50 protein-coding genes (1 of these 50 running past the window's edge) are annotated in these 57,671 nt (G+C 63.1%); 23 read left to right on the top strand and 27 right to left on the bottom strand.

Features of this window, described 5'->3' with window-relative positions; translation table 11 throughout:
* On the top strand, positions 1 to 2,485 hold a 2,485-nt coding region (locus tag HV675_RS17875), incomplete at its 5' end, for a mechanosensitive ion channel family protein (protein ID WP_175112269.1).
* A 164-nt stretch (positions 2,486 to 2,649) separates the two neighbouring features.
* Here the strand turns inward: HV675_RS17875 and HV675_RS17880 are convergent.
* Positions 2,650 to 4,080: an ATP-binding protein gene (locus HV675_RS17880; protein WP_246270361.1), complete on the bottom strand. Its 1,431-nt coding sequence runs from the start codon at positions 4,078 to 4,080 to the stop codon at positions 2,650 to 2,652.
* 208 nt (positions 4,081 to 4,288) lie between these two features.
* A complete protein-coding gene (locus HV675_RS17885) occupies positions 4,289 to 5,005 on the bottom strand; it encodes a response regulator (protein ID WP_175112271.1) in 717 nt (238 codons plus the stop codon).
* Between the two features lie 493 nt (positions 5,006 to 5,498).
* Here HV675_RS17885 and HV675_RS17890 point away from each other — a divergent pair, with 493 nt between their 5' ends.
* The 3 genes from HV675_RS17890 (at position 5,499) to HV675_RS17900 (ending at position 7,272) form a co-directional block, all read left to right on the top strand.
* A complete protein-coding gene (locus tag HV675_RS17890) occupies positions 5,499 to 6,632 on the top strand; it encodes a porin (RefSeq protein WP_175112272.1) in 1,134 nt (377 codons plus the stop codon).
* 293 nt (positions 6,633 to 6,925) lie between these two features.
* Positions 6,926 to 7,078, top strand: a complete 153-nt coding sequence (locus tag HV675_RS17895) for a DUF3563 family protein (RefSeq protein ID WP_175112273.1) — start codon at positions 6,926 to 6,928, stop codon at positions 7,076 to 7,078.
* Positions 7,079 to 7,119: 41 nt separating this feature from the next.
* On the top strand, positions 7,120 to 7,272 hold the full coding sequence (locus HV675_RS17900; protein WP_175112274.1) for a hypothetical protein: 153 nt from the start codon (positions 7,120 to 7,122) through the stop codon (positions 7,270 to 7,272).
* A 111-nt stretch (positions 7,273 to 7,383) separates the two neighbouring features.
* On the opposite strand, the gene HV675_RS17905 is transcribed toward HV675_RS17900, so the two are convergent.
* Positions 7,384 to 7,794, bottom strand: coding sequence for a DUF3597 domain-containing protein (locus HV675_RS17905; RefSeq protein WP_175112275.1), 411 nt, complete (start codon positions 7,792 to 7,794; stop codon positions 7,384 to 7,386).
* Between the two features lie 194 nt (positions 7,795 to 7,988).
* Between HV675_RS17905 and HV675_RS17910 the strand changes: the two genes are divergently transcribed.
* Entirely contained in the window at positions 7,989 to 9,041 is a 1,053-nt protein-coding gene (locus tag HV675_RS17910; protein WP_175112276.1) for a phytoene/squalene synthase family protein, read from the top strand.
* A gap of 159 nt (positions 9,042 to 9,200) precedes the next feature.
* On the opposite strand, the gene HV675_RS17915 is transcribed toward HV675_RS17910, so the two are convergent.
* The 6 genes from HV675_RS17915 to HV675_RS17945 form a co-directional block, all read right to left on the bottom strand.
* Complete coding sequence (locus HV675_RS17915; RefSeq protein ID WP_175112277.1) at positions 9,201 to 10,454, bottom strand: DUF3734 domain-containing protein; 1,254 nt, start codon at positions 10,452 to 10,454, stop codon at positions 9,201 to 9,203.
* Between the two features lie 12 nt (positions 10,455 to 10,466).
* Entirely contained in the window at positions 10,467 to 11,249 is a 783-nt protein-coding gene (locus HV675_RS17920) for a 3-hydroxybutyrate dehydrogenase (protein ID WP_175112278.1), read from the bottom strand.
* 22 nt (positions 11,250 to 11,271) lie between these two features.
* A complete protein-coding gene (locus HV675_RS17925) occupies positions 11,272 to 12,051 on the bottom strand; it encodes an acetoacetate decarboxylase (RefSeq protein ID WP_175112279.1) in 780 nt (259 codons plus the stop codon).
* A 222-nt stretch (positions 12,052 to 12,273) separates the two neighbouring features.
* The gene (locus HV675_RS17930) at positions 12,274 to 12,762 is read right to left on the bottom strand and encodes an SRPBCC family protein (protein ID WP_175112280.1); all 489 of its coding nucleotides are present in this window, start codon (positions 12,760 to 12,762) and stop codon (positions 12,274 to 12,276) included.
* 14 nt (positions 12,763 to 12,776) lie between these two features.
* Positions 12,777 to 15,179, bottom strand: coding sequence for an ATP-dependent DNA helicase (locus HV675_RS17935; RefSeq protein WP_246270362.1), 2,403 nt, complete (start codon positions 15,177 to 15,179; stop codon positions 12,777 to 12,779).
* Positions 15,176 to 17,080, bottom strand: a complete 1,905-nt coding sequence (locus HV675_RS17945; protein WP_175112281.1) for a VRR-NUC domain-containing protein — start codon at positions 17,078 to 17,080, stop codon at positions 15,176 to 15,178. Before HV675_RS17945 ends, HV675_RS17935 begins: the two co-directional genes overlap by 4 nt.
* Before the next feature lie 583 nt (positions 17,081 to 17,663).
* Here HV675_RS17945 and HV675_RS17950 point away from each other — a divergent pair.
* Positions 17,664 to 17,984 (top strand): hypothetical protein, encoded by a 321-nt coding sequence (locus HV675_RS17950; protein WP_175112341.1) that lies wholly within the window; start codon positions 17,664 to 17,666, stop codon positions 17,982 to 17,984.
* A gap of 558 nt (positions 17,985 to 18,542) precedes the next feature.
* A complete protein-coding gene (locus HV675_RS17955; protein ID WP_175112282.1) occupies positions 18,543 to 19,406 on the top strand; it encodes a hypothetical protein in 864 nt (287 codons plus the stop codon).
* 161 nt (positions 19,407 to 19,567) lie between these two features.
* Here the strand turns inward: HV675_RS17955 and HV675_RS17960 are convergent, their stop codons facing one another.
* From HV675_RS17960 to HV675_RS17975, 4 genes are all read right to left on the bottom strand, one after another.
* Positions 19,568 to 20,005, bottom strand: a complete 438-nt coding sequence (locus HV675_RS17960) for an allene oxide cyclase barrel-like domain-containing protein (protein WP_217478162.1) — start codon at positions 20,003 to 20,005, stop codon at positions 19,568 to 19,570.
* 50 nt (positions 20,006 to 20,055) lie between these two features.
* Entirely contained in the window at positions 20,056 to 21,129 is a 1,074-nt protein-coding gene (locus HV675_RS17965; protein WP_175112283.1) for an aldo/keto reductase, read from the bottom strand.
* A gap of 618 nt (positions 21,130 to 21,747) precedes the next feature.
* Positions 21,748 to 21,990, bottom strand: a complete 243-nt coding sequence (locus HV675_RS17970; protein ID WP_175112284.1) for a hypothetical protein — start codon at positions 21,988 to 21,990, stop codon at positions 21,748 to 21,750.
* Positions 21,991 to 22,233: 243 nt separating this feature from the next.
* Positions 22,234 to 22,626 (bottom strand): response regulator, encoded by a 393-nt coding sequence (locus HV675_RS17975; RefSeq protein ID WP_175112285.1) that lies wholly within the window; start codon positions 22,624 to 22,626, stop codon positions 22,234 to 22,236.
* Between the two features lie 103 nt (positions 22,627 to 22,729).
* On the opposite strand from HV675_RS17975, the gene HV675_RS17980 reads away from it, so the two are divergent.
* Positions 22,730 to 23,593, top strand: a complete 864-nt coding sequence (locus HV675_RS17980; protein WP_246270365.1) for a M24 family metallopeptidase — start codon at positions 22,730 to 22,732, stop codon at positions 23,591 to 23,593.
* 82 nt (positions 23,594 to 23,675) lie between these two features.
* Here the strand turns inward: HV675_RS17980 and HV675_RS17985 are convergent, their stop codons facing one another.
* The gene (locus tag HV675_RS17985; protein ID WP_175112286.1) at positions 23,676 to 24,575 is read right to left on the bottom strand and encodes a LysR family transcriptional regulator; all 900 of its coding nucleotides are present in this window, start codon (positions 24,573 to 24,575) and stop codon (positions 23,676 to 23,678) included.
* Positions 24,576 to 24,729: 154 nt separating this feature from the next.
* On the opposite strand from HV675_RS17985, the gene HV675_RS17990 reads away from it, so the two are divergent.
* From HV675_RS17990 to HV675_RS18000, 3 genes are read left to right on the top strand one after another with little or no spacing between them, the layout of a single operon-like run.
* Complete coding sequence (locus tag HV675_RS17990) at positions 24,730 to 25,476, top strand: SDR family NAD(P)-dependent oxidoreductase (RefSeq protein WP_175112287.1); 747 nt, start codon at positions 24,730 to 24,732, stop codon at positions 25,474 to 25,476.
* Positions 25,477 to 25,525: 49 nt separating this feature from the next.
* A complete protein-coding gene (locus HV675_RS17995) occupies positions 25,526 to 26,272 on the top strand; it encodes an SDR family NAD(P)-dependent oxidoreductase (RefSeq protein WP_175112288.1) in 747 nt (248 codons plus the stop codon).
* Positions 26,273 to 26,307: 35 nt separating this feature from the next.
* The gene (locus tag HV675_RS18000; protein WP_175112289.1) at positions 26,308 to 26,940 is read left to right on the top strand and encodes a glutathione S-transferase family protein; all 633 of its coding nucleotides are present in this window, start codon (positions 26,308 to 26,310) and stop codon (positions 26,938 to 26,940) included.
* A 74-nt stretch (positions 26,941 to 27,014) separates the two neighbouring features.
* Here the strand turns inward: HV675_RS18000 and HV675_RS18005 are convergent, their stop codons facing one another.
* The 5 genes from HV675_RS18005 to HV675_RS18025 all read right to left on the bottom strand — a co-directional run bounded on the left by HV675_RS18005 (position 27,015) and on the right by HV675_RS18025 (position 32,460).
* Positions 27,015 to 28,250: an MFS transporter gene (locus HV675_RS18005; RefSeq protein ID WP_175112290.1), complete on the bottom strand. Its 1,236-nt coding sequence runs from the start codon at positions 28,248 to 28,250 to the stop codon at positions 27,015 to 27,017.
* 138 nt (positions 28,251 to 28,388) lie between these two features.
* Positions 28,389 to 29,342 (bottom strand): helix-turn-helix transcriptional regulator, encoded by a 954-nt coding sequence (locus tag HV675_RS18010; protein WP_175112291.1) that lies wholly within the window; start codon positions 29,340 to 29,342, stop codon positions 28,389 to 28,391.
* Between the two features lie 273 nt (positions 29,343 to 29,615).
* Positions 29,616 to 30,428 (bottom strand): acetoacetate decarboxylase family protein, encoded by an 813-nt coding sequence (locus tag HV675_RS18015; RefSeq protein WP_175112292.1) that lies wholly within the window; start codon positions 30,426 to 30,428, stop codon positions 29,616 to 29,618.
* A gap of 150 nt (positions 30,429 to 30,578) precedes the next feature.
* The gene (locus HV675_RS18020; protein WP_175112293.1) at positions 30,579 to 31,301 is read right to left on the bottom strand and encodes an SDR family NAD(P)-dependent oxidoreductase; all 723 of its coding nucleotides are present in this window, start codon (positions 31,299 to 31,301) and stop codon (positions 30,579 to 30,581) included.
* A 169-nt stretch (positions 31,302 to 31,470) separates the two neighbouring features.
* A complete protein-coding gene (locus HV675_RS18025) occupies positions 31,471 to 32,460 on the bottom strand; it encodes an alpha/beta fold hydrolase (RefSeq protein WP_175112294.1) in 990 nt (329 codons plus the stop codon).
* A 220-nt stretch (positions 32,461 to 32,680) separates the two neighbouring features.
* On the opposite strand from HV675_RS18025, the gene HV675_RS18030 reads away from it, so the two are divergent.
* A complete protein-coding gene (locus HV675_RS18030) occupies positions 32,681 to 33,283 on the top strand; it encodes a TetR/AcrR family transcriptional regulator (RefSeq protein WP_175112295.1) in 603 nt (200 codons plus the stop codon).
* Between the two features lie 161 nt (positions 33,284 to 33,444).
* Here the strand turns inward: HV675_RS18030 and HV675_RS18035 are convergent, their stop codons facing one another.
* Both HV675_RS18035 and HV675_RS18040 read right to left on the bottom strand, forming a co-directional pair.
* On the bottom strand, positions 33,445 to 33,879 hold the full coding sequence (locus HV675_RS18035; RefSeq protein ID WP_175112296.1) for a cupin domain-containing protein: 435 nt from the start codon (positions 33,877 to 33,879) through the stop codon (positions 33,445 to 33,447).
* A gap of 98 nt (positions 33,880 to 33,977) precedes the next feature.
* Positions 33,978 to 34,880 carry a LysR family transcriptional regulator gene (locus HV675_RS18040; RefSeq protein ID WP_175112297.1) on the bottom strand — a complete coding sequence of 301 codons (903 nt, stop codon included), beginning with the start codon at positions 34,878 to 34,880 and terminating at the stop codon, positions 33,978 to 33,980.
* A 571-nt stretch (positions 34,881 to 35,451) separates the two neighbouring features.
* Between HV675_RS18040 and HV675_RS18045 the strand changes: the two genes are divergently transcribed.
* The gene (locus tag HV675_RS18045) at positions 35,452 to 35,745 is read left to right on the top strand and encodes a hypothetical protein (RefSeq protein WP_175112298.1); all 294 of its coding nucleotides are present in this window, start codon (positions 35,452 to 35,454) and stop codon (positions 35,743 to 35,745) included.
* Between the two features lie 227 nt (positions 35,746 to 35,972).
* On the opposite strand, the gene HV675_RS18050 is transcribed toward HV675_RS18045, so the two are convergent.
* The 3 genes from HV675_RS18050 to HV675_RS18060 form a co-directional block, all read right to left on the bottom strand.
* A complete protein-coding gene (locus tag HV675_RS18050) occupies positions 35,973 to 37,613 on the bottom strand; it encodes an MFS transporter (RefSeq protein ID WP_175112299.1) in 1,641 nt (546 codons plus the stop codon).
* A 277-nt stretch (positions 37,614 to 37,890) separates the two neighbouring features.
* Positions 37,891 to 39,600: a methyl-accepting chemotaxis protein gene (locus HV675_RS18055; protein ID WP_175112300.1), complete on the bottom strand. Its 1,710-nt coding sequence runs from the start codon at positions 39,598 to 39,600 to the stop codon at positions 37,891 to 37,893.
* 443 nt (positions 39,601 to 40,043) lie between these two features.
* On the bottom strand, positions 40,044 to 41,630 hold the full coding sequence (locus tag HV675_RS18060) for a complex I subunit 4 family protein (protein WP_175112301.1): 1,587 nt from the start codon (positions 41,628 to 41,630) through the stop codon (positions 40,044 to 40,046).
* 453 nt (positions 41,631 to 42,083) lie between these two features.
* Here HV675_RS18060 and HV675_RS18065 point away from each other — a divergent pair, with 453 nt between their 5' ends.
* The 3 genes from HV675_RS18065 (at position 42,084) to oxlT (ending at position 45,343) form a co-directional block, all read left to right on the top strand.
* On the top strand, positions 42,084 to 42,332 hold the full coding sequence (locus HV675_RS18065) for a hypothetical protein (protein WP_175112302.1): 249 nt from the start codon (positions 42,084 to 42,086) through the stop codon (positions 42,330 to 42,332).
* Positions 42,333 to 42,507: 175 nt separating this feature from the next.
* Complete coding sequence (locus HV675_RS18070) at positions 42,508 to 43,434, top strand: S66 peptidase family protein (protein WP_175112303.1); 927 nt, start codon at positions 42,508 to 42,510, stop codon at positions 43,432 to 43,434.
* 613 nt (positions 43,435 to 44,047) lie between these two features.
* Positions 44,048 to 45,343: an oxalate/formate MFS antiporter gene (gene oxlT, locus HV675_RS18075; protein ID WP_175112304.1), complete on the top strand. Its 1,296-nt coding sequence runs from the start codon at positions 44,048 to 44,050 to the stop codon at positions 45,341 to 45,343.
* 282 nt (positions 45,344 to 45,625) lie between these two features.
* On the opposite strand, the gene HV675_RS18080 is transcribed toward oxlT, so the two are convergent.
* The 3 genes from HV675_RS18080 to HV675_RS18090 form a co-directional block, all read right to left on the bottom strand.
* Entirely contained in the window at positions 45,626 to 46,996 is a 1,371-nt protein-coding gene (locus HV675_RS18080; protein WP_175112305.1) for a hypothetical protein, read from the bottom strand.
* A 148-nt stretch (positions 46,997 to 47,144) separates the two neighbouring features.
* A complete protein-coding gene (locus HV675_RS18085; RefSeq protein ID WP_175112306.1) occupies positions 47,145 to 47,393 on the bottom strand; it encodes a DUF4148 domain-containing protein in 249 nt (82 codons plus the stop codon).
* Positions 47,394 to 47,599: 206 nt separating this feature from the next.
* The gene (locus HV675_RS18090; protein WP_175112344.1) at positions 47,600 to 48,628 is read right to left on the bottom strand and encodes a LacI family DNA-binding transcriptional regulator; all 1,029 of its coding nucleotides are present in this window, start codon (positions 48,626 to 48,628) and stop codon (positions 47,600 to 47,602) included.
* 375 nt (positions 48,629 to 49,003) lie between these two features.
* Between HV675_RS18090 and HV675_RS18095 the strand changes: the two genes are divergently transcribed.
* The 7 genes from HV675_RS18095 to HV675_RS18125 all read left to right on the top strand — a co-directional run.
* Complete coding sequence (locus HV675_RS18095) at positions 49,004 to 50,245, top strand: ABC transporter substrate-binding protein (protein ID WP_175112307.1); 1,242 nt, start codon at positions 49,004 to 49,006, stop codon at positions 50,243 to 50,245.
* Positions 50,246 to 50,321: 76 nt separating this feature from the next.
* Positions 50,322 to 51,236 carry a carbohydrate ABC transporter permease gene (locus HV675_RS18100; RefSeq protein ID WP_175112308.1) on the top strand — a complete coding sequence of 305 codons (915 nt, stop codon included), beginning with the start codon at positions 50,322 to 50,324 and terminating at the stop codon, positions 51,234 to 51,236.
* Between the two features lie 9 nt (positions 51,237 to 51,245).
* Positions 51,246 to 52,097 carry a carbohydrate ABC transporter permease gene (locus HV675_RS18105; protein WP_175112309.1) on the top strand — a complete coding sequence of 284 codons (852 nt, stop codon included), beginning with the start codon at positions 51,246 to 51,248 and terminating at the stop codon, positions 52,095 to 52,097.
* Positions 52,098 to 52,307: 210 nt separating this feature from the next.
* Entirely contained in the window at positions 52,308 to 54,275 is a 1,968-nt protein-coding gene (locus HV675_RS18110) for a beta-galactosidase (RefSeq protein ID WP_175112310.1), read from the top strand.
* Between the two features lie 153 nt (positions 54,276 to 54,428).
* A complete protein-coding gene (locus HV675_RS18115; protein WP_175112311.1) occupies positions 54,429 to 55,718 on the top strand; it encodes a sugar efflux transporter in 1,290 nt (429 codons plus the stop codon).
* A 227-nt stretch (positions 55,719 to 55,945) separates the two neighbouring features.
* Positions 55,946 to 56,824 (top strand): MBL fold metallo-hydrolase, encoded by an 879-nt coding sequence (locus HV675_RS18120; protein WP_175112312.1) that lies wholly within the window; start codon positions 55,946 to 55,948, stop codon positions 56,822 to 56,824.
* 566 nt (positions 56,825 to 57,390) lie between these two features.
* Positions 57,391 to 57,671: the start of a VOC family protein gene (locus tag HV675_RS18125; RefSeq protein WP_175112313.1), read on the top strand. The gene runs 289 nt beyond the window's last position; only the first 281 of its 570 coding nucleotides appear in the window; its start codon is at positions 57,391 to 57,393; the stop codon falls past the right edge of the window.

Below are 57,671 nucleotides of genomic sequence, written 5' to 3' on the forward strand. Positions count from 1 at the left end.
CGGCGCGCTCGCCGCGCCACCCGTGCCGGCCAGCCCGGCCGTAACGGCCAGCGCCGCAGCCGCGGCGGCTGCCGCTAGCGCACCGCTCGCGCTCAAGTCGAACGGGCTCGCCGCGCAACTCGCGCGGCAAGGCGCGCATTGGATTGAACAGGCGGCGGCGTCGACCCGGCATTCGATCGTCGTGCTGCTCGACACCGCGTCCGTGCGCGACTGGTGGCGCGGCGAAATACAGAACCCGCAGGAACGCGCGCGGCTCGCGTCGATTCTGCTCGCCATCTTCGGCACGCTGCTGCCGGCGATCGTGATCGAATGGATCGCGCGCCGGCTGCTGCGGCGCTCGCGTGTGGCGATCGCCGAGCGCCGCGAGCAACGCGAAGCCGAACTCGCGCGCGCGCAGGATGACGAAGCGGACACCCAGGCGCAGGCCGACGCGAACGCCGAAGCGGCGCAAGCCGCGCAGGCGGCCGGCGTGCCGGCGGCGCAAAGCGGCGACGTCGCGCAGGTATCGACCGCCGGCGTGCCCGCCGCGGCCGCGCGGACATCGGATACCGCCGCAGCCCCTGCAGCCGTTGTTGTACCCGCCGCTGGATCGCCCACCGCGGCCGGCGTCGAACAGCACATCAAGCAAGCGCGCAGCCAGCGCCACGCCGCGGCGCATTGGACCTTGCTGCAACGCCTGCCGCTCGCCGCGCTGCAACTGCTGCTGCGTCTGCTGCCGCTCGTCGTGTTCGTCGCGGCGGCCAGCGCGCTGATGTCGGTCCTCGCCGAAGACGGCACACCGCAGGACCGCGCGCTCAGCACGCTGATCGACACGTACGTGCTCTGCCGCGCGATCGTGATCGCATGCGGCTTCTTCCTGCAGCCGGATGCGCCGGCATTGCGCCTGTTGCGCATGCGGGACCGCTGGGCAATCGTCATCCAGCGCTGGGTGGTCTGGATCGTCAGCGCGATCGGCGGCGGCGCGGCATTTATCGAAATCGCGCTTGCGCTCGGCCTGTCCGAATCCGCGCATACCGCGCTCGTCAAACTCGTCGCGCTGGCGGGCCACGTCCTGCTGTCGCTGATGATCCTGCAATGCCGCAAGCCGGTCGCCGAAGTCATCCGGTCGCGCGCACGCGATAGCAGCAACCCGGTGAGGCTGGTCGGCGAAGGCTTCGTCGACCTGTGGACCGGCGTCGCGATCTTCGTCGTGATGGCGCTGTGGTTTGTCTGGGCGCTCGACGTGCAGAACGGCTACCGCACGCTGCTGCATCTCGGCGGCATTTCGGTCGCGGTGCTGATCGGCGCGCGGGTCGTGTCGATCATCGTGTTCGGCGCGCTCAGCCGCCTGTTTCACGCCGAAGAGGACGAAGGCCGTTCGCTCGTGCACCAGCGTGCGTATCGCTACTATCCGCTCGTGCGCAGCGTCGTCTATCTGGTGATCACATTGGCGACGGTGATGATCCTGCTGCAGGTCTGGCATGTGGACGTGTGGCAGTTCTTCGCGGTCGGCACGATCGGCCACCGCCTCGCGTCCGCGCTCGTGACGATCTTCGTCGCCGCCGTGATCGCGCTGCTCGTGTGGGAGGCGGCCAATGTGTCAGTCGAGCGGCGTCTCGCACGCTGGACAGAAAGCGGCGACCTGTTGCGGGCCGCGCGCCTGCGCACGCTGCTGCCGATGCTGCGCAGCGTGCTGTTCGCGGTGATCGCGCTGGTGGTGGTGTTGACGGGCCTCTCCGAACTCGGCGTGAACACCGCGCCGCTGCTCGCGAGCGCGAGCATCTTCGGGGTCGCGCTCGGCTTCGGCTCGCAAAAGCTCGTGCAGGACTTCATCACCGGCATGTTCCTGCTGATGGAAAACGCGATGCAGGTCGGCGACTGGGTGACGCTCGCGGGCGTGTCGGGCACCGTCGAGTATCTGTCGATTCGCACGGTGCGGCTGCGCGGCGGCGACGGGTCGCTGTACACGGTGCCGTTCAGTTCGGTGTCGACCGTCAACAATACGAACCGCGGGCTCGGCAACGCGGCGGTCAAGGTCAGCATCGTGTACGGCGCGGACCTCGATCTGGCGATCGATACGTTGAAGGAGATCGGCGCATCGCTGCGTGAGGACGCCCAGTTCAAGGACGGCATTCTGTCGGACTTCGCATACTGGGGCGTCGATGCGGTGGACGGCGCGTCGCTCACGCTCTCGGGCCAGGTGCAGTGCCGCGACTCCGCGCGCTGGGGCGTACAGCGCGAATTCAACCGGCGCATTTTCGAGCGCTTCAACGAACGCGGCATTGCGATTGCGAATCCGCAGCGCTCGGTGCTTGCGCCGGAAAATGGGCAGTTGCCGGTTGCGCAGCTTAATGCCCGCGGTGAACCGCAGGACGATGGCGCGGATGATGAGCGTGACGCCGATGCGCACCACGGCGTACGGGGCGCGAGTGGCACACGTGGTGCACGCGATGCGAACGAACAGGACTCGAGCGGCAATCGGGGAAGCGGCGCCAAACCGAACTAGGCGGATTGAGCGGGTCGTTTGATGTTTCCGGGTGCCCGGGCGGCGGCGCGCCGTCGTTGTTGGTCTCCACCTGGAAGACGCGGTTGCCCGGGCGGGGCGGTGGCCGGTTGCAATGTGGTTGTCGTTGTCGAACAGCGTTTCGACATCGGCGTTGGGCGTCGGCCTCAGTCCGCTTCGCGCGGCAACGTCAGCACCGCATCGAGGCCGCCCTGCGCGCGATTGGCGAGCGTCAATGTGCCGCCATGCGCGGCTGCAACGCTACGCGCGATGGTCAGGCCGAGTCCGGTGCCGGCGGCGCCTCCCCGTGACGCGATCCGGAAGTACGGCTCGAAGACGCGCTCACGCAGCGCCGCATCGGCAATCCCCGGCCCGCGATCGCTGATCTCGATGCGCACGCTGCGCCCCGCGTCGACGACCTGCACCTCCGCACGCTCGCCGTAGCGGACCGCGTTATCCAGCAGATTCTGCAGGCAGCGCCTCAAATTGCGCGGATAGCCGGGCACCGACCGCCCCGCACAGCCTGCGACGCTCACCGGCTCGCCCGCTTCGCGCATATCTTGCGCAAGACTGTCGAGCATCGAGTCGAGGTCGATCTCATGGCGCGTCTCCGTGATCTCGATGCCCTGCACCGCATCGAGCGTCGAGCTCACCATCGCTTCCATGTCGTCGAGATCGCCCCGTAGACGCTTGCGCCACGCCGCGTCCGGCAGCATTTCCGCGCGCAGCCGCAAGCGCGTGAGCGGCGAGCGCAAGTCGTGCGATACCGCAGCCAGAAAACGCGTGCGCTGCGCGATGCTGTCGGCAAGCTGTCGCTGCATCGCGTTGAATGACTGCGCGGCGCTTCTCACTTCGGACGGGCCGGTGACCGGCAGCGGCGGCCGGTGGATATCGCGGCCCAGCGCATCGGCGGCTTTCGCCAGCTGCCGCAGCGGCTGAACCGCGAAGCGCACCGCAATGAACGCCAGCAGACACACCGCCGTGAAGCGGATCAGATAGATCCGCACCAGGTAGTCGAGCGCGAGCGTGCGCGGCTCGGTCAGCGCATCGGCCTGGCCTTCGTTCGCGCGTGCGTCGAGCCGGCCGCTCCAGCCCGCGCCATGCAGTTGCAGTTGCGCGTGGAAATCGGCGGTCGGCATCGGTGAATCGAACAGGCTCAGGATGCCGCCTCGTCCACCCGCGTCGTCATGAACGTGGGCTTCGAGCACACGCAGATCGAGCGGCGTGCCGATGCGCCGCTGCAGCACGCCGCGAATCAGCTCGCTGACCACATGCTGCACGATGGGCGCGCGCCGGACCGAGGACGCGGACGTAGACGCAGCCGTCGATGCAGCCGGTTCGGCCGACGCCGCGGAAAGCGCACCGGATGCCGCCGGCGGCGATGCATCCCACTGCAGCCGATAGTTCGCATCGCTGAGCTGTTGCGCGAGCGCGCGACGCGCCGCATCGTCCGGCGCAAGCGCGATCAGGCGCGCCGAATCCGCGAGACGGCTCGCGAACAGCCGCGCCGGCATCTCGAGCGTGCGGTTTTGATGGGTGTCGAACCAGATCGTGCTGGTCAGCAGTTGCCCCGCGAACATGCCGATCGCGAGAATCATCACGAGCCGCCCGAATAGTGTGTCCGGCCATAAGCGACGCCCTATGCCGGACCACAAGCGAGGCCATAAGCGAGGTCTCAAGCGGGAACCTAAGCGGGAACCTAAGCGGGGCAGCAGGCGCTGTTTCATCGGCGCCCGGCTCGATCGGTACGCAAGCGTTTCACTGCGCGATTCACAACGCGGTTCACTCGCGGTTCACAAAGCGATCTCATGCCTCGTGAACCACATCGGCCACCAGCATGTAACCCTCGTTGCGCACCGTGCGGATCAGCCCCGCGCGCCGTGCCGCGTCTTTCAGATGATGGCGCAGCCGGCTGACGCAAACATCGATCGAACGATCGAGCGGCGCGTGCTCCTTGCCAAACACGCGATCGAGCAGAAACTCGCGCGACAGCGGCCGGTTCGGATGATCGAGCAGCGTGCGCAGCGTCCGGTAGTCCGAACCGCCCAGCGACACCACCAGGCCGTCCGGCGACAGCATCTGCTTCATCCGCGTATCGAGCCGCCAGCCGGCAAAGCCGACAAACGCGCTGGCGTCGGCCACGCGGCGCGCCGGCGCGAGGCCGCGCGCGCGACGCAGCACCACCTTGATCTTCGCGACCAGTTCGCGCGGATCGAACGGCTTCGGCAGATAGTCGTCGGCGCCCATTTCAAGGCCGAGAATCCGGTCGAGCAACGCCCCGCGCGCGCTGAGGATGATGATCGGCACGTCATGGTCGACGCGCAACTCGCGCGTCAGGTCGAGGCCGTCCTCACCGTCGAGCATCAGGTCGAGCACAACCAGATCGACACGCGCGCCGCGCATCAACTGTTTCATCTGCGCGCCGCCGCTCGCGGCGCTCGCCTGGTAGCCCATGCCGTGCAAGTAGTCGCGCAGCAATTGCCGGATGTTCGGATCGTCGTCGACGACGAGTATGTGGTCCATCTGAAGCCTGGTTCTTCGTTTCGTTCGTGCGCGGCGCGTTCCGGCGTGAATTGCGTGCCAACACATTCCATTACAAAAGCGCGCCGTCTCAACACATTGCCATTACATTCGGCCGCTAAAGTTGGCGCCTCAAATAGCAATCGTTCTCATTCGAGAACTATAGCATGTCGGTTTTCCGGACATCACTTGCCGCACGGGAAACCACGCGGCCGCGCGGTGCAATGCTTGCAGAACGCTTTCGACGTGCTGTTGGCCTGGGTGAGACGCCGGTTGCGCACGACGCGCGCAGTTCGTGCGGTTTTCACGCGGTTCAAGCGGAAGGTGACAGCAGTCCGGGCCGACATGCCCATTTCGATTTTCACCGGGGATAGCCAGCCGACCGACGCAACGGCCCAGCCAGCCCGACTTCCGCGCCTGCCGCATGCAGCGCGCGCGTCCGGCGCAGCCGGCCGCGCGGCCGCGTGCACAGGCGGCGGCTATCAACGGGACGACGATGAAGCGCACTCTTATCGCCGCCGCGTGCGCGGCGGGCTACGCCTGCACCGCGCACGCGCAAGCGGCGGTCACGCTGTACGGGCTGATCGACGCGGGCATTTTCTACACGAATAACGTCAAGGGCCACAGCGCGTGGCAGGAAGCCAGCGGCGACGTGACCGGCAGCCACCTGGGGCTGAGCGGAAGCGAAGACCTCGGCGGCGGCACGAAGGCTATATTCAGACTCGAGAACGGCTTTAGCGTGACGAACGGCACGCTGCGCCAGGGCGGACGCCTGTTCGGCTACCAGGCGTATACCGGCCTGTCGGACACGCGCCTCGGCAGCGTAACGCTTGGCCGCCAGTACGACTCGGTGGTCGATTACGTCGCGCCGCTCAGCTTCACCGGCATGCATCCGGGCGGCAACAATCTCGCCGCGCACCCGTACGACAACGACAACCTGAACAACTCGTTCCGCGTGAACAATTCGATCAAGTACGCGAGCGTGAACTACGCGGGCCTGCAGTTCGGCGCGCTATACGGCTTCTCGAACGACACCGGCTTCGACAATAACCGGCTCTACAGCTTCGGCGCATCGTACGATGCGGGTCCGTTGACGGTCGCCGCCGGCTATTTCCAGGCGAACGACGGCGGCGGCAACACGAACGGCGCGTTAACGCTGACCGACGCCACTTTTGTCGCGACGTCGCAGCGCACGTACGGCGCAGGCGCCGCGTATGCGTTCGGGCCGGCGCGTGTCGGTGTGGTGTGGACGCGTACGCAACTGGGCGGGCTCGATACGATCAACGGCCCGAATAGCCTTGGGCTCGTGCAGAACGGTCAGGGCGCGAGCTTCAGCAACTATGAGGTGAACGCGAGCTATCTCGTGACGCCGACGCTGAGCCTGAGCGGCGAGTACACCTTCACGGACGGCGCGCTATCGACGGCGAGCGGCGCGCATCGTCCGAAATGGCACGAGGTGTCGCTGCAGGCCGACTATCTGTTTTCGAAGCGCACCGACGTGTATTTGCAGGGCAGCTATCAGCACATCGACAGCGATGGTTCCGGGCTCACCGCCGATATCGCGGCGCAGAGCCCTTCGTCGAACGATCAGCAGCTGGTCGTGGCTGTGGGATTGCGGCACCGGTTCTGAGCGCGGCGCGCCGGCGGCGCGCGGTACGCATCCGGCGCCGGTAGCGCGCCCGGGTATTGTGCGCGGGTAGTGCGCCTCGGTAGTTCGCCTCGGTAGTTCGCCTCGGTAGTTCGCCTCGGTAGTTCGCCTCGGTTTGCGCCTCGGCAGCGCACCAAGGTAATGCGCCCGGATAGTGTGCACCGCCCGGCTGCCGTGCCGTGCGCAGACCTCATTCTTTGCTCATTGTCGGCCGCTACGATGGGTGTCATGGCAGAGCTTCTTCTGCCCCACACTGTCACCCACCGGAGACGATCATGTTCGCATACCTTATCGAAAAGATTGGCAGCTGGTTCGATCGCAATGAGCAGCAGCAACTGGACCGCTATCTGGCCGGATCGGCCGACCTCGCGGAAGTCGAGCGCCGCCTGCGGCACTACGATTCGCGCGACGTCGCAAGCAACCTTTGAGCGCCGCTCACCCGCGCACAACCGATACGCTGGAGGATGACATGAGCTACCTCTTCATGCTGCTGGACCGGCTTGCTCCCCGCTTCCCGAATGCCGACCTGCCGCTCGATAGCGATTACTCGTACGAAGCGCGTCATGCCGACTACCAACGCCGCCACCGGCCTGGCATCAATCACGTATGGCATCGGATCTGATGGATGGCATGGGTCGGCTGAGGGTGCGTGCGACATGCGCCGCGCGGCAACGGACGGCAGCGTCGGACGCGCGATCCGACGCGTGAGTCGCACGCTCCCGGCCGCATGCGTTCAGCTTTTCAGATCGTCCGGCACCTTGCCGCCGTTTTCCGCGAGTTTCACCATCACCTGCTTGTGCAGCCACACATTCATCTGCGCGGAGTCGTTCATATCGCCGCTGAAATGCAGTTCCTGCGCGAGTTGCTTGCGCGCAGCGAGGCTGCTGTCGAGATCGAGCAGTTTCATCAGATCGACAATCGATGCGCGCCAGTTCAGCGTTTCCGGGCGTTGCTGCGCGAGGTTCGTCAGCACCGCTTCGACATCGACCGGCGCTGCGGCCGCCGGCGCCGGCACGGGCGCGTTGGCCGGCGCGTCAGTGGTTGCCTGAGCCGGTGCCTGAGCGGACGCAGTGTCCGCGCTGGTCTGCGTAGCGGGATGACCCACCGGGAATATCTTGCTGAGAATCGTGCTGAAAATGCTCATGACTTTCTCCGCGAAGTGAAGGGGCAGTGAAGCAACTCCCAGCATAGTCGATGGATCAGACCGCACCGGTAACGAAATCATGTCGCAAACGACTGATGATTCCAGCGCGCGGGCTGCGTCGGCGCCCCCGCGCCGTTTTGCCGTATACAATGCGGCAGCCTTTTAATCCGACCCGCATCCATTCGATCCCGCTCATGCCCAACACGACCCGGGCCTTCCTGCTCGGCCCGCTGCTGAAAGGTGTTTCGCGTTCGTTCTACCTGACCTTACGCGTGCTGCCGCCCGGCATGCGCGACCCGATCGGTCTCGCCTATCTGCTCGCGCGCGCCGCCGATACGATTGCGGACACCTCGATCGTGCCGCCCGCCGAACGGCTCGCGTTGCTGCTGTCGTTGCGCGCCGCAGTGAGCGGCACGTCTGACGAGCGCGAACAATTGCAACGTGTCGCCGGGCAGGTCGCCGCGCAACAGACGCAATCGGACGAGAAGGTACTGCTCGAATCGCTCGAGCCCGCGCTCGCCATCCTGCCGCAACTGAGCGACGACGACCGCCGCGCAGTCCGCGAGATCGTCACGACGCTCACGGAAGGAATGGAATTCGATCTGCGCACGTTTCCCGACGAACAGTCGGGCCGTCTCGTCGCGCTGCGCGTGTGGGATGAGCTGGACCGGTACACCTACATGGTCGCCGGGTGCGTCGGCGAATTCTGGACGAAGATGACTTACGCGCACCTGCCGGGCACGCTCACCGAAGCCCCGCAGGTCATGGTGGATCGCGGTGTGCGTTTCGGCAAAGCGCTGCAATTGACCAACGTGCTGCGCGATTGCAGCAAGGATCTGCGCATCGGCCGCTGCTACCTGCCGTCGACACTGCTCGACCGTTTCGACATCGCACCGCGAGATCTGCTCGAGCCCGGCGCGTCGTTGCGTGCGCAACCGGTGATGCGGGAACTGGTCGGTAAGGCGCTCGAGCATTATCGCGCGGCGCTCGACTATACGACCGCCATTCCGGTGCGCGCGGTCCGCCTGCGGCTCGCGTGCGTGTGGCCGATCGTGATCGGCCTCGAAACGCTGGAACTGCTGGTGGCGAACCCGGCATGGCTCGAACCCGGCCGCGCCTCGAAAATCACGCGCGGCGACGTGTACCGCATTCTCGCGCGCTCGATACCGTCGGTGATGTCGAATGCGCTGCTGCGCGGGTGGATGCAACAGCTGATCGAGCGCGTCGACAGGCAACGGCGTCTCTAATACGACGCCGTCTCTAAACAACGCCGTCTCTAAACAACGCCGTCACAAGGTACGCTTCCAGCAGCGCAGATGTAGATGCCGATGCCGGCCCAGCGGATCGCGCTGGAACCGGCATCGGCAATCGGTACAGCATGCGCTCACGCGTGCTGAATGCGCATGCTACGCGGCCTCTTCTTCCTGCGAGTCGCCGCGCAGTTCGAGCAGGTCCTTGTCCGACTGCGGCGTCTTCCCCTGCGGACGGTGCACGTCGTGCGTGACGAACCCGATATCGCGGCTCGGCACGTCGAACCATTCACGATGGGAAAACGAATCGCGAATGTCTTCGAGCCCACTTTCCCAGTGCTCGTTCATCGTATCGATGCTGAACTCGTAGTCCTTGTAGTGCCCCTCATACGATTTATTCTTGTAGATCAGGTGCACGACATTGATCGCGCTGCCGTCCGCGAGCTTTTCCGCATGCCGGAACAGTGGATCGGCCTTGATTACCGAGGTTGGCACGTGCTTCAGCAGTTCCTTGATAAAGCACGCATTGCGCTGGCGCTCCGCGAGCATATTGGTGATCGCGCGCGTGCGGCTCGAGTACTGGATGTCTTTTGCACGCTCGGACACGTCAAGGAAATCACCGGGCAGATTTCCTTGCGCGCTCCACAAGTCGACCTGGAATACGAGCGTATCCTTCTGATCCGCATCGCGCAGCACTTCGGTCAGCGGCGTATTCGACACGAGGCCGCCGTCCCAGTAGAACTCGCCGTCGATCTCGACCGCCGGAAAGCCCGGCGGCAACGCGCCCGACGCCATGAAGTGCTCGGGTTCGAGACGCATGTTGCGATTCACGAAGCTCGTCAGATTGCCGGTGCGCACATTGACCGCGCCGACCGACACGCAAATATCGCCATCGTTGATGCGGTCGAAATCGGCGAACGCGAGCAGCGTTTCTTTCAGCGCGGCCGTGTTGTAGTAGCTGACCTCGTTCGGGCTCACCTTCGAGAACCCTGCGAGCGGCAACGGAAAACGCGGTGCGAAAAAGCCCGGCTGCCCTTCGATCAGCGCACGGGTCGCCGCCTGCATGCTCGCCCAGCGCCGCGTCAGGTCGTGCTGGTCGATGCCCGGCCACGCCCATGTGCTGAGGTTGCCGAGCCAGCCGCGCGGATGGCAGATCGCATGCCAGAATCCGCGCAACGCGTCGACACGCTTCTCGGGCGGATTGCCCGCGATGATCGCGGTGTTCAGCGCACCGATCGATACGCCCGCGATGCGGTGCGGATGAACGCCTGCCTCGGCGAGGCCTTCGTAAACGCCGGCCTGATAAGAACCGAGCGCGCCGCCGCCTTGCAAAACCAGCGCAATCTCGTCATAGCGCGGCAACACGAAGGCACCCGCCCGCCCCGCCGGTTGATGGGTCTTGCTGCTCATGCGTTTCCCCCGTTACTGCATGTACCAGCCGTGGCTGACGACAATCGATTGCCCGGTAAGCGCGGCCGATTCGAAACCCGCGAGGAACGCCACGGTGTTCGCGACATCGTCGACGGTCGTGAACTCGCCGTCCACCGTGTCCCCGAGCATCACATGCTTGATCACTTCTTCTTCGGAGATGCCGAGCTCTTTCGCCTGCTCGGGAATCTGCTTGTCGACGAGCGGTGTGCGCACAAAGCCCGGGCACACGACGTTCGCGCGCACGCCGCGCGGACCGCCCTCTTTCGCGACCACGCGCGCGAGGCCGAGCAAACCGTGTTTTGCGGTCACGTAGGCGGACTTCAGCTTCGACGCCTCATGCGAGTGCACCGAGCCCATATAGATGATCGAGCCGCCGCGGCCGCTGTCGTACATATGGCGAATCGCCGCTTTAGTCGTGAGGAACGCGCCGTCCAGGTGCACCGCGAGCATCTTCTTCCAGTCGGAGAACGCGTAGTTTTCGATCGGATTGACGATCTGGATGCCCGCGTTCGACACCAGCACGTCGATGCTGCCGAATTTTTCGACGGCGGCGTCGATGCCGCGGTTCACCGCGTCTTCGTCGATCACATTCATTTCAACGGCGAATGCGCTGCCGCCCGCGTCGTTGATGCTGGTTGCGACCTGTTGTGCATTCTTCAGCGATAGATCGGCGATGACGACTTTCGCGCCCTGCGATGCGAGCTTGCGCGCGCACTGCTCGCCGATACCGCTTGCCGCGCCGGTGACGACGGCGACTTTGTTGTTCAACGACATATTCGTTTTCTCCGTGTTTGGGTTATTCGTTTGCAGCAGCCTTCAACGTATCGACTGCGGCGAGGTAGTCGAAGGCGACTTCGCCGATATCGAGCGTGAGGTCCGCGATCAGATGACGCGCGCCGATTACGCGGCGCACCGGCAAGTCCGCAACCGGCGCGAGCGCGTGCGGATGCAGTTCGAGCGCGGCCGGCCCGCTCCATGCGCCGAGCACCGTCACGTCGCGCAAAAAGAAACGCACCAGTTCGCACACGCGCGCGGTGCCATCGACGTGCGGCAGCACCTTGAGCAGATAGTTCGGCGTTTCCGCGAGCTTGCGGCGCTCGCTTTCCGCGTCGCACAGGTTGTGCTTGTAGCCCATCGTGCCGGTTGCGATACGCTGGGTGCCGTAATCGAGCGTGCCGAGCAGCGTGTCATTGCCGTCCACCGAGATGCGCGGCCGCGCGAGCTTCTTCGGAAAGCCCCATATCTCGCGGCCGCCTGCAATCGGGCCTTCGTCGTCGAGATACATCGAATGTGTGTAGTTGCCGATTTTGCCCTGCGGATCGCGCACGGCGATCACCTGGCCGCTTTCGGTGTAATCGCCGAAACCGGATGAATCGGGCATGCGAATAAATTCATAATGCACGAGACCGTCGGCCGGTTGCAGTGGCTCGGGCACGGCGGCGCGCAGTGCGTCGGGATCGGTTTCGTATGAAATGATGAAGTATTCGCGATTCCTGTAGCGGAACGGCGGGCGCGGATACGCCGGATTATGAACGGGCATCGCAAAGGCAGCTTTGCGAATCGAATCGATATCCATCGTGTCCTCTCCTCGTGGGTTTGGCGTGCGTGGCGCACACTGGCAATCGTAAAGGAAGGCGATGCAATTCTGTTCTCACTTTGCAAAAAAATACATTGATGCAATTGCAACATTGCCGATTCGATTTCGCACTTCAATGTAAGGTGCGTGTGTTATCGGCGTGTGTCGGCGCAGCGTGTCCGGGAAGCTCGCCATTCGTTTCGGATCGCGAACATCAAAGTGTCACGAACGGTGCTCGATACTGACGAGTCGCGCATCGAGCATGCGCGCCAGCGAGACGCCGCCTTCGTGCATCACGAAATCGTGATTCCATTGAAAGAGCGGCTTCGCAAGCGGCGCGAACAGGTTCATCCAGCCGCGCCGCGTGCGCACGCGCCACTCGTAATGCACCACGGTGATGCCGCGCTCGCTCGCGAAGCGCCAGCTTCCTATGCCTTCCAGGTCGCCGCTTGCGATGCCTTCGAGCGCGACGAGCGGTTCGATGCGCGTAACGCGCACGTCGAACACCACGCGATACGGCAGCCGTCCCTTCCATGTGTAGCGCTGCAGCGAGCCGATGCCGTCGCTCGACCCGGCTTCGATTTCCGCGACCTGCTCGACGTTCTTCCACCATTCGGGCCAGCGCGCCGAATCGTGAATCGCGCTCCACACTGCGTGAAGCGGCGCGTCGAGACGCCAGACGGTCGACAGCCGGTACTCGCTGATGCGCATGTCGCGCTCTCCGTTCATTGCACGCGCCACCAGCGCGGCAACAGACGCCGCACCTCCGCGCGCCGATAGCGGTCGTCGATCAGATGCACGACGCCGGCGTCGTGCTCGGTGCGAATCACGCGGCCCGCGGCCTGCACGACTTTCTGCAAACCGGGGTACAGGTACACGTAATCGTAGCCGTTGCCGAATTGCGCCTGCATCGCGCGCCGCATCTGTTCGTTGACGTCGTTGACTTGCGGCAGGCCGAGCGTCGCGACAAACGCGCCGATCAACTGTTCGCCGGCCAGATCGATGCCTTCCGCGAAAGCGCCGCCGAGCACCGCGAAGCCTACGCCGTGCGTCGAAGTCCGGAAGCGCGCGACGAATGCATCGCGCGCGGCTTCGTCCATGCCCGGTTCCTGCGTCCAGACCGGCACCTGAGGATGTTGCTCGCGCAACAAGGCGACGACCCGCTGCAGATAATCGAAGCTGCTGAGAAAGCCGAGATAGTTGCCGCGACGTGCCGCGTATTGCCGGGCAATCAGCTCGACGATCGGCGCAAGCGATGCTTCCCGATCGCGCCAGCGCGTCGATACGTGCGCCGCGATATGCACCGCGAGCTGCTCGGCCCTGAACGGCCCTTCGACGTCGAGCCAGCCGGTGCTCTCGGGCAGCCCGAGCGTGTCGCGATAGTAGTGCTGCGGGCCGAGCGTGCCGGAAAACATCACGGTCGTGCGCGCGGCCGCGTGGCGCGGCTTGAGGAACGGCGATGGAATCACGTTGCGTACGCAAAGCGAGGTCATGGCCTTCGCGCTCGCGTCGTGCGCGGCCGACGACGCGGCAAGCGTCACGTCGCACAGCGAATGGTCGCCGAACTGCTCGACGAGCGACATGAAGTGCAATGCATCGAAGTAGAAGCGCAGCAACGTGTCGTGCGCGCCGACCGGCGCTTCGGCAAGCTGGTCGGTGATCGCGCCGGTCAGGTTCTGCAGCGCCGCGTGCATACGCGCCGGCACGGCGGCCAGCACCTCGTAGCGCTGCGTGTGTTCGCGCGTCAACGCGTTCCATTCGCGATTCAGGCGATCGAACGGCTTGCGCAGTGCCGCGGGCGCCGCGCGACGGGCAGCCTTGAATGCGTGTTGATCGAGCGCCGCGGTGTACATGCGGCGCGTGCGGTCCGGCAGATTGTGCGCTTCGTCGACCAGCACCGCGACGCGCCATTGATTGAGTTGCGTGAGCGCATAGAGCAGCGCGCCGCCATCGTAGTAGTAGTTGTAGTCGCCGATCACCACGTCGCACCAGCGTGCGAGTTCCTGTGCGAGGTAGTACGGGCACACGTCGTGTGCGAGCGCCGCGGTGCGCACCGCATCGCGTGATAGCCGCGTGGTGGTGTGCAATGCGGTGTCGCGCGCGGCGGCGATGCGGTCGTAGAAACCGCGTGCGAGCGGACAGGACTCGCCGTCGCACGAATTGTCAGGGTGCTCGCACGCCTTGTCGCGCGCAACCAGTTCGAGCACGCGCAGCGGAAAGCCGCGCGGGGTGTGCGGGACGTCGCCGTCGTGCGTGCCATCGCCTGCGTATTCGCGAGGGCTCGTGCTCGTGTTGCGGACGCTGCCGACAGCCGCGTCGCCGGGCGCCCTGTCTTCGTCGTTCTCTTCGTCGTTCGATGCACGCGCCAGCGCATCGATCGCGTCGAATGCAAGCGCGCGCCCCGGTGTTTTCGCGGTCAGAAAGAAGATGCGGTCGATGTGATTTTCCGCGCACGCCTTCAGCAGCGGGAAAATCGTGCCGAGCGTCTTGCCGATGCCGGTCGGCGCCTGCGCGAGCAACGTGTGTCCGTCGCGCGCGGCGCGGTACACCGCGACCGATAGTTCGCGCTGGCCGCTGCGGAATGTGCCGTACGGAAACTTCAGGTTCGCAAGCCATGCGTTGCGTGCCGCGCGATGCGCGTCCTCACGCTCGGCCCACGCAATGAAACGCTCGCACTGGTCTTCGAAAAATGCGCGTAGTGCGGCGGCCGTGTGGCGCTCGGTCAGCAGCGTCTCCTTCTGCTTGACGATATCGAAGTACACCAGCGCGACATCGAGCGCCGCAAGCCCGCGCGCGTCGCACAGCAGATGACCGTAAATCAGCACCTGCGCCCAATGCAACGCGCGATGGTTCGCTCGCATACGGTCAAGGTCGCCGCGATAGGTCTTGATTTCTTCGAGCCGGTTGCGCCCGGCGTCATAGCCGTCGGCTCGGCCACGCACCGTCAGCCCGCGATAGACGCCGCTCAGCGTGATTTCCGTTTCGTAACCGCTGTCGCGCCGTCCGGCGACGGCAGCGTGCCCTGTGATGCCTTCGGCCGCGCTTGGCGCCGGTGTGAAGCGCAGGTCGAGATCGCCACGCCTCGCGGTGAATTCGCAAAGGGTGCGCACCGCCACGATGTAACTCATGTGGTGGGCTCCGTTGTGCGCATATCCCGGGTGTTGGTATTGGCGTTGGTGTTGGCAATGCCGGTGCTGGTGACGGCGTTGCGCTCCGGTTGCGGCCCACCGTCACAGCGTTCGTCCCAACGCACGTCGAGCACCCGCACCGGTATCCCGTGCTGATGACAATAGGAAAGCCAGCGAAGCTGATTGTCCTGCAGACGATCGCCCGGCCCCTTGACTTCAATCAGCTCGTAGCGCCGCTCGCGCGGCCAGAAGCGGATCAGGTCGGGCAGCCCCGAGCGGTTGCCGCGGATATCGCACAACAGCCGTTCGCAAAACCGCTTCAAATGCACAGCCGGTATGCAATCGAGCGCGAGATCGAGCAGTTCGCGGGTCAGCATGTTCCAGAACACGAAAGGCGATTGCCGCCCTGCTTTGCTTTCGAAATGCCGAACAATGGTCGTGCGGTAGCTTGAGTTGTCGAGTTGCGCGAGGCACGCATCGAATAACGGCGCACGTTTTGCGTGGAAATCCGGCGCATGCAAATCGGCGGGACCGCGTTGAAACGGGTGGAAAAACGCGCCGGGCAGCGCCGCGAACACCGGCTCCCAGCATAGCAACCCGAACAACGAATTGATCAGCCCATTCTCGACGTAGTACACCGGCACATCCGGCGCGCTCAGATGATCGAGCACGACGTATTCGACGGATGTGGGTTTAAGAAGAGATGCTGCGGGCCGTGTGAGGGTCAACGCACTGCGCTCGACTGGATTTGCATGCGCGGCGATGCGCTGCGAAAGAAGTTGTGAAGCGGGATGTGAAGCAGGTTGTGAAGCAGATTCTGAAGCAGGTTGCAAAGCGCGCGTCATCGGTGACGATGACGGCGATCGCGAAGAAGCGACGCCCACGCGCCTTTGCAGCCGCGGCAACATGCGTGCGACACGCTGGCTTTCCTCTTCGCTCTCCGGTGCGTGAGCCGCATGTTGCGCGAGCGTCAACGCCTCGTCCGCGCGGCCTGCCCGCTCGAGCGCGCGAATGCGCCGATGCCGCGCGCCGGGCCATGCGCAACGCGCATAAGTATGGATGGCAGCTGCCCATTGTCCGCGCCGCTCGGCGTGGTAACCGATTCGATACAGCAGCTTCGCACGGCGCGTCGCAAGCCACGGGTTATCCGTTGCAATTGCATCGACCGCGCACAACAGCGTTTCGAGCGCAACATCGTGGTCACGTTTGTCAAGCATATCGACTGCGCCAAGCGCGTCGAGCGCGTCGCCGCAGGTGTGCAGCGCGAGAAAGATATCGACGTCCGCGCGTTGCTGAAACGCCCGGGACGACGGCGCGAATGCGACCGGCTCGTACTGGTGCACGCCGAGGTCCGAAAGCACGAACTCGGACCAGTCCTGATGCAGATTGCCGAAGAACATCAACCGCAAGCGGTCGCACAGCGGCGCGATGTTGACGCGCAATACGCGCTCATCCGCTTGCGGATGCCATTGCGCGTAAGGCCGCGGATCGGCATGCGCGATGCGCAATGGCGCGAGCCACTCGTATTTGCGCGCGGTCTTCACGCCCGCGAGCTGCGCCGCAAAACACGACAGCAATTCGGCACGCGTCGACAGGTCGAATAGCTCGTCGAGCGTCAACGGCGCATCCGCGTCGACCCAGCCTGCCTCGATAAGCGGCGCGGCCGCCGCGAGCGTGCAACCGATCTCGCGGTACGCGAGCCGGCTCGTGCGAAACAACACGCCTTTGCGCATCAGCATGCGCACGAGCAACGCGCGCGACGCTTCCGGCAGGTGCACGAAGGTGTGCAGCCATGCGTGCTCGGCATCGGCAAGCAGGTCGGCATAGCGCTCGGCGAGCCATGCCAGCGCGCGTTCGAAGTTGCGCAGGTAGTAGAGCGGATCGGGAGTATCGTTCGGCACGGCGCTAAAGGCCTGGACTGGACGACCAGGCCGGCATGATAGGCAAACAGACGAACTGTATATTTATACAGCCATCATGGCAATGCACCCGCGGGCGCGGATGCAACACCCGCCTCGGGACGTGGAACCCGTGAAACTGGGATTTTTTGCACGATCACCGAGCTGCTTCTCTATCCCGTCGTCGTCGGAAGGCGCCGCATTGACACGAATTGGCCAGATTGCAACGGGATGTCCCGGCGGATGTCCCGGCAAATTTACGAGACTGACAGGTTAGTCGACGGTCTCCGGGCGGTGAGTACCAGTCGGTCAGGATAACTGTGCATATCGTCGACAATCCGTCGGCGCCGCGCACTCGCTGCTTCAGCGGAAATGCTGCGGAGAATCGGCTCTTTAGCTATTTTCGATTTCTTCATATCGAGCAGTAGCCACTGGTTATCACAATTCCGGGAAATTCAGTTCTACATGCCGGTTGCATGCACTCGTTCGCGTGCCGTCGAGCGGCACGGTGATTGCTGAATTCATCGTCAAGCAGGCGAACGTCTGCGTCGATAGATATTCCAGTTCAATCAAGGAGGAACGGATGATGACCAAGACTACCAGCGCATTGATCGCGGCCGTCGCCGCACTCGCGTTGTCGGGCGGCGCTTATGCACAGACGGCCGGAGGCTCGAGCGGCGGCGGTTCGACAGGCAGCACCGCTAGCCCGGCAAACCAGGTGAACGGTACAACGAGCAGCTACGGCACGCCAGGCACGACCAACTCGGACAGCGGCTCGGCCGCGAGGTCGCCGAACTCGGGTCTGCCGAGCAGCACGAACAGCAACTCGACGTCGGGCACCAGCGCTCCCAAGAGCAACAACACGCTGGCAACCCCGAGCGTCGTATCGCCGGCTGCCGGCCAATAACAGCCGCTAAAAATGACAACTAGCCGCGAATAAGTGCAAGCGGAAAACGGCAAGCGATTCAATCGCATGGGGCGCAGGCGCTATTGCGGCCGGCGCCCCCGTCGCGCGACTAGCAGGGGCGGCATTAAACCAGGCGTACACGATCCCGACGCTCTCGAGCGTCGCGGATAGCAACGGCTTCGCAACGAACCTCGTTACCGGTGCGCAATTGCCGATAAGAGCGTGAGCAACTCGAGCTCATGCGGCATGCAGACGTCGACGGGTCCGGCTTGGGCCGCAACCGATATCCTTACGAAATCCGCGAATCCGCGAATCTGCGACGCGAGACAAATCCACACATTCGCGCCTATCGCAGTGCATACCGCTGCGCCTGCCTGCTCAAAGCCGCTCGAGCTTTGTGCCGGTCCCTTGATACGCGCCTTTGAATGCAGCGGCAAGCAGCCTGAAGCAAAGGGCGTTCACAAAAGTTCAGATTTCGACTTTTTCAGACGGTCAGAATACAGGCGTACTGGCACCGCGTCAGTGAGCAAAGACGGGCGCCCAACCAACTGGAACTTTATGGAATCGCTAGATATTGCCAAGATCTGCAAGCGCATTGCAGTGCATCGACCGTATTTCGCATTCTCCGAACTCAAGGCAAGGTTGCGCGACAAAGCGATATTCGGCATGTTCAGCGCCGAGCAGGCAACGGGTTTCGAGCTCGGCCCGGTTTCGTCTGCGGAACTGGGCCGTCATCTGGCGATACTCGGCAGTTGTGCCGCGGCCCTCGACGGGCCGGATGACATGACCTATTACCTGGCTAGCAAGGGCCGCCTAAAACTGCTCCCGAATACCGACGACGTGCAAAAGGAAAGCGGCATCGCGGTCGCCGCCGTGACGAGCCGCAGCCGCAGGACGATGACCGCCGAAGTTTTGGGTCATTGCGGATCGCTTGCCGCACATCTTTGGTGTGAGTATCAAGTGCTCTCACACGAAGTCTTTTCCCGAATCTTTAGCGGACACCATACAGGTACGATCCCACAGGCCGACAAGTCGCCGTATTCCACCCCCGTCGTATTTGACGTGCTGTCCATCGGCGCCGAGAACATCGTTGTTCGCACAAGCGAAGTGGAATCCGAGAACTTCGCCGGGCATTTCGATAACTACCCGTCCTGGCCGGTCGCCATTCTTGCCGATACGTTTGGTCAGGCGAGGACCGCGCTGTTGCACAACATGCTGGATCGACAGACGAACTACCGTGTCGGCTATCTCAACGTGGATGCGTTCCAGCTGGCGCCCGCAGCGGCCAGATTGACGTTCGAAGTTGCATGTATCAGCTCGTTTCCGTCGCTGGGGCGGTATGTATTTGGCGCCAAGGTCTTGTGGGGCGACAAGATGATCGCCGCAATGGAGTCCGAAGTTTACGCGTCCGCAGAGCGATGACGCATTGTCGGGAGATCGATCGCTAACCCGCCGGTCTCCCTTTGCGATGCGTTGATCGACAGCGCGCCAGTCGGCCCGGATATCGTCCATGTGCATGGCGATGCTGGCGAGGATCAGTTGCGCGGCTGCAAACCCGAACGCCTGCTCGACGGGAACGAAAGCTATCGGGCAATGCGGCGCAGCGTGATGATCTGGCTGAACGTGCCGTCCGGCAGTGGCTTGGTGACTAACACCCCGTTGTATTGCTGATAGGCGCCCGTGGCGCCTATCACCGGCAGTGTCGAGGGTCCAGACGCTGCTTCCTGACCGCCGACTGTGATCGTCCCGTCGCCAAGCTGCAAGGTCCATTGGCATTGCGAGAAGACGCCCGGCCTCACGGTGATACAGAAGCCGCCGTTATTGCCAATGACTTTATGCTGTAGATCCAGCAATGGCTGATCGAAAACAAAAATATCGCCTTGCGACGGACCGTGTGCGCCCAGATCGACGGGGGTCTTCGTCCCTGCGTTCGCATCGGCGATTGTGTTCAGCACGATCGTGTTGTCCGAAGCGAACGCATGCAATGAAATGGCCAGTGCTGAACAAGCGAGAAAACGCACGCCAGCTCGTGCCAGTCTGTTCAATCGCATGATCAGCCTTTCATAACGGTCTAATAACGGTCATCGTCTGTGGTCGGCGCAAACGGCGACGCCGTGCTCGGGAATCCGTTCACCGTCAGACCGTTCTGGATCGCCGGGCGGGCCTGCGCGATGATCTGCGACAGCGAAGTAGGCGCCGGAGCGGTCATCCGCCCGAGCTCCGCGATTTCATCGGCCGCCAGTGCGACATCGAGTGACTGCACATTTTCGTCGAGTTGCTCGAGCGTGCGGGCGCCGATGATCACCGGCCCGACACCGGGTTGCGTCGACAACCACGCCAAGGCCACGGCGGCCACCGACGTGTGATGTTTGTCAGCTATGGCGCGCAGCGCATCAATCAGCACATGCTCTCGTTCGCCGATCGGAATGCCGAACACCGTCGCACGTCCGCTGCCGCCGGAGCGTGCGTATTTACCGGACAGCACACCGGATTTCAAAGGAGCCCAGGGCATCACCGCGAGGCCCAACGTCTGCGCCATCGGCACAATTTCATGTTCGACGCTTCGTTCGACCAACGAATATTCGACCTGCGTCGCGATAAGCGGTGCAAAGCCGTTCATCTGGTTCAGCATCTGCGCCTGGCAGACGCGCCACGCGGGCGTATTGCAGAACCCGAGGTAACGGACCTTGCCTGACGTTACCAGATTGTCCAGTGCCCGCATCGTCTCGTCGATCGGTGTCAGCACATCATAGCCGTGGAGCCAGTAGAGATCGATATAGTCTGTGCGCAGCCTGCGCAACGATTGCTCACACGCACGAATCATCGCTTTTGCGCTCGAACCGCCGCCGTTGGGGTCGCCAGGGTACAGATTCGATGCGAACTTGGTGCCGATCACCAATCGATCGCGGCGCGACCTGTCACCGGCCAGAAAATCGCCGATAATTTTTTCCGAATGGCCTTTGGTATAAATATCAGCGGTGTCAAGGAAGTTTCCACCGCGCTCGATAAAGCGGCTCAAAATCGCCTGCGAGTCGGCGACATTCGAGCCAAAATTCCAGTCCTCGCCAAAGGTCATGGTACCGAGGCAAAGCGGACTGACTCGCAGGCCCGAACGGCCAAGCGTCACGTATGAGTCTAGCGGCATAGCGAATCCTCGCAGGCGTGGTCTATGCCGCGCGCGGCGCGACCGACACCGTTAAACAGGAAGAATGAAAGGTCGGCGTGAAGACATGGCCGGCGCGAATGCAGGTCGTTCTGCTTCGCGGAGTTGAAGACTACATGCGTTGTGACCGGTCGGTACAGGTTGCGTGCGAAGCGCAGCAAACCTTCGCGAACCTGGCCGTGACTTGCTAACGGGCCTTCGCGATTGAAGCAACTCGCGCCCGCGCGCAAAGGATTCACGACGGTGCGCCGATGGGCGCCCCTCATGGACAGCGATATCGCGACGCCGAAGACCGGGACATTGACGTTCACGCGAGGCGACGCCATGGCTCCGCTGTCGTTTCAATACGGTCGACCCAAGCTTCGTGCGTACGCAAACACGAAAGCCGTGTGCTGGGAGAGCGAATCGCTGGACGGTCTCATCGTCCGAGGCGGGGGACGGCGGGCAAGTCGTTACACTCTGCGTTTACATCCGCGAGATCTGAAGGGATTGTCTGTTACGGCAACAATCAGTACCACGATCGAGAGACCCGCGTTGGCCCGGCCGCTCACGCGACTCAACACCAACGAGCGATTTCCGGCGAAGTGAAATTCATCGCGTTCAGTCCTCCGGGGTGACCGGTGGCGCCATCAAAGATCGACGCAGGCTCGCCTCGTCTTCGCAATCGCATAGCCTTTTTCCATCGGCGTGTGCTTCCGCTTCTGAGCGAAATACATTCTCGCTGAACGCAACCACCTTCTTGCCCGTGCCATGCGGTCGCTCTATGGTGATCCCCCAGTGCCAGCCACCATCCTGTTCGAACACATGAAGCGTCAGTTCGGGCAACGAGCGCGGATGTTTCATAGGTGCCTCCGCAGACCGGGACCTTGATTGGCCATCGATGCCATCGTCCCGCCTGAATCAGCATAGCCCGATAGATGCTGCGTCGCAACATTATATTTTCATGCATCGTAACGCCTGCGGTCTGCTTGCTTACGGGGGCTCCCTATCCTGCGCCACGTCACTCAACGCAAGGAGCGGCTCATGACTGCCCTGGTCGGTCGTGCTGCCCGAAGGCGGTCGCCGATCGCTGAGTCGAGGTCACGGCTAATCACTGTCGGCGGGGCGAACGTGGTTCGCTATCGCGGCCAGAATGACCGGGAGGTCGGCAGGTTTTACAAAATGGTGGTTGAACCCCGCTCTAAGCGATTCATCCTGTTCGGCCAGCGATGTCAGTGCGGTAATCGCCACCAGTAACGGGGCCGGCGCCGATTGCAGATGCCGGATCTCTCTGGCCACCGCTCGCCCGTCCATGCCTGGCATCTGAACGTCGAGCACAACAGCGTTCGGACGCCACGCACTGTATTCGGCCAGCGCGTGCGCCCCATCTCCGGTTGCGCGAGTTTGATACCCCTGTGCCTCGAAGAACAGGACATATGCCGCTAGTAAGTTCGGGTCGTCGTCGGCAATAAGCAGACGCGCGGCGCTTCGGGTCGGCATTGAATTCTCCTGTTGTCTTACTGTCAGCAATGGATGGACCCGGGTCAAGCTAAAGCGCGTCATAAGTGCATGAAAGCCGGAATGGAACAGATCGACAGCAATAGTGTTCCAGCCGCATGTGCAGGGACTCGCTCAACCAGACTGCGGAAATTCTCCGCGACATACCCACTTCAAGTTCCGATTTCCAAAGGAAGCGCGTAGGTTCGTGGGAAACGATCATTGCCGCAACGCTCAATGCACGGAGACAGGACGTGGACACCGAAGCATTCGCTCGTTATATTTCAAAAGATATAACTGGAGAAAGCGGATGGACGCAGCAGCAAAGCAGGCAGTCGGAAGCAAATATCTGTTCGAATCGATGAAGTATGCGCAAGGCAAAACATGGGAGGTGGTCGATCGCCTCGCGCAGTTGATCCAACCTGGCATGCTCGAATCGGAGGCGACCGCTTTATGCAACGACGTGCTGAAGGAAGCAGGCATGGAGCGGATCTGGCATCCGGTGCTGGTGCGATTTGGCGAAAACACGCTGAAGACTTTCAAGCAGAGATCGGACGGCGACCCGCGGCTCCAGCCGAGCGATATTTTTTTCATCGATCTCGGCGTGGTCTGGAATCAGCACGAGGGCGACGCCGGCGCGACCTTCGTCGTCGGCAACGATGCGGAAATGAAGGCCTGCGCGGACGCCGCGAAAACGGTATTTGACGAGGTGGAGCAGCACTGGCGCCTGACCGGCGCAGGCGGCACAGCGCTCTATGACTTCGCGGCGCAACGTGCCGAGGCGCTCGGTTGGCGTCTGAATCTGGACATCAAGGGCCACCGCGTCAGCGACTTTCCGCATGCGATTTACAAAGCAGGCGATCTCGGCGATTTCGCGGATTGTCCCGACGCCGGTCTGTGGATTCTTGAAATCCAGCTTGCCCATCCGGCCCGGCCGTTCGGCGCATTCTACGAGGACTTGCTGGTCTGATCACGCTCGCTATACGTGGACATGTTCCGGCTTGTCGACAACGCACGCGTCAAAGGATGCGATTTCTTCCGGTATACCAGCGTCATGCGGGACGCTTCGCAATCCTCGATATCAACTCGTCCACCCGCGACAGGAACAGGCTGACAATCGGCGCTGTATTGCGAGGGCTGTAACCCATGACCAGCTCGATAGTCGGTACCTCCCCTTCCAGCGGCCGGCTCACGACGGACCACGGCATCAGGTTTTGCACATAGGCCGGTATCAACGTAACAGCGCGCATCGAAGCAATCAGCGACATCACCATCGCCGGGTTGTCGACGCGTTGCGCGACGTCTACTTCTACGCCCGCCTCCGCCAGATATGCGTCGATTACCTGTCTTAGCACTTTGGCCTTATCGGCCATCGCAATGAACGGCTCGTGCCGGAGATCGTCCGGCCGCACCGTTTTGCGCGCAGTCAATGGATGATCGCTCGGCATCAGCACGACGAGCGGCTCCCTGGTGACGACCTTGTACTCGAGGCCATAGCCGGGCTCCGCTCTCATGAACGCCACATCGAGCTTGCCGTGCGCCAATGCGGCGCCCAGTTCCGGCGAATAGTCGCTGGAGACGGTGACCTCGATAGCCGGCAACTCCTCACGCAACAGGTGCATCGCATCGGTCAGCCATGTCATTTCCTGACCGGTCAGAAAGCCCAGCGCGAAGCGCGGCCTCGCCGGCTGCGCCGCGCGCCGTGCCGCTTCGACCGCGGCATCCACCTGAGCCATCGCGAGCCGGGCATGATCGATAAAGGCCTTGCCCGCCTCGGTCAGTTCGACACCGCGCGCACTGCGAAGCAGCAGTGCCACGCCAACCTGATCCTCCAGATCGCGAATTTGCCGGCTCAGTGAAGGTTGCGACGTATGCAACCGGTTCGCGGCCGCCTCCGTCAGGCTGCCGGTCTCGGCAACCGCAATGAAATACCGCAGATGACGCAGTTCCATCGATTCGTCTCCTCATGCCTGTCAGGCATGCACCCCAGCTTCAAAAGTCTTTTTAATCGACTCGGGAAGCCTCTAGATTAGCCCCTGTAGACACTTTCCTTGCTGCGAACGCCAACCACTCATGCATCGTAGCGATACCTTACAGGAGTTTCTCATGACTGCCCCCGTCGTTCTTATCACTGGCGCGTTGACCGGAATCGGCCACGCCACCGCCGTCGCTTTCGCCCGCTCGGGAGCCCGGCTCGTTGTTTCCGGCCGCCGCCCGACCGACGGCGCAGCCCTCGAGGCCGAGTTGCGCGAGCTCGGTGCTGAAGCCTTCTTCGTGCAGGCCGACGTGCGCCATGACGACGAGGTCCGCCGTCTCGTCGATCAGGCCGTGTCCCGCTTCGGCAGGCTTGACATTGCTGTCAACAATGCCGGCACGGAAGGCACGCCCGGCCCGATCACCGACGCGTCGGCAGACAGCTATGCCGCCACTTTCGACACCAATGTGCTGGGCGTGCTGTTGAGCCTCAAGCATGAATTGCGTGTCATGACGACCCAACGATCAGGCAGCGTGATCAACATTTCGTCGACCTATGGCCACGAAGGTGCGGCCTATGCCGCCATTTACGCCGGCAGCAAGCACGCGGTCGAAGGGTTCACCAAATCGACGGCGCTCGAAGTGGCCGGCACGGGGGTGCGCGTCAATGCGGTCGCGCCTGGACCGACGGACACCGGCATGCTTGACCGCTTTACCGGCACACCGGAGAGAAAAGCGGTACTGGCAGGCACCGTACCGCTCGCGCGGATCGGCAACCCGGCCGATATTGCCGCGGCGGTGCTCTATCTGGCGTCCGAAGGCGCCGCATTCGTGACCGGGCAGATCGTCACGGTCGACGGCGGCAAGACGGCGGGCTGATCCGCACTTTCACAAATCTCACGTCGTCCGAAACGAGGAGCATCGAATCATGAACACATTGACCGGCAAGACCGCGTTGGTGACCGGCGCATCGCGCGGCATCGGCCGCGCCAGTGCGCTAGCGCTGGCGAAGGCCGGCGCCCAGGTGCTGGTTCACTACGGCAGCGGCGCGCAAGAGGCCGACGCCGTAGTCGCCGAAATACGGCAAGCGGCTGGCACAGCCGAGAAGATTGCGGCCGACCTGCGCGCGGCTGATGGTCCGCACCTGCTCGCGCAGCGCACGCGGGCGATCGTCGGCGGCCGCCTCGACATACTGGTTGCGAATGCCGGCATCGCCGGGGCCGCAACGATTGAAGAGACGACGATTGAACAGTTCGACGACCTGTTCGCGGTCAACGTGCGCGCGCCGTTTTTCCTTGTTCAGCAACTGCTGCCCGTGATGTGCAAAGGCAGCAGCATCGTGCTGCTTTCGTCGCTGGCCGCGCACGCGGCGCTCGGCACGCTAGCGGCCTATGCGGCCACCAAGGGCGCTATTGACACGCTTGTCAAACATTTCGGCGCCGCGCTCGGCGAACGGGGCATCCGTGTCAACGCGGTCGCACCCGGCGTGGTGCCGACCGATATGTCCAGTTTCGCGAAGACCGATGCGGGACGAAACTTCGCGATCGGCATTCAGGCGCTCAAACGCATGGCGGAACCGGACGACATCGGCGCGGCCGTGGCTTTCCTCGCCTCCGACGCAGCCCGCTGGGTCACCGGCGACACCTTGCATGTGGACGGCGGATCGAAGCTCTGATCCAACGTCATCTCAATTCCGAATGGAGAAAAATCATGAAGCTTTATCACGCCAGCGGGTCGCCTAACTCGCGCCGCGTTCGCATTCTGCTCGCGGAAAAGGGACTCGACATCCCGCTCGTTCCTGTCGATCTCGCGAACAGGGAGCAGTTCTCGGACGCGTACCGCGCCGTCAATCCGCGCGCGGTCGTACCGACTCTCGTGCTGGATGACGACACGGCAATCGGCGAAACGGCGGTCATCATGCGCTACCTCGACGATGCATTCGCGCAGACGCCGCTGTATGGAGTCACGCCACAGGAAAAGGCCATTGTCGCGATGTGGGAGCGGCGCGCGGAAATCGACGGATTTGCAGCGGTGATGGAAGGCGTGCGCAACGCCGCGGCGGGGCTGAAAGGGCGAGCCATTTCCGGGCCGCACGGATACGAACAGATTGCCGATCTGGTCGAACGCAGCAAGCGGCGCGTGACGAACTTTTATGACGATCTCGAGGCAAGACTGTCGAGCGTTCCGTTCGTCGCGGGCGAGCACTATACGGCAGCGGACATCACGGCGCTCGTTGCAGTGGATTTCGCCATCCGCGCTTTCGCAATGCCGATTCCTGATCATCATGTCGCCATCAGGAAATGGTACGAACGGGTTTCAACACGTCCCAGCGCGACGGCGTAACGCGTTCGACGGATGCTGCTTCCGTGTCGCGCGTGAGGTGCGCACGAACCCGAACGCGGCGCGCCACCGCGATATCACCGCCGGGCATGCGAAGCGCGCCGGCCGCCCTCAACCGCGCAACTCGCGCCGAAGATCGCCAATGCGGCGAGCAGCAGCGCCGGCCCGAACCAGTGCAATTCAAGCACGCCCACGCCGCGCGAAAGCAGCGCGGCGCCAAGGCCGGTGCCGCTCGCGACGCCGAGATACAGCGCCGTGCTGTTCAAGGCGAGCACGACCTGTACGTTCGACGGATCGGCGATCGCAACGAGACGCGCCTGCTGTGCGGGAAATAGCGACCAGCCGGTAAGCCCGAGGAAGAATACCGCGATCGCGCTGCGAACTTCGGACGCAGTCGCGTATTCGAACGCGGCCAGATCGGCTGTCGCGATCAGCAAGGTGATGGCGATGACACGCGCTGCGCCGAACCGGTCGGCCAGCAGACCTCCGATGCGGCTGCCGATCAGCGCGCCGATGCCGTAGACGAGAAAGATCGTGCTCACCGCCGAAGCGGAAAAGTGCTGCACGGTAAAGCTTGCGCCGAGAAAGCTGTAGAAGCCGAGAATGCCGGCATACCAGACGAGATTCGGCAACAGCGCGAGCAACGTGCGGCCGTGCGCGAGTGGGGCGAAACGTGCGCGCAGCGGCACGGCGACCGATGCCGCAGGCGCGTTGCCGCGCGGCATCAGCAGCGCAAGCGCGACCGCCGCAGCCACGCTGAGCGCGACGATGAAAGCGAATGCGCCGCGCCAGCCATACCAATGGCCGATCTGATTGCCGATCGGCACGCCGAATACGGTGGCAAGCGACAGCCCGAACGTCACGACCGACAGCGCCGCCCCTTTGCGTCCATCGGCCGCGAGCGACGCGGCGAGCGCATAGGCCGCCGGAGCATACATCCCCGCTGCGACGCCGGCGGCAATGCGCGCCACAATCAACGCACCCAGGCTTGGCGCAAGCGCGCAGAACACGTTGCCGATGCCGTACAGCAGGATCGCGGCAGCCGCGACCAGCCTGCCCGGCAGCCGCGCCGTACAGGCGGCGAGGAACGGCGCCGCGAGCGCATAGGTGAGCGCATAGGACGTCACAACCAGCGTCGCGGAGACCACTTCGACGCCGAAGTCGCGCCCCAGCGCCGGCAGCAGTCCGGAGACGATGTATAGATCTGTCGATATGGCGAACGCGCCGATCGCGAGCAGCCAGACGCGCGGGTCGAACGCTCGCGTACGCTTGCGCGCGCGATCCGATGCAATGCGTAAAAGGTTCGATGCCATTTCCCTCTCCCTGACCATGCCCGATTTCATGGGAAGAGGTTAGTGAAGCGCCGCGCTGCCGGATTGACCGTGAGCGGCGCCGGCATGCTCCGCGGGCGACGTTCGGCCGACGCCCGCCGGACGGCTATGGCCCGACGGCTAGTGTGCAGCGTCCATCGCTTCGCGTGGCGTCACACCATATTGCTTGCGGAACACCCTGCTGAAATGCGCAGGTGTGGCGAACCCGCATTGATACGCAACCTGCTGGATCTGCATGTGGTGCCTGCCTTCGTCCTGCGACAACAGATGCATTGCCTTCGCGAGACGCACACGCCACACGTAACCCATCAGCGTGATGCCTTCGGCCCTGAACAGCCGGTGCAGATGATCGACGGACGCGTGCGCATGCGTGGCCACCTGCTCGGGGTTCAATGCCGTGTCGCCGAAATGCTGCTCGATGACCCGTTTGGCGCGGTACAGGGTTGCTTCGCCGCTGCGCGCGCGGCGGCTGCCAGCAGCGGTATCGGCAACGACATCGAGCGTATCGAGCAACTGCTCGCCGAGCCGGCCTCGCACGCGCATGCTTGGCGCCTCGCCCTGCCGGGCTGCATGGAGCACGAAGTCTCGCAATGCGCGGACATCGGGCGCCGTCGCGTCGGCCGCGTCGAAACCACCGCCGGCGGCGCGGCGAAAGCCCCGCTCGAAAAGCGCTTGCTTCGGGAACTGCATCAGCACGATCTGCGTATCTTCTTCGAATGATTCCCGATAGTTCGCCGCGCAATCGACGAGCACCACGCTGCCGATCCCGAAGCGTTCGCAACGGCCGTCATGCTCGAGTTCGATCGAGCCGGACTGCACGAGCTTCAACGTCATCGCGTCCTTGCGCCATACCGCGGCGGGGCTGGCTGGACCGGCCGACGTCCATGCCTGCGAGCCGAACTCGGCGGTCGCCACCTTCACGCGTCCCAAAGCCCAGCTATGCACGCTCGAACGCGCATGCATCGTCGAACCGAGATCGCAATGCATGCCCCAGTTCTCGAAGACACGCTTTCTCCAATCGCGAAGATTCGCTTCGACTTCGAGGTCCGCCTTCGTGACAATCGAATCGCTCATGGCCGTTCCTTGCGGCAAGTCTAATGTGATTGACATCGCACACACAGGCGCGTTCCGCGAGTTTGAGGCACGCCATGCCGCCAGCGACGCATACTGCGGGCGCGCTGATTCGATTGCCGCCGGCGTGCAAGCGACGTGTCGCCACGAGACAAGCCGATGCAACACCACCGATGAACGAGCTTTGCCTTCGGCGCATCGAGCAAATCAACCGAAGCGAGCGAACTGTGCTCTACCGGGGTGCAAATGCAATACCCATTCGTCGCGAATGTCCGGTTAGCCGGCTTGCGTCTTGTCGAGCAAAGTCTTCAGGTCCGTCACCGTATAAGACATTGAGACACGATAGCCGGGACCGACGCGTACCGGCGCGAGATCGGAAATCTCTTCGCCGTCGACGACCGGCAGACTCAACTGTCCGTCGCCCGCCCATGCATCTGCGAAATTCGCATTGTCCATCACCGACATCACGAGTTCATGGACGGCCGGCTTGTCGTGCTGACCTGCGGCGAGTCGCGGAAAGTGTCGCAGATTCACAAGGGGCCGACTCGTCAGACTGAGTTTGGAGGGGTCGTCCAGCTTCGCGGTCAATGTCACTTCCGCCCGTGCGATGCGTTGCCCCGCGGTGGATGCCGTGGCGGCAAAACGTGCTCCAGGCTTGACGATGGCCGAGGCAGGACTCGACGCGGCAAAAGTACGAGTCTGGTGGATGGCGCCGAGGCGCTTCGGAAAGCCCTGAATCAGCCCGCGCATCAGCGACGAATCGTTGTCCACAAAGATGTATGGGCAATAGGCAACCGGTTGTGTGTCGTAGACCGCATCGACCAGCAGCAAGAATTCGCGATACTGGTAACGCGCCGGTTCCAGTAGCTCGTCGTTCTCGCCGGTGAACTGCCAGTCGACGAACATGGCGACCGCATGTCCGGCGGAGTTCGGATCCATCGCGAGACCAGCCGGCAGAATTGCGGCAACAGCGGCAACATCGGCCCAGAATTCGACGATCAGGCAGTCCCCTGAATAGTGCCACGGCGGCGGCGGTGCAATGTTCGATAGACCACGGGGCGAAAGCGGGATTGCATACGGTTTGGGCATGATGGCACTCCAGTGTAGATGGCCGAATGTGGACAGCTTCCGTCAGAACGGCGGCGAGAGGCGCATCGACACGAAGCAAACATCACGCATACCGAAGTTTAAAGTGCATACACACGTAATTTTCCAGATTGAAACGTGTGTGATCGGACTCTAGCCGCCAAGGCGCAGCGAAACGTTTTCCAGTTTCCGGTTGTCGGTCGACCAGAGCTGCTCGACCTGCGTCGCCATAGGATCGGGGAAGACATAGCTGTGCCCTTCTTCGATGCCCTTTACGATATTCACGGCCGCGTATTCCGGCGCGACCTTCGGATAGGGAACCGGTTTAGCCAGTTCCGTTTCTATAGGTCCGGGATAGATACCGACAACCACAATGCCGAACTTTTCCAAAGTCCCCCGCAGCGACTGGGTAAGTGAATGCACGGCGGCCTTCGAGGCGGAATACCCTGCCATTGCGGGAACTGAAGATAACCCGACCACACTGCTCAGGTTCGCGATCGTTCCGGATTGGCGCGCGATGAACTGTGGTGTGAAGGCCCTGACGACACGCAGCGTGCCAAAGTAGTTAGTCTGCACATCGTCTTCGAAAGTCTCCCAGGCGCCGGCCATATAGTCGCCAAAAGCCAATGAGCCTGCGTTGTTCACGAGCACGTCCACATCGGTTGCGACGGCTGCCGCCGCGTTCACCGATGCATCGCTCGTCACATCAAGCTGAAGCGGGATGACCCGTGAATCCCGGAAGTCCGGCAGGGTGTTCGGATTGCGCGCGCTGGCGTAAACGCGAGAGACACCAGCCTTCAGCATCTCCCGCACGATCGCTGCGCCGATGCCGCGGCTGGCGCCCGTTACCAGGACAACTTTATTCGAGAGCGACATTGTCTTCCCCTATATGTTTTGTAGAACAAAGAATATGGTGAAATTCTCGGCCCGCGAGGCCATGAATTGGAGTTCATCAAAGGAATGTCTGTCAGCTTGTTCCGTTTCGCGTCACCACGACTGGCTGGAGTACAAGCATGAACATCGACGGGCAACCGGCTTCGTCTGGCTAGAGCACTCGACGGAGGAAATCATGCATCCGGCTCGCTATCTCTTCGCTCCTGTCGGCCAAGGCGCAATGACCGCTGTCCGTCAACTGGATCTCTGCGTTTGGTACGACCTCGCGATATCGCTGCTGATTTTCCGCCGGGAACAAAATATCGTTCTTCCCGCTGACAACCAGCGTCGGCGGTGTCTGTGCACGCAGGTAGTCCTGAGCACGCTTGAGTGTGGAACCGTTGGTGCGGATGTCGTAGAGCAGATCGAGCGAAATATCCGCGGCACCGGGACGTTGCAACGAGGAATAATCCACCTGCCACTGCTCCGGGTCGATCAGCGACGTATCGCGTACACCGGTGACGTACAGATCGCGAACCACGTCGAGGGTGAGATAGTGTTGCCTCGCGTTGTCGCGACTCTCCGCCGTGCCGGCCTTCCAATATGGCACGAGCGGCCCGAACCATGGGCTTTCGCTCAGGAATAGCGGATTGTTTTGCGCGACCAGCGCTGTCATCCGGTGAGGCGTTTTCAGCATCACGCGATACCCGACGAGACCTCCGAAATCCGTTGCATACAGAACGTATTGCCCGATGCCGACCTTGTCGACAAACTTGCCGATGACTTCGCCGAGGGCATCGAATGTATAGGGAGCATGCGAGCGATCGGGTACCTCGCTGTTGCCGAAGCCAGGATAATCCGGAGCGAAAACATGGTAGTTCACTGACAGTTCACGGATGAGATCACGAAACATCGCCGATGATGACGGCCAGCCCGGCAGCAGCAGTACAACCGGTGCACCCGGCGCACCCGCTTCACGGTAAAAGACAGACGCTCCGTCGATATCCACCGTTCGGTAGCGTGTTGGAAAAGCCAGATTGCCGGTGAGCGACGATTTTCTATCCGGCCTCGTGCTCGGGGCTTTGGCCGACGTTGCGCTGGATGCGACCATGACTGCAGCACCAGCGAGAAAACTGGTTGCAAAGGAACGACGCGTGAGCATGAAGGGTTTATCCTGCAAAGGTTAAACGGAACGATCCGTTGTCGCGGTGAAAGCAAGCTTCGCGACGGCGTCCGGGACGCTCGTCGAGCGGAAATCGGACCGGATGCTTACCGCGCTTAAGTAAACGATTCCGTTTACACCCTCAATTTGTAAACGACATCGTTTACTTTGTCAACAGGATCCGCTATAAATATCAAGCGGGAATCACGAGGATGATGAGATGGGTCAGGACACAGAGATCGAAGGCAAAAAGCTCGAGATCGTGAAATATGCTTTCGATCGTTTCTACGAAAGCGGTTTCCACGCGACAGGAATGGAAGCTGCGTTGGCCGGCAGCGGCATATCCAAGCGCACGCTTTACAAGTATTTCCCGTCGAAAGAGGATCTGATCGAGGCCGTGCTGCGGTTCTATAGCGAGGTCGTCGAACACCAGCTCTTCGGTCCGGTCGAAAACATTAGCGATCCGCGCGAGCAGATCCTCGAATTCTTCGATGTCCGCAGGAATACGGATCGCATGCTCACGCGCGGCTGTCTCGGGATGAAGGCGGCGCAAGAATATGCCGGCAAGCATGACGGCATTGTCGAGCTTGGAATGAGCGCAAACTCGCGCGGTGAAGTGAGATTTTTCGAACTGTGCCGGCGGGCGGGTTTTGCCAAACCTCAGCGCCTCGCCAAGCAACTCAACCTGATTCTTCAGGGTGCCCTGGCACTCTCGCAGGCCTCGAACGATACAGCCCCGTTCTTATTGGCCAAAGACACGGCGTCCGCCCTTCTCGAGAAGGCCCCCTTGCTGCAATCCACGAGTGCAAGATCGAAGCACTAGATCATGCGGTTCAGGCATCGCTAGCGGCGCCCACCGTCGCGAAGGGGAACCCGACGGTTTGACTGACCTCCCAGACATCGAAAGAGCGATGGTGTCTTCCATTGCCTGGTCGATCGTACGTGCGACGCGTGACAAGCGCGCCTGGATGGAATAAAAACGCTTCAGGGAAGCGCCCCGACGATTGCCTGGTCATGCCGTTGTGTAATGGCGGGAAGTCGATCCCTGTTCGCTTCCCGGGGCTCGGGGATATTGTGCATATCGCGAAAGAAATCCTCATGGCGTCGCGGCGTCGACACCAGAATCTGCCTGGCAACGCCGTCGCTGACGTTGGTAAAGCCGTGGACCATTCCTTTCGGTACCGTCACTCGATCACCCGGACCCGCGAGACCCGTCTCTTCATCGATGACGTATTTGAAAACGCCTTCGATCACGATAAATAGCTTGTCCTCGCTGAACGAAATATGGCGCGGCGCGCCAAAGCCGGGCTTGACGGACATATCAAGCACAGTGAACGGACAGGAGCCGGGGTTGATGATTCTCGCGGTGATGCCTGCAAAATCTGTTGTCTCGAACTCATGCGTGATTCCCGCTTCCATCGTCACTCCTTCTTTCATGAACGGTTAGCGTCATGACGATTTTTGCAGGTCTTCGGCCATCCAGATAGGGGACAGGCGCAAACGCAGCGGCTACGATTCTAGCCAATCGCGGCGGGCGCCAGTGAATTGGACCCGGCTTCGAGGTGCCGCGCCAGCACCTGCGCAAACGACGCCACCTTTGGACTGAGGTCCGCTCGCGATGGATGAGTCAGACACATGCGGACCGTCAGGGAGAATTGCTCATCGAGGACACGGACCATACTGCCGGCCTCCATGTCTGCCCGGCAAAGGGATATCGGCAGGATGCCCACGCCCTGGTTGCACAGAACAAGTTCGCGAATGAAGGTAAAGCTATCGGCAACGATGTCAAACGCGGCAGGACGCGCATCGCTCGCAAAGCTTTCCAGGATCAGGCGCCGCAGTTCAGCGCGTTGGGGGCCGATAAGCGAAGCGACTTCCCTGATGTGTAGCGGAACGCCTGTTGTTTCAACATAGCGTTTGCTGCCGAACAGCCCGAGGTTCATGTTGATGACGCCGCGGATAATCGCATCCTGCGGGTTCGACGACCCGATACGCAGTGCCAGGTCAATGTTGTTCGCGACGAGGTCGAGCACCTCGTTGGTGTTGCGGATATGAAAGCGGACAGCCGGATGCCGTTGCCGATATTCGGCAATGGCTGCCGCAGCGATATGTGCGGGAAAATCCGCAGGGAGCGTCATGCGGATTTCACCACCAAACGATTCGCCGCCACCCGTCACGCTCGCGACGGCGTCGGTGAGAGAACTCATCGCATTCGCGCAATTCTGATAAAGCGTCTGGCCTTCGGCAGTCAGTGAGAATGCGCGTGTCGATCGCTTGAACAGACGCACCCCGAGGTTTTTCTCGAGTTTGCGGATCGTCGAACTGACCGACGAACGCGGCACATCGGTTTCGCGCGCCGCAGCCGCGAACCCGCCGGCCCGCACGACCGCGATAAAGGTTTGAAGGGCGTTGAGGTCCATGGCCGTCCAGCACTTGCTTTGGAAGTGCCCGAGTGTATAGCGGGCGCTTTTTCGTTGCCGCGAGATGGGTCGTCGCTGCCGGTCGAAGCGGTCGACCCGTGCTGAACCGGCGACGCGTTGGTGTAAACCATAAGGCGGCGGAAGTCGCCGGCGAAATCGGTGTGCAGCGCAGCAGCGTGCCGGTTGCCGCTCAGCCTTTCATCCAGATCGCGCCGTCTTGGCGTAGCGGGGCTCGTCTAAAACCAAACCGGCTTGCCATGTGTTTTCAAACGACCGCGGCGCTCACGTCTCGGCCGGTTCATGCCTCTCGCATCAGGCTATAGCTCGTCAATATCGGCCGATCAGCGCTGATGTGAGGATCGTCGACAATCCGGCGGTGCCGACAGCGCGCATTCGTTGCTTGACCTATACTGTTGGAAGTACTTCAGAAAATCGATCCACTACATTTTCTCAGTGCAGGTAACAGCATCGGGCACGGTGCGACTACCCAATTCATGGTCAAGCAGGCGGCGATCGGCTGCGTCGTTATTTCAGCCCAATCTTGGAGGAACGAAGCATGGAGGAGCGAATCATGTATAAAGCAATCGGCACATTAACCGCGGCCGTCGCCGCACTCGCGCTGTCGGGCGGCGCTCATGCGCAGAACAACACGCTGGCAACCCCGACGGTCGTGTCGCCGGCCGCCGCCGCCGTTACAACGAACGGCTACGGCACGCCTGGCGCGACCAACTCGGACAGCGGTACGTCGAACGCGAGCTCGCAGAAGGCCGCGAACACGAGTTCGACATCCGGCGCCACCGCGTACGGGGTCAACAACACGTTGGCGAGACCGAGCACCGTGTCGCCGGCCGCGAACAGCAATTAAGCACGGCGACCCGACGCGGATAAGCGCAAGACGAACCAGCGCTTCGATCGCGTCGTTCACGTCTGTCATTTGCCACTTGCCGGAAAAAAGGCTGCTGCTCTTATTGAACAGCAGCCTTTGTTTTCCCGCCGACCTCTTCTTTGCAGAGGCTCGTGATACACCAAATGATGGGAAATCCGTAGGGTGACCGAATAACAGCGACTGGCGACACACCAGCCACGCTATCGTCATTCCGGCTGAGCCGCCCCTTTAGCGGCCACCTCACCCGCGCCGCCGACCGCGCCCTCGCCCGCCGCTTCCGCATACGCAACCCGCACCGACGGCACAAACCACGCAAGACACAACCCGAGCAGCGCCGCCCCTTCTGCGAGCGACAGGCCGACGTGAATCGAATCGATCAGCGCATGCCGGGCCGCCTCCATCATCGGCCCGCCGACGTGGCCGGCCATGATCAGATGCTCGATCAGCGCGGCCTGCTGCGAGTGATCGACACGCAGGTCGGGGCTCGCGAACGACTGCAGCCATTGTGTCGCCTGATACGAATCGAGCGAACGGTGCACGCCGCTCACGTACAGGTGGCTCAACAGCGCGCCGGTCAACGCGGTGCCGAGCATCCCGCCGAAAATACGCAGCGATTGCAGCAACGCGGTTACCGCGCCGATGTGATCGCGCGCGACAATCTGCTGCGAGCAGATCGTCAGATTGGTGGCGACGAGACCGAGGCCAAGGCCGCTGAGCCCCATACACGACATCCACACGTAATGCGGCTGATGGCCGGTGATCCCGACGAGCGCGAGACAGGCCGCCGCGAACAGCGCGAAGCCGATATACATCAGCGCGTTCGCGCGCGGGATGCGCGTAACGAGCCGGTTGTTCAATACGCTGCCGACCGTCGTGCCGAGCAGCAGCGGCGTGATCAGCATGCCGGATTCATGCGGCGACATCGCGTAGCCGCCCTGAAACAGCAGCGGCACGTAGAACACCAGCGAGAACAGCGCGAAGCCGCCGAGCGCGGACATCACGAACAGCGCGGCAAGCCGCCGGTCGAGCAGCATATCGACCGGCACCACCGGGTAGCCCATCCTGCGTTCCCAGAACCACAGGATGGCGCCGCATGCGGCGGTGATCGCCGCGAGCACGATCGTCATCATGCTCACGCCCTCTTTCGGCAACAGTTCGATCAGCAGTTGCAACGCGCCGAAGGTCGCGGCGACCACACATGCACCAAGCCAGTCGAGCCTGATCGGCCCCGACTCGCGTAGATGCCGCAGCGGCGGCACGAAACGCAGCACGAACAGCAGCGATGCGAGGCCGACCGGCACGTTGACGAAGAACACGAAGCGCCAGCTCGCCGATTGCGTGAGCATGCCGCCGAGCGTCGGGCCGACGACGTTCGCAAGCCCGAACGCGGACGTGACGAACACGAGCCAGCGCAAACGCAGCCTCGGATCGGGAAACAGATCGGCGACCACCGCAAACACGGTGCCGATCAGAATGCCGCCGCCGATACCCTGCAGACCGCGCGCGACGACCAGAAACAGCATGTTCGACGCGATGCCGCACAACACCGAGGCGCCGGTGAACAGCGCAATCGCGGCCACCAGAAACGGCTTGCGCCCGAACAGATCGCCAAGGCGTCCGAAGATTGGAATCGTGATGACGGAAGCGAGCATGTACGAGGTGGCGACCCACGCGTACAGGTCGAAGCCCTTCAGGTCCGCAACGATGCGCGGCAATGCGGTGCCGACGATGGTCTGATCCAGCGCGACCAGCATCGCGACGAACGCGATGCCGAGCATCGCCAGCAACGATTCACGAAAGGGCAGCAACTGCCTGCCCGGTTGATAGGCGGCGATGGCGGGGATCATGATGGCTTCGGCAAGAGTGAAGACGCAAAGCGGCGCCGCGCGACAGCGTTGTGCAGACTGTGGCACCGCCGCTAACAATCGGCAAGTGACCGTTTGCAAGTCGCTGAAAGCACTCGAAAATGACAGACGTTTGCGCGCTTCGCCCGCTCACACCGCGAGCGCCGTTTGCATCGTCTGCACTGCTTGCCTGACTAACATCGGCTGCGCCGCGTTTATTCCCGCGCGTGTTTTTGCGTGGATTGCGCGGATTGCGCAGATTGCTTGCCTATCACGCGGCTCACACCGCCGCGGCGTAGCTCGACGTCCCGTGCTCCGCGTCGCCGAGCGCCGCCGCCGCGCGGCTTCTCGCGGTGCGTGCCGCGTCCCGCGCATCCTCTTCCCGCAGACGAAAGGCGCGCAGCGCAGTCTGCAAAATCACCGCCTGCTCCGTCAGCGAATGCGCGGCGGCCGCCGCTTCCTCGACGAGCGCCGCGTTTTCCTGCGTCAACGTGTCCATATGCGTAACCGCCAGATTCACCTGCTCGATGCCCGAACTCTGCTCGGCCGCCGCCGCGGCAATCTCCTGAATCAAACTGGTGACCTGCTCGATCGCGGTGCGCGCCTCGCCGATCGTGCCGCCCGCCTGTTCGACGAGTTGCGCGCCGCTGCCGACCTTGCTGACCGCGTTGCTGATCAGCTCGCGCACTTCTTTCGCCGCCGCGGCGCTGCGGTGCGCGAGCGAGCGCACTTCGGCGGCCACCACCGCGAAGCCGCGCCCTTCCTCGCCGGCGCGTGCCGCCTCGACCGCGGCGTTCAGCGCGAGAATATTCGTCTGGAATGCGATGCCTTCGATCACCGCAATGATTTCGACCATGCGCTGCGACGCGCCGGAAATCTCACGCATCGTCGCGACCGCGCCGGCGACCATTCCGCCGCCGTCGCCGGCGATCTGCGCGGCCTTCACCGCGAGTTGGCTCGCCGTTCTCGCGTGCTCCGCCGTCTGCCGCACCATCGAGGTCACCTGCTCCATGCTGGCCGCCGTTTCCTCGAGCGACGCGGCCTGGTTTTCGGTGCGCGTCGACAGGTCCGCGCTGCCGGTCGCGATCTCGCGTGCGCCGGTCGCGACGCTGTCAGCGGCCGCGCCGATCTGGCGCACCGTGCCGGTCAGCGCGTCGCGCATGCGCTGCATTACGTGCAGCAGGCTGTCGGCGTCGTCGTCGCGGCGCGTGTCGCGCTGCATGTGGCCCGGCGTGTGGCCCTTGCGCCCCTGCTTGCCGCCGCCCCGCATCGCGATCGCAACCGTCAGATCACCTTGCGCAATCGCGCCGGCCACGTGCGCCGCGTAACGCGGGTCGCCGCCTATCGTGCGCAGAATGCTGCGGTTGATCACCCAGACCAGCGACGCGAGCGCAAGCGCGAGCACGACGAACACGCCGCCGACCACATACAGCGATTCCATGAACGCCGCGTCGATATCGTCGACGTATGCGCCGGTCGCAATGATCCAGTCCCACGGCGCGTAACGCGCCACGTAGCCGATCTTGCCGACCGCCTGGGTCGATTGCGAATGCGGAAACACATAGTCGACGAAACCGCCGTCCGGCGCCTGCGCGACCTTCGCGAACGTCACGTAGTGGTGACGCCCGTCCGCATCGGCGTTTTGCGCGAGCGGCTTGCCGTTCAGCGCGGGCTTGATCGGATGCATCACCATGCGCGGCGTCGAATCGATCACGAGCAGATAGCCGTCTTCGCCGTAGCGGATATCGCGCAGCCGCGCGAGCGCCTCCTTGCGCGCATCGGCTTCGGACATCGCGCCGCTTTTCGCGAGCGCCGCGTACTCGCCGACAATCGACAGGCCGACGTGCGCGACATTGATCAGATCGTTCTTGCGTTCGTCAATACGAGTCTGCCGCGACAGCCATGCCGCCGACACGGACACCAGCAGCAACGCCACGAGGCTGACGATGAGCGGCAACCACAGCTTTTGCGCGAAACCGAGCTTATGCATGCTTTCCTGCGCCTCCGTCTCTTTATGGTGGAACGCGATCCACGCTTGTAATAAGGCACATCGTTTCCGCCGCATACGGGCGCATGCGACGGAGAAGGCAAAGCTCGACACGAAGACGATCTCTACCCGTTCCGTATAACGACCGGAACGGGCTGCGGATGAGTAGAGGGAAACCCTTGCCCGTCGATGCATGTTTTCAGGCGAAGGACGGGACTGCGTTGCGCCGCTGCTGTGCGACGCGTTGGGCTGGGGAGGTTTGGCGGGTTGGCAGGTTCGCGTTCAAGCCGGCTCATGCTGCGGCCAGTACGCGCGCATGCGCGTGTATGCGCACGCGTGTGCGAATGCAGCATGAGCCGTGTGGCGACGACGGCTTGCCGTTGCGCGACGACTCGCGCGAGTCTTGCGCCCCGCGCCATGCATGCTGGCGCGGGCAAGCGGAAGCGTTAGCCGCGCGGCCGATCGTGGTCGGCGACCCGATACGCCGGAGATGCCGGTGACGCCGGCGCCGCCAGATGCGCGTCCGGGGCGACGCGGCTGTCCGCGACGCGCGTCGCGCCATTGGCGACGGTCCCCTCCGCCTGCGCGAGCACTTCGCCGGCGGTCGCATCGATCGCATCGGTGAACGGCTTCGGATAAATGCCGATTGCAAGCACCAGCACCGCCAGTGCGCCGAGCAGCGCGAACTCGCGCTTGCCGACGTCCTTCAGTGCACCGACCCGCGCATTCGCGACCGCGCCGAAGATCACGCGCCTGGCCATCCATAGCGTGTACGCGGCGCTCAGAATCAGCGTCAGCGCGGCCAGCGCGCCGATCCAGAAGTTGAACTGGATCGCGCCCATCAGCACCATGAATTCACCGACGAAACCGGATGTGCCCGGCAAGCCGACATTGGCCATCGAGAACAGCATGACGAACACCGCGAAGCGCGGCATCGTGTTGACGACCCCGCCATACGCGTCGATCGATCCGCTTTGCGTGCGGTCGTACAGCATGCCCGAGCACAGCAGCATGGCGCCGGACACGATGCCGTACGACAGCATCTGCACGACCGCGCCTTCCATCGAAATGCGCGTGAAAACGAACAGGCCGAGCGTGACGAGCCCCATGTGCGCGATCGCCGAATACGCGAGCAGCTTGCGGATATCGGTTTGCACGAGCGCGACGAGGCTCGCGTAGATGACCGCGACAAGCGACAGCGTGATGACCGCCGGCGCGAAGAAGTGGCTCGCCTGCGGCACGATCGGCAACGCGAAGCGCAACAGCCCATAGCCGCCGATTTTCAGCATGCCGAGCAGCACGGCCGCCGCGGTCGGCCCTTCGAGGTGCACGTCGGGCAGCCATGTATGCACCGGCCACATCGGCACCTTCACCGAAAATGCCGCGAAGAAACACAGGAAAATCAGCACCTGGGGCATGAAATCGAGCGGCAGCGTACGCCATTGCGCGATGTCGAAGCTATGCGCTTGCGAGTACAGGTACAGCATCGCCGCGAGCATCGCGAGCGAGCCCGTCAGCGAGAACAGGAAAAACCGCAACGCCGCGTGGGCGCGATTCGATTGCCCCCACGTGCCGATCAGCAGATAGAGCGGGATCAGCGTCGCTTCGAAGAAGACGAAAAACAGCATGCCGTCCTGCGCGGTGAACACGCCCTGCATGAAACCGGACAACAGCAGGAACGCGCCGAAATATTGCGCGGTGCGCGTGGTGATGGACTGCCACGATGCGACCACGACGATCACGGTGGTGATGGCGGTCAGGACGGTAAACCACAGCGAAATGCCATCGACGCCAAGACGGTACGCGATGCCGAACGACGGCAGCCACGCATCGTTCTCGACAAACTGCATCGCCACGACATCATTGTGAAAGCCGGCGACCAGCGCAACGGCCGGCACGACTCCCGCGAGTGCGCCGATGAGCGCGATCCAGCGGGTACGGTTGAGCGCGCGATCGGAGCCGGCGCGCAGCACGACCACGCCAGCCACGATCGGAATCCAGATCAGCAGGCTGAGTAACGGACAGAATTGCATGAGATTGACTGGGACTTTAAGCACACAGGGACAGCCCTGCTGTCGCAACCGTAAGTGAAATGATTACAAACAGATTTCGGAGATGGAACGACAAGCGGGGAAACCGACGGGCGAAGTTGTGACTAGACCGTCAGGGTTAACGAGGATAACCGTTTTACAGGTCTTTTGCACTGCATCAAAAAAGAGCGAAGTGCTCAACGGATTATTGCTGTGCCGGGGGTTGCCAGAGCGAGTGCTGTTGTGCTCCGCACAACGGACAACGCTCCGGCAGAAAATGGCCGCCGTGTGCTGAATTTTTTTCAGCAATAACGGGACTTTTCGCCGCATCCGCATGTCGTCGAATTACCACGCGGGGGCGCGTTTTATTACCAAAAAATCGGACAAAAACGGGAAATCCCTGGCACGGCACGCGCGCGGATCGCGTTAGGCTCTAGCAAGGGAGGAGACAACCCGATGAGACAAGCTTTCAATATTGCAATCGTCGTGCTGGTTGGCTTTCTATTAGTCAATCGGGCCATCATGCACGTGCAGGCACACGAGCAAGGAGCGATCAGTTGCACCGACGGCGCGGACCTCGTGCGGCTGAACGCACTCGGCAAAGGCTTTTCCGATGCCGCGGCGAGCAACCAGGGCGAGGCGTTCAAATCGAACTGCTTCGTCACCGGGCATGCGCAGGTCGGCGATCTGATCGCGAGGGATTGAGCGCGGCGCGATCCGCGCTCGCGTGAAACCAGGCGGCGTCTTCCGGGCGCCGCTTTTTGTTTTTCTGCCGCCGGCTCGTCATTTGCGCGCCGCGCCTGATCGCTTCCGGTTTGCTTCTTTCATCCTGCACAATAACGAACCGCATTCGCTCGGCGATTCATAACAGGACATGCGTATGCATCTGAAAGGAAAAACGGTCGGCGTGATCGCGCCGGCCGGCGTGCCGGACCATGACGATGTCGCGCGCGGCATCGCGTTGCTGGAAAGCTGGGGACTCGAAGTCCGCGTCGGTGCGCATATCCGCGAACGTTTCCGCTATTTCGCCGGCACCCATGACGCGCGCCAGGCGGACCTTGCGTGGGCGCTGACCGACCCTTCGATCGATATCGTGTGGATTGCGCGCGGCGGCTACGGCTGCGTGCACTGTTTGCCCGCCCTTCCTCAGGCACTGCCGCGGCCGAAGACGGTCATCGGCTTTTCGGATGCGACATCGCTCTTCTGCGCGATGCAACACATGCCCGGCGCGCGGCTGATTCACGGGCCGTCGCTCGGCAGCCTCGCCGCGCATGTGGACGACGCGTCGCGGCAAAGCGTGCTGATCGCGCTAACCGACAGCGTCGCGCCGGCGATCACACTGCAGCACCTGCACGGAGCGCGTGCGCCCGTCAGTGGCCGCCTGCACGGCGGCAACATCACGACGCTCGCCAGTATGGCGGGCACACGCTGGCAGGCGGACTGCCGCGACGCGATCGTGCTGCTCGAAGACATCACTGAACTCGCCTACCGGCTCGATCGCAGCATCACGCTGCTCAAGGAAAGCGGCACGTTCGACGGCGCGCGAGCATTCGTGCTCGGTGAATTCGTGCGGTGCGCGCTGCCTGCGGACGCGGACTACACGCTGCACGATATCTTCGTCGACCTGCTTGCGCCGTACGGCGTGCCGGTCTTCGCCGGCGCGCCGATCGGACACGCGGCGCGCAACGTGGCGTGGACGTACGGTGCACCCGTGCGCCTCGAGCACGAACAGCTCGTGTTCGAATCGGCAGGCGAGGCGGCGCATGACGCGTCGGGCACGCTGCGTTCATTGGCGCCTGCGCGGTAAAGGCGACGCGATACGCACACGTTATCCGGTTGTAAAACGGCCCTCGCGTATCGCTTCTTATATGGCCGGCTTTTGCATATCGCTGCCCGGATGCCGCAGCTCAGGTATCGCGCTGCACGTGTCGTCAGTCATGTATCGCGCGTCGTGCATCGCACCTTGTATATCGCGCTCGCCTGTCACGACTCGCCTGTCGCCGCTCGCGTATCGACCCCTCGCGTATCACGCCACGCGCGGACCAAACATCGCTTGCCGCGCCACTAGCCCCGCCGGCACACGCACACACGCACACACGCAAGCCCAAGCTTGCATCCGCTTTACATCGCGCACCAACATGTGAACGCGACGCCCCGCTGAACGCACCAGTACAGGGCCGACGCACCGCGCGCAATCACGTTCAATCATCGCGTCGGCGCCTGCCTTATGAGGTATGCCGCCCTGCCCCCAAGCCCGCGATTCACGCGCCCACCCGCATCCTGCCTCGCTGAGCACGCCCGCGTGCCGAGCCCGTCCATGCGACTGGCATGCTTCTCGCTCATGCCGGCTGGCTTCGTATGTCCACGAAACAAACAACAACACACGCACCACACGCAATCTCGCAACGGAGAACTATTCGATGAACACCCCTGTGCAGTCGTTCGATCAGGCCGCCTCGCCCGGCGTGCGGACCGCGGCCTCCACGCGCTGGCGGCAGCTCGCGCTCGGCCTCGTCTGCATGATGACGATCTCGAGTCCGCAATACGTATGGACGCTGATGACCAAGCCGCTGATGGCGAAGCTCGGTATCTCGCTGCCCGAAGTGCAGGTCACGTTCTCGATCCTCGTGTTCCTGCAAGCGTTCTTCTCGCCGTTCCAGGGCGCGCTGATCGATCGCTTCGGTCCGCGCAAGCTGATCTCGATCGGCACGCTGCTCGCGGGCGTCAGCTGGATGCTCGCGTCGTACGCGTCGAACACGACGATGCTGTACCTCACGTATGGCGGCCTGGGCGGCCTCGGCACCGGCATCGTGTACGTCGGCGTGGTTGGCCTGATGGTGCGGTGGTTTCCGGACCGCCGCGGTATGGCGGCCGGCGCAGTGGCGGCCGGCTACGGGATGGGCGCGATCGTCACCACGTTTCCGATCTCCGCGTCGCTTGCATCACACGGCGTCGAATCGACACTGTGGCTGTACGGGTTGATCTTCGCGGCGATCGGCTTCGTCGCGGCGCAAGGCCTGCGGGTGCCGCCGCAAGCGGGCGAAAGCACGGCTGCCGCGACACGCGCGGCATCGGCCGGCGCACGCGAATTCCGTCCGTCCGAAATGCTCAAGACGCCGCTCTTCTGGCTGATGTTCGCGATGATGACGATGATGTCGACGTCCGGCCTGATGGTGACGTCGCAGATGGCCAGTTTCGCGGCCGACTTCGGCGTGAGCAAGGTGCTCGTGTTCGGCCTCGCCGCGCTGCCGCTCGCGCTGACGATCGACCGCTTCACGAACGGGCTGACACGGCCGCTGTTCGGCTGGGTATCGGACAAGCTTGGCCGCGAACACACGATGTTCTTCGCATTCGCGCTCGAAGGGATTGCGATGACGCTGTGGCTGCTCACGCGCGACGATGCGGTGCTGTTCGTGCTGCTGTCCGGTGTCGTGTTCTTCGGCTGGGGCGAAATCTTCTCGCTGTTTCCGTCGACGCTGACCGATACGTTCGGCACACGCTTCGCGACGGCGAACTATGGCTGGCTGTATATCTCGTTCGGCGTCGGTTCGATTTTCGGCGGCCCGCTCGCGGCGCTGCTGCATCAGCATACGGGCAGCTGGGTGCCGGTGTTCGCATGCGCGATCACGCTCGACATCGTCACCGCGGTGCTCGCGCTCTTTGTGCTGAAACCTGCGCGCGCGAAGTTCATTCGCATGCATCGCACGGCGCTCTGAACCACCGGCATGCCTGCACGATTGCGCTGACGGCTCAAACCGAATACCGGTTCGGGTCGTACCGACAGAAGCTGCCCGTCCGGTTCGCCTTGCAAGCTGCAAGGTCGAACCTCGCTGGCAGCTTCTCGCTGTCGGGCCCATCACTCACTAAAAGCAGACTCGGCATCGCCCTGCCGCGCGCAGCCTGGCGCCCACCCTGCCAGCCGGCATCAGCGCCGCCGCGGCCCGCCTCATTCCCGAGCACACCACACCCCCACCACGCCATCGGGCTCGTGCGTCTGCTCAGGCTTGCCGCACCAACGCTGAGTCTTTATCGGGGAACACAGGAGTCGGCTCGCCGGGCGTAAAGATCTGCGAATAGAAGATCTGATGCCGTGCATCCGGACGCAATGCAATGCCGTGATTGTCCTCCGGCAAGCGGTAAGTCCCATCGATGTCCCGTCCGAACCAGGTCGCAACGACGCTGCCGCTTTTCGCCGCGTAGGTCAGCGCAATGGCACGATCGAAGCGGCGCATTTCCGTCGGGGGCGCACTGGAAGGCCAAAAGAAGGTCTGCGGCCAGCGCGCGACGAGCGTCACCGTGTCGGTGCCGGGCGCTTGCGCCTGCGCCTCCTTTAGTCGCTGCTGCATGACGGGCAGCATGTGCTGTGCGGTCCGCTGCGCGCGTTCGCTCATCGCGTTGCCGTAGTAGTCGACCACGGCAGGATCGTTTGCGGTTCCCGGCGGAAACTCCGATGGTGCGGGCTGATTTTCGCTATTGCCATGTGCCCGCTCGAACTTCTCGATTTCGGGCGTCAATGCCTTCGTGTAAAACGGCGCGAACCAACTGACGACCGGGGTCGCGTTGAGCGACGCGAGCGTATGGCTTTTGCCCACTTCAGCAGATTCGGTATCCTGTCCTTTCTTCTCGAGTTCCGCCTGCTGCTGGTTCAATTGCAATGCGTGACCGACCTCCGAGAAATTGGGCAACGCAAGCGTGGCGAAGCCGATGGCCGGCGCTAACGGCGTCAGCACCATGGCCACGCCATTGGCGATCATGTGCACGGTAGCATCGGCGAAATTCCACTGTGCCTGCTGCGATTGCGGGTCGCGCGATAGATCGACGGCCGCGTTTTTCAGGTAATACGCATCGAAGCCGGTATTGACCAGCGCACCGAGCCCCATGCCCGCACGGTAGCCGCCGGCGATCAGCGGGCTGCGATTTCTGGCGGCCCATGCGAGATATTCCGCCGCGGTCATCGTCGTATTCGCGGCGGCGCCGACATAGTTGGCCGGCACCGGATTTTGCCGGGTGGCCGCGTATTGTCCCGGCAATCCCAACGCACCGACGCCCAGCCACACGCCATGATTGCCGCCCGAGTGGACATCCGCGCGCGCTTCGTGCTGCGTGGAGCGCTGTTTCTGGCCGGCGCCGTTGTTGGTGCCGCTCGTGCCGCTCGTGCCGCTCGTTCCCTTAGCGCCCGCATTGCCGCCGCGGCTCTGAGCGGCAGCGTTATTTCCCGGAGCGCCGCCGTTCCCGGTTTGCGTCCCTTGCCGCCCGTTCGCAGCGTAGTTCGTCTGCGCATTGCGTCGGGCCCGGACCAGTTCCGGGTCTTCATTCGCCGCTTCGTGAGATCGACTGCCGCCGCCCGTACTATTCGATGAAACGTGCACGCCATCACCTTCGGTCAGATCAGGTATTGAACCCGGATGAACCGATTCTAGAGAGACGATTGCGTGAGCGGTCCTATCTATTCACAGGCACGCGATTGTATGAGTGATCCTGTCTATTCACAGACAGGCGGCATTGTGAACAGCGATGTCAATGATGCGCGTACAGCGTCCGGTTCAGATATGCGATCTGCCCATCGCGCTGCGCCTGAACCAGTTCCGCGTAAACCTGCGCGCGGGTTTTTCCCAAATTCTCGGTATTGGGCGGGGACCACTGCGACGTTTGCGCTGGTGCGCCATTTTGCTGTTGCTGTGGCACTTCGTCGTTCGTTTGGCCATAAGCGGCCACGCTCGAAGCGGAAATAACCAGAACGGCCAACATCGTGAAGCGTGACTTCATAAGAAATTCCGTCCGTTAAGTGAAACACTGTCCTGCCGATAACGACGCACAGCATTTCCGCTATTCGCACATTCAGCGCGCAATACGCGACATCATTGCGCGATAGCGAATACCTGCTTGCATCGACATCGTCTGTTTCAATAACGCCTCGGATTCCTCTACTCTTCCATTCAACAAATCTCAATGTGCGCCATCAGAGGCGACCGTTAGCCGCGACGCGCCGTGCGTACGGCCGGCGCCGTGGAATCGCGAATCACGAGTTCCGGCAACGGCACCTTGTACGCGTCACGCTTCGCCTTGCGACCCTCGATGCGATCGATCGTCAACGCGACCGCTATCGATGCGATCGACGCGGTCGGAAAACTGACGGTGGTCAGCGCTGGCCTGAACTGATGCGCAAGATGAATGTTGGTCAAGCCGATCACGGATAGATCGTGTGGCACGTGTCGGCCGCAATCGGCTGCCGCCTGGATCGCGCCGAGCGCCATCAGGTCGTTCGTGGCGAACAGCGCGGTGAGCCGTGGATGCGCGGCGAGCAGGGTACGCGCGGCCTCATAGCCGCCTTCGATCGAGTCGCGGCACGATGCGGCCGGCAGCGCCTCGGTATCGATGCCGCGCGCGGCGAGCGTATCGACAAAGCCTTTGAGCCGCAGCGACTGCGGACCGCCCGACCCTTCGCCCAGCAACGCGCCGATGCGCCGGTGTCCGAGGCCGGCAAGATGTTCGGCCGCGAGCGAGCCCGCATGCGCGTAGTCGACCGTCACGCACGGCAGTGCGCGCGACGTCCTGGCGCCCTCCCACATGCATAGCGCGAGCGTCGAGCCGCGCGCGGCGATGCCTGCGAGTTCGTCCGCGCTGACATCGGTATTCATCACGATCACGCCGGCCGCGAGCGTGCCGGCGATCCTGTCGAGATACGCGCGCGCGATGGACGGATTGTCGTCCGTATTGCAAACCAGCAGGAAATAGCCGTGCCGGCGGGCCGCCGCTTCCGCCTCGAGCACGAACTCCGGGTAAAACGGATTGGAAATATTCGACAGCATCAACGCGAGCGTCGACGTGCGGCCTTCGGCCAGCGCGCGGGCGGTCAGGTTCGGCCGGTAGCCGAGCTCGCGCACCGCGGCCATCACGCGGTCCACCGTGGCGGGCCGCACTTTCTGCGGATTGCGCAGCACGTTCGAGACGGTCGCCGCCGTCACTTGCGCATGACGTGCGACTTCGGCGAGCGTCACCATCGGCAGCATGCCCGCATGCGGGTAAACGCGCGCCCGGAACCCGCGCGTTGCACTTCAAAGTGCGTCATATCGCGCATATTGCCCATATACTAAGATGACCTTCCAAAGGTTGCGTACGCGGAACGGCTCAGCTACTTTTAACGGCGCGGAGGGAGACGCCGCAGATGGTAAAGCAAATGAATGCATTGGCGGCAAAAATTTAAGCGCTTAAATTTTGCCGGTATATGCAGTCGATCGTCGCGGCCGGTAACGCTGCCGCGGCCATAAAACGATAGCCCAACGAAGTTGCGTGGGAACGGAGCAGGCATGGCACGGGAGTGAACATCACACTCCGGTCGACTTGCCGCACAACTCCGTATGACATTGGAGACAACGATGAAATTCAAGGCAAGCCGCCTGCTGCTCGCGGGTATCGCGTGCGTCGCGCTCGGTATGGGCGCGTACGTCGATGCCGCGACGCTGAAGGTCAACGTATCCGCGCGCGGCAACCAGCGTGCCGTGTGGCAAAACGCTTTCGACCAGTTTCAGAAAGCCAACCCGGATGTCGATCTGAAAGTCACGTACGTCGGCGAGGAAGCGTACAAGGTGCAGATCTCCGGCTGGCTCGCCACCGATCCGCCCGACGTGCTGAGCTGGCACAACGGCGAGCGCATGGCGTACTTCGCGAAGCGCGGCCTGCTCGACGACCTGAGCGCCGACTGGCAAAAGAATGGCTGGAACCAGACCTATGCATCGGTCAAGCCGCCTTCAACCTATGCGGGCAAACAGTACGCGGCGCCGCTCGGCTACGACTCGTATGGCTTCTTCTACCGCAAGGACCTGTTCCAGAAGGCCGGCATCACCGCCGAACCGAAGACATGGAATGAATTCCTCGAAGACTGCAAGAAACTGAAAGCGGCGGGCATCGCGCCGATCGCCGTGCCCGCAAAAGATTCGTGGACGCTTGCCGCGTGGTTCGACTATCTGGACCTGCGCATCAATGGCTACGCGTTCCACGAGCAGTTGATGGCAGGCGACATTCCGTACACCGATGCGCGTGTGAAGAAGGTCTACACGACGTGGAAGACCTTGATAGACGACAAGTACTTCGTCGACAACGCGCTCTCGTACGATGTCGATTCGGTGAGCCCGCTGCTCGTCAACGGCAAGGCGGCGATGATGCTGATGGGCACGTTCTTCGCCGCGGCCCTGCCCGACGCGACGCGTGAACAGATGAGCTACTTCCGCTTTCCGGTGATCGACCCGGCGGTGCCGATGGCAGAAGACGGCCCGGTGAATATCCTGATGATCCCCGCCAAGGCGGCGAACAAGAAGGACGCGCACCGTCTGCTCGCGTTTATCTCGCAGCCGGAAATCAACGGCGAGCTCGCGAAAGGCTGGGGACAACTGCCGTCGAACAACAAGGCGCCGGAGCCGCAGGACGCAATCTCGAAGATCGGCTTCCAGATTCTCTCGAATACGCCGGGCGGCGTCGCTCAGTTCTACGACCGCGATATGACGAAGGAAATGGCGGACGAAGGCATGAAGGGCATGCAGCAGTTCTTCAACGATCCGAGCCAGCTCGACTCGATCCTCGCGCGTCTGGAACAGTTCCGCAAGCGCATCTACCATAAGTAACGGTCGCTGGTCCCTCGCTCGCGCATCCGCCGGCGAGGGACGCGGGCGACGCAGCCGTTCTGCGCGAGGAAACCGAATGTCCACGACCCTCTCCGATACTCCCGCCGGCGCGAGCCGCATTCGCCGCAAGCGCCACTCTCCGCTGAACCGCCGGCGCAATCGCGCGGCGCTCATGTTTTTGCTGCCGGGCGCGTTGATCTTCGCGATCTACGTCGTCTATCCGGTGCTCAACAGCATCCTGCTCAGCTTTTACAACTGGGACGGCATGACGCCGCGCACCTTTGTCGGCGTGGCGAACTACGCGGAGCTGCTGCAGGCCGATACGTTCTACGTCGCGTTGAAGAACAACGTGCTGTGGCTCGTGCTCTTTCTGCTCGCGCCGCCGATCGGCCTCGCGTTCGCGCTCTATCTGAATCAGAACGTGCGCGGCATCCGGCTCGTGAAATCGCTGTTCTTCGCGCCGTTCGTGCTGCCCGGCGTGGTGGTCGGGCTCGTGTTCAGCTGGTTTTACGACCCGACGTTCGGACTGCTCAAGCTGATTGTCGGCCACGGCATTCCCGTGCTCGGCGATCCGCGCTATGTGACCTACGGCATCATCTTTGCCGCGCTATGGCCGCAAATTCCGTTCTGCATGATTCTGTATCTGACCGGCCTGACCGGCATCAACAGCGAGATCGTCGAGGCTGCGCGGATGGAAGGCGCACGCGGTTTCAAGCTGCTGTGGCACATCATCCTGCCGCAACTGCGGCCGGCCACGTTCATGGCGTTTGTGCTGACCGTGATCGGCGCGCTGCGCAGTTTCGACCTCATTTCGGTGATGAGCGGCGGCGGCCCGTTCGACAGCTCGACCGTGCTCGCCTATTACATGTACGACCAGGCGATCAAGTACTACCGCGAAGGCTATTCGGCCGCGATCGCCGTCGTGCTGTTCCTGATCATGCTCGCCTTTATCGTCTGGCAGTTGCGCCGCCTCGTGCGCAGCGAATCCTGAGGAGCCGCCATGTATCCGATGCCCGTTTCGCGCTGGCGCCCCGCCAACCGTCTGCTGTACAAGGTGTCGCTGCCGGTCGCGCTGCTGCTGTGGCTGTTGCCGCTGATCGCGGTGCTGACCACGTCGATCCGCTCGAGCGACGAGCTTTCCGCCGGCAACTACTGGGGCTGGCCGCAGCAGTTCGCGCTGGTCGAGAACTATCGGATCGCGCTCACGCAGACGCCGATGCTGCATTACTTCCTGAACAGCGTGCTGATCACGCTGCCGTCGGTCGCTGTGTCGATCTTTCTTGCTTCGATGGCAGGCCATGCGCTCGCGAACTACCGGTTTCGCGGCAACATGCTGCTGCTCGCGGTGTTCGTCGCGGGCAACTTCGTGCCGATCCAGATTCTGATGATCCCGGTGCGGCAACTGACGCTCGACCTCGGGCTCTACAACACCGTCTGGGGCCTGATTCTCTTTCACATCGCGTTCCAGACCGGCTTTTGCACGCTGTTCCTGCGCAACTTCATCCGCGAGCTGCCGTACGAGCTGATCGAGGCCGCGCGCGTCGAAGGCGCGAGCGAATGGGCGATCTATGCGCGCATCGTGCTGCCGCTGGTGCGCCCCGCGCTCGCCGCGCTCGGCATTCTCGTCTTCACGTTTGTCTGGAACGACTATTTCTGGGCACTGTGTCTGACGCAGGGCGACGATGCGGCGCCGATCACGGTCGGCGTCGCCGCGCTGCGCGGTCAATGGACGACTGCGTGGAACCTTGTCTCCGCCGGCTCGGTGCTCGCCGCGCTGCCGTCGGTGCTGATGTTCTTCGCGATGCAGAAGCACTTTGTCGCGGGCCTGACGTTCGGCGCAACGAAGGGATGAGCGCAGCGGCTGAAGCGCCGCGATGCGCATGAGGGCCGCCGCTTGACAGCGGCCATGCATGCGAGAGCGGCGGCGCGCGCCGCCGTCGTCCTCCAGCAGCATTCGTTGACGCCGCGCGAGCGCGCGGTCGGGCGTGCGTATCGGCATCCCCGCAGGCCTGCGCGTGCCGGCCGCACTCCAACATCCGATCTACCTGACAGCGAGAACCTCATGCGTTTAGGAGTCTGTTACTACCCCGAGCAATGGCCGCGGCACAAGTGGGAAAGCGATGCGCGCCGGATGTTCGAACTGGGCATTCGCCGCGTGCGCATTGCCGAGTTCGCGTGGAGCCGGATGGAACCGGAACCGCACCGCTATGAATGGGAATGGCTCGACACGGTCATCGATATGCTCGCCCAGCACGGCCTGCAGATCGTGCTCGGCACCCCGACTGCAACGCCGCCGCGGTGGCTCGTCGAGCAGCATCCGGAGATTCTGCCGGTCGCGCAGAACGGCATGACCTACAACTTCGGCTCGCGCCGGCACTACGACATTTCGAGCGAGGTCTACCGCGAACATTGCGCGCGCATCGTCGGGCAGATGACGCGGCGCTATGGCAAGCATCCGGCCGTCGTCGCCTGGCAAACCGATAACGAGCTCGGCTGCCACGATACGGTGCCGAGCTACACCGAAGCCGCCCGCGTGCGTTTCACGCAATGGCTCGCGCAACGCTATGGCGAAATCGGCGCGTTGAACGACGCATGGGGCAACGTGTTCTGGAGCATGGAGTACCGCCGCTTCGAAGAAATCGGTCTGCCGAACCGGACGCCGACCGATGCGAATCCGAGCCACTGGCTCGACTTCCGGCGCTTCATGTCCGCGGAAACCGCGAGCTTCCACGCGCTGCAAGGCGCGCTGATCCGCGAGCACTCGCCCGGGCGCGACCTGCTGCACAACTTCATGGGCTTCTTCACGAGCTTCGATCACTACGAGTTCGCGAAGAGCGGCCTCGACATCGCCGCGTGGGACAGCTATCCGCTGCCGCGCACCGAAGTGCTGTGGTTCGACGACGATGTCAAACATCGCTGGGCGAGAAGCGGCCACCCGGACATTCCGGCGTTCAACCACGACCTGTATCGCGGCGTCGGAAACGGACGCATGTGGGTGATGGAACAGCAGGTCGGGCCGGTCAACTGGGCGCCTTATAACCCGGTGCCGACGGCGGGCATGGCGCGGCTCTGGACGTGGGAAGCGTTCGCGCACGGCGCCGAGCTCGTGTCGTACTTCCGCTGGCGTCAGGCGCCGTTTGCGCAGGAGCAGATGCATTCGGGCATCAATACGCCCGACGACACGCTGACTGCCGGCGGTCATGAAATCGCGCGCGTCGCACGCGAACTCGCCGCACTCGAGCCGGAGATGGTTGCGCACGCAAGCACGCCGCGGCCGCGCGCGCCGGTCGCGCTGCTGTTCGACTACGAAGCGGACTGGATCGTGCAGATCCAGCGGCACGGCGCCGATTTCGACTATCAGCGGCTCGTGTTCGAGTGGTACAGCAGCCTGCGCGCGATGGGCGTCGATGTCGACATGCTGTCGCCCGACGCGGACGTGTCCGGCTACCGGCTGGTCGTTGCGCCGTCGCTGCCGATCGTGCCGGAGTCGCTCGTCGCACAGATCGTGCGTGGCGATGCGTGGTGGCTATTCGGTCCGCGCACCGGGTCGAAGACCCGCGCTTTCACGATTCCCGCGACGCTGCCGCCCGGCCCGCTACAGGCTGCGCTGAACGTTCGTGTGCTGCAAAGCGAATCGCTGCGGCCGTCGTTGCGGCCGCGTGTCGCGATCGACGGCGTTGTTGGGCACGGGCTGCGCTGGCGCGATCATGTCGAACCGGGCGCGGCGGTCAACGTCAGCGCCGCATTCGATGACGGCCTGCCCGCCGTCGTCGAGGCCGGCCGCGTGCGGATGGCCACTGCGTGCTTCGACGACGCATTGCTGCGCGCACTGCTCGCGCACAGCGCGCGCGATGCCGGAATCGATACGGTGAGCTTGCCGGAAGGCGTCCGGATGCGGCGGCTCGGCGGCCTGCAATTCGCCTTCAATTACGGCGAGGTTGCATGGCGCGCGAACGCACCGGACAATGCGCGTTTCGTGCTCGGCAATCGCGAGGTCGGGCCTGCGGACGTAGCGGCGTGGATCGCATGAATCGGATGCGTTTCTGATTCGACGACGCGGCCCGCGGGCCGGTGCGTGATGATGCATTGCGCATGTATGCCGCGCCCGTTGCGCGACGCGTCGCGCGCCGACACCGTGCATGTGCCGCGCCTGTGCCGCGCAGCGCCCTGATCCCCCGCATCGATGAACACCCGAATCGCCGAACTCGTCCGCATTCCGCATTTCATGCCGCTCGCGGCCGCGACGCTGATGCTCGGCGTCGCGATGTCGTTCACCGCGCCGTATCTGTCGCTATTCGGCGTCGAACAGGCTCAGATGACGCCGCTGATGCTCGGCGTGTTTATGACGCTGATCGCCGCGAGCGGCGTCGCGGCGAGCGCATGGGCCGGCAAATGGTCGGACCGGCGCGGCCATCATCGCGCGCTGCTGCTGGCCGCGCTGGTGCTCGCGGCGCTCGGTTATCTGCTGATCTGCTTCGTGCGCGAGTACCGCATGCTGCTCGTGATCGGCATCGCATTTCTCGGCGCCGGCGGCTCGGCGCTGTCACTGGTGTTTTCGTTTGGCCGCGCCGCCTTGCCGGTGCGCGATGAGGCCGAGCGCGCGTTTGCCACCGCGACGCTGCGCACGTTGCTGTCGGTCGCGTGGGTGTTCGGTCCGTCACTCGGCGCGCTGGTGCTCGCGCTGGCGAACTTTCACGGGCTCTTCCTGTTCGCGGCGGCCAGCTTCGCCGGCTGCGCCGCGATTATCTGGCGCATGCACGAGGTGCCCGGCGGCGCTGCGCACAGCGTACCCGAGCATATGCCCGGCGACCCGGCCTCGTCGCTCGAAGTCACCACGCCCGAGCCGGAAGTGCCGATCCAGCCCGACTACACGCATGCGAGCGCGCCTGCGCGGCAAATCTGGCGCTCGGTGCTCGCCTTGACGCTGATCGGCCTCGCCGCGAACGCGACGATGATCGTGCTGCCGCTTTACATCGTGCACGGCATGCACGGCGCGCGCATCGACGTATCGATCATGCTCGGCCTCGGCGCGTTCCTCGAAATTCCGATGATGCTCGCGCTCGGCGCGCGCAGCGCAACGCTGAACAAGATGCGCTGGCTGGCGGCCTGCTGTGTGGTCCATGTGATCTACTTCATCGCGATGGCCGCCGCCGGGTCGATCACGATGCTGATTCCGATGCAGGGGCTCAACGCATTCGTCGTCGCGGTCACCTCGTGTCTTGGCATGACCTATGTCCAGGATCTGATGCCGAGCAAGCCGGGCGCCGCGACCGCACTGTTCTTCAACGCTTCGCGGGTCGGCTCGATTCTGTCGGGCGTGCTGTCCGGGCTGCTGGTCGCAGGCATCGGCTACCGCGGCACTTTTCTCGCGTGCGGCGCGCTCGCGGCCGGCGCCTTCGTGCTGTTCGCGGATCCGCCGTGGGCGCGCTACGCGCGCTATGTGCGCGATGTGTGGCAAAGCCGCCGCAGTTAGGACGCCGGCGTTTTCTATATCGGCCGGCATAACAGGTCATGCATCTGTCCTCCCGCTGCGGCGCGACGGTATCTCGGCGTATTCAACAAACGATAGGCGAATCTGCAAAACGCGTGCCGCCTGAATGCCAACAATGATCCTTTTTCACGGCAACGGCATGCGCCGCCGCGCCGCTCGACGCAAGCTTGCGCGGACCGCTCGCCGGAGCCCGATGTTCCGAGGCGAAATTGGCATTCAGAACCGTTACTCATCAGATCGGAGACGTGTCGATCACCCGCGTCACTGAAACCGCGTTTGCGCTGCCCCTTTCTTTCCTGTATCCGAACTGGCGCACGATCTGCCGCGCGGAACTCGGCCGCTTGCTGTCGCCGGCCACGCTAGACGTGCAGCAGGAAGAAGCGATGCTGAACGTGCATACATGGGTGGTGCGCGCCGGCGGCGCCACGCTGCTGATCGACACCGGCATCGGCAACGGCAAGCACCGCCCGTTCAATGCGCGTTTCGACCAGTTGCAAACGTCGTTTATCGATCGCCTCGCGCAGGCCGGCGTGCAGCCGCACGACGTCGACTATGTGCTGCTCACCCATCTGCATGCGGACCATGTCGGCTGGAACACGCGCTTCGTCGACGGCCGCTGGGTGCCCACCTTCACCCGCGCGAAATATGTATTCCCGCGCGCGGAGAAGGACTTTTTCGCGACCCGCGCGGGCATGAATCGCAGAATGGTGTACGACGACAGCGTGCTGCCGGTCATCGAAGCCGATCAGGCGATCATGATCGACGAAACGGGCGGCGCGTTTCTCGACGGCATCGCGTTTCATCCAACGCCCGGCCATAGCGTCGCCCATATGTCCATTTCAATTCGCTCGAATGGCGATGAAGCGATTTTCTGCGGCGACGTCATGCACAATCCGCTGCAGGTCTACCGGCCCGATTGGTGCTCGACGTTCGCGCTCGATGAAGCGCGTGCGCGCAGTTCTCGTCGCTGGCTGCTCGATTACGCGGCGGGGCGCAACGCACTGCTGTTCACCGCGCATTTTCCGGAATCGTCGGTCGGTCGCGTGATGCGCAACGGCGACGGATTCACATGGCGATATAGCGTGTGATGCCGGCGCAAGCGATTGCGCCGGTCGGCGGAACACGCGATGAGGTCCCCGGCGCCGCGCCGACACTTCGTTCCGTATCCGTAGCAACGCGCGGGCGATATCTCGCGTCCTGGCGCGCGCGCCGCGATGCTGCATTGCGTCACCGCCGAAGAACCGGCGGCCATGCGCGATTTGCAATTGATTGGTTGTATTCGCTACTAATTCGTTTTCACGGTGTAATACACGTGTCATCCGCGGGCAGCGCCGATTCCGGTTCGATGACATGCGTGTGAAGAAGCCGTCGATAGCGTATCGGAAACACCACGCAGCGAGTCGATCTTCCCGTACGGATACGACGCTTGCGCGACTGTCGAACACACCTTTCCGTCATTCTCGAATTGTGCAGCATGATCAATCATTGACCAGGAATAATCGTCTGCCCCAGTTGTTTTAACTGAGCAGCGTGCATTTGACGTCAAGCAGAATCGGAGCGTCACGGGTGGTTCGGCCAGTTGTGTGCCGGCTCGGCTGCAAGGCGCAACAGGCGCCACCTCGTGTTTACATCCAGCAGCAAAGGAGTTGAAGCGATGATGAATCAGTTGGTGAAAGACAAGGCCACGCGGCCGTTGAAGAAGCTCCCGATGCGTCTGCATCACCATGCCTTCACGACGGACGATCACCCGCGCACGCGCCATTTCTACGAAAAAGTTCTCGGCTTGCCGCTCGTCGCGTACGAGGTCGAGCGCGAGCGGATCGGCGAGCAGTGCGTCGATCTCGGCTACGCTTTCTACGAGCTTGGCGACGGCAGCACGCTTGCGTTCTTCACGTTCGACGACGCGGAGAAACAGGCTGCGTGGAAGGAAAAGGA

The sequence above is a fragment of the Paraburkholderia solisilvae genome, assembly GCF_902859875.1.
Lineage (GTDB): Bacteria > Pseudomonadota > Gammaproteobacteria > Burkholderiales > Burkholderiaceae > Paraburkholderia > Paraburkholderia solisilvae.

What these genes read in the sequence shown, in the direction of transcription:
- HV675_RS18115 (WP_175112311.1), top strand. Translation starts at nt 54,429, where the DNA reads ATGAACACCCGAATCGCCGAACTCGTCCGCATTCCGCATTTCATGCCG.
- HV675_RS17965 (WP_175112283.1), bottom strand. Translation starts at nt 21,129, where the DNA reads ATGCCGCTAGACTCATACGTGACGCTTGGCCGTTCGGGCCTGCGAGTC.
- HV675_RS18085 (WP_175112306.1), bottom strand. Translation starts at nt 47,393, where the DNA reads ATGAAGTCACGCTTCACGATGTTGGCCGTTCTGGTTATTTCCGCTTCG.
- HV675_RS18060 (WP_175112301.1), bottom strand. Translation starts at nt 41,630, where the DNA reads ATGCAATTCTGTCCGTTACTCAGCCTGCTGATCTGGATTCCGATCGTG.
- HV675_RS18100 (WP_175112308.1), top strand. Translation starts at nt 50,322, where the DNA reads ATGTCCACGACCCTCTCCGATACTCCCGCCGGCGCGAGCCGCATTCGC.
- HV675_RS18055 (WP_175112300.1), bottom strand. Translation starts at nt 39,600, where the DNA reads ATGCATAAGCTCGGTTTCGCGCAAAAGCTGTGGTTGCCGCTCATCGTC.
- HV675_RS17925 (WP_175112279.1), bottom strand. Translation starts at nt 12,051, where the DNA reads ATGGATATCGATTCGATTCGCAAAGCTGCCTTTGCGATGCCCGTTCAT.
- HV675_RS18040 (WP_175112297.1), bottom strand. Translation starts at nt 34,880, where the DNA reads ATGGACCTCAACGCCCTTCAAACCTTTATCGCGGTCGTGCGGGCCGGC.
- HV675_RS18015 (WP_175112292.1), bottom strand. Translation starts at nt 30,428, where the DNA reads ATGCCCAAACCGTATGCAATCCCGCTTTCGCCCCGTGGTCTATCGAAC.
- HV675_RS17880 (WP_246270361.1), bottom strand. Translation starts at nt 4,080, where the DNA reads ATGATTCTCGCGATCGGCATGTTCGCGGGGCAACTGCTGACCAGCACG.
- HV675_RS17985 (WP_175112286.1), bottom strand. Translation starts at nt 24,575, where the DNA reads ATGGAACTGCGTCATCTGCGGTATTTCATTGCGGTTGCCGAGACCGGC.
- HV675_RS18065 (WP_175112302.1), top strand. Translation starts at nt 42,084, where the DNA reads ATGAGACAAGCTTTCAATATTGCAATCGTCGTGCTGGTTGGCTTTCTA.
- HV675_RS17995 (WP_175112288.1), top strand. Translation starts at nt 25,526, where the DNA reads ATGAACACATTGACCGGCAAGACCGCGTTGGTGACCGGCGCATCGCGC.
- HV675_RS18105 (WP_175112309.1), top strand. Translation starts at nt 51,246, where the DNA reads ATGTATCCGATGCCCGTTTCGCGCTGGCGCCCCGCCAACCGTCTGCTG.
- HV675_RS17950 (WP_175112341.1), top strand. Translation starts at nt 17,664, where the DNA reads ATGACCAAGACTACCAGCGCATTGATCGCGGCCGTCGCCGCACTCGCG.
- HV675_RS18045 (WP_175112298.1), top strand. Translation starts at nt 35,452, where the DNA reads ATGTATAAAGCAATCGGCACATTAACCGCGGCCGTCGCCGCACTCGCG.
- HV675_RS17900 (WP_175112274.1), top strand. Translation starts at nt 7,120, where the DNA reads ATGAGCTACCTCTTCATGCTGCTGGACCGGCTTGCTCCCCGCTTCCCG.
- HV675_RS17930 (WP_175112280.1), bottom strand. Translation starts at nt 12,762, where the DNA reads ATGCGCATCAGCGAGTACCGGCTGTCGACCGTCTGGCGTCTCGACGCG.
- HV675_RS18110 (WP_175112310.1), top strand. Translation starts at nt 52,308, where the DNA reads ATGCGTTTAGGAGTCTGTTACTACCCCGAGCAATGGCCGCGGCACAAG.
- HV675_RS18000 (WP_175112289.1), top strand. Translation starts at nt 26,308, where the DNA reads ATGAAGCTTTATCACGCCAGCGGGTCGCCTAACTCGCGCCGCGTTCGC.
- HV675_RS18090 (WP_175112344.1), bottom strand. Translation starts at nt 48,628, where the DNA reads ATGGTGACGCTCGCCGAAGTCGCACGTCATGCGCAAGTGACGGCGGCG.
- HV675_RS18070 (WP_175112303.1), top strand. Translation starts at nt 42,508, where the DNA reads ATGCATCTGAAAGGAAAAACGGTCGGCGTGATCGCGCCGGCCGGCGTG.
- oxlT (WP_175112304.1), top strand. Translation starts at nt 44,048, where the DNA reads ATGAACACCCCTGTGCAGTCGTTCGATCAGGCCGCCTCGCCCGGCGTG.
- HV675_RS17910 (WP_175112276.1), top strand. Translation starts at nt 7,989, where the DNA reads ATGCCCAACACGACCCGGGCCTTCCTGCTCGGCCCGCTGCTGAAAGGT.
- HV675_RS17955 (WP_175112282.1), top strand. Translation starts at nt 18,543, where the DNA reads ATGGAATCGCTAGATATTGCCAAGATCTGCAAGCGCATTGCAGTGCAT.
- HV675_RS17905 (WP_175112275.1), bottom strand. Translation starts at nt 7,794, where the DNA reads ATGAGCATTTTCAGCACGATTCTCAGCAAGATATTCCCGGTGGGTCAT.
- HV675_RS17915 (WP_175112277.1), bottom strand. Translation starts at nt 10,454, where the DNA reads ATGAGCAGCAAGACCCATCAACCGGCGGGGCGGGCGGGTGCCTTCGTG.
- HV675_RS17890 (WP_175112272.1), top strand. Translation starts at nt 5,499, where the DNA reads ATGAAGCGCACTCTTATCGCCGCCGCGTGCGCGGCGGGCTACGCCTGC.
- HV675_RS18095 (WP_175112307.1), top strand. Translation starts at nt 49,004, where the DNA reads ATGAAATTCAAGGCAAGCCGCCTGCTGCTCGCGGGTATCGCGTGCGTC.
- HV675_RS18050 (WP_175112299.1), bottom strand. Translation starts at nt 37,613, where the DNA reads ATGATCCCCGCCATCGCCGCCTATCAACCGGGCAGGCAGTTGCTGCCC.
- HV675_RS18030 (WP_175112295.1), top strand. Translation starts at nt 32,681, where the DNA reads ATGGGTCAGGACACAGAGATCGAAGGCAAAAAGCTCGAGATCGTGAAA.
- HV675_RS18005 (WP_175112290.1), bottom strand. Translation starts at nt 28,250, where the DNA reads ATGGCATCGAACCTTTTACGCATTGCATCGGATCGCGCGCGCAAGCGT.
- HV675_RS17935 (WP_246270362.1), bottom strand. Translation starts at nt 15,179, where the DNA reads ATGAGTTACATCGTGGCGGTGCGCACCCTTTGCGAATTCACCGCGAGG.
- HV675_RS17970 (WP_175112284.1), bottom strand. Translation starts at nt 21,990, where the DNA reads ATGAAACATCCGCGCTCGTTGCCCGAACTGACGCTTCATGTGTTCGAA.
- HV675_RS17885 (WP_175112271.1), bottom strand. Translation starts at nt 5,005, where the DNA reads ATGGACCACATACTCGTCGTCGACGACGATCCGAACATCCGGCAATTG.
- HV675_RS18025 (WP_175112294.1), bottom strand. Translation starts at nt 32,460, where the DNA reads ATGCTCACGCGTCGTTCCTTTGCAACCAGTTTTCTCGCTGGTGCTGCA.
- HV675_RS17975 (WP_175112285.1), bottom strand. Translation starts at nt 22,626, where the DNA reads ATGCCGACCCGAAGCGCCGCGCGTCTGCTTATTGCCGACGACGACCCG.
- HV675_RS18035 (WP_175112296.1), bottom strand. Translation starts at nt 33,879, where the DNA reads ATGGAAGCGGGAATCACGCATGAGTTCGAGACAACAGATTTTGCAGGC.
- HV675_RS18010 (WP_175112291.1), bottom strand. Translation starts at nt 29,342, where the DNA reads ATGAGCGATTCGATTGTCACGAAGGCGGACCTCGAAGTCGAAGCGAAT.
- HV675_RS17895 (WP_175112273.1), top strand. Translation starts at nt 6,926, where the DNA reads ATGTTCGCATACCTTATCGAAAAGATTGGCAGCTGGTTCGATCGCAAT.
- HV675_RS18020 (WP_175112293.1), bottom strand. Translation starts at nt 31,301, where the DNA reads ATGTCGCTCTCGAATAAAGTTGTCCTGGTAACGGGCGCCAGCCGCGGC.
- HV675_RS17990 (WP_175112287.1), top strand. Translation starts at nt 24,730, where the DNA reads ATGACTGCCCCCGTCGTTCTTATCACTGGCGCGTTGACCGGAATCGGC.
- HV675_RS17920 (WP_175112278.1), bottom strand. Translation starts at nt 11,249, where the DNA reads ATGTCGTTGAACAACAAAGTCGCCGTCGTCACCGGCGCGGCAAGCGGT.